Source organism: Paracoccus sp. pheM1 (assembly GCF_018499825.1).
GTDB lineage: Bacteria > Pseudomonadota > Alphaproteobacteria > Rhodobacterales > Rhodobacteraceae > Paracoccus > Paracoccus versutus.
Window position 1 is genome coordinate 730,061 of the sequence record NZ_JAGXCX010000003.1, and the last position, 56,399, is coordinate 786,459.

The window sequence follows — 56,399 nt, forward strand, 5'->3', positions numbered from 1 at the left end:
CCTCCAGCCTGCAAGCTGGGCCACAGAGGCGGCTGCATGACGCGGATCTCGCTGCTTCCCAAGGACGACCGCACCAATGGCTGGTCCGCGCTTTTGCCGCCGCGCCAACCCAGGCCGTCGCTGTCCAAAGACATCACCGCCGATGTCGTGGTGATCGGCGCGGGCTATGCCGGGCTGGGTGCGGCGCGCCGTCTGGCCGAGTTGCGCCCCCATGCGAAGATCGTGGTGTTCGACGCGCAGCAGCTGGGCGAAGGGGCCTCCGGCCGCAATTCGGGCTTTGCCATCGACCTGCCGCATAATGTCGGCTCGTCGCTCGAGGAACTGGCCAAGGGCCGGGCCTATCTGCGCCTTGCCCGCGCGGGGATCGCCTCGCTGCGCGAAAGCGTGCAGCGCCACGGCATCGACTGCGACTGGAGCGAGGACGGCAAATACCATACCGCGAGCTCGGAGCGCGGCGCCGAGCAGATCCTGCGGCCCACGGTCGAGGAGTTGAAGCGGCTGGGCGAGCCTTACGAATGGCTGGATGCCGGGGAAACCGCCCGGCGCCTGGGCACGCGGCACTTCGCGGCCTCGGTCTATACGCCCGGCACGGTGCTTCTGAACCCGGCGGCACTGAACCGGGGGCTGGGCGACACCCTGCCGGAAAACGTCACGCTTTACGAGAATTGCCCGGTGCTGGAGGCGGATTTCGGCCCGACGATCACGCTTCGGACCGCGCATGGCTCGGTCCGGGCGCCCAAGGCCATCCTGGCGGTGAACGGCCTGGCCATGCGCTTCGGCTTCTGGAGGGGCAGGCTGCTGAACTTTGCGGCGCATGCGAGCCTCTCGCGTCGTTTGACGCAAGCCGAGCAGGCGGCCTTCGGCAATATCGCGCCCTGGGGCTCGACCCCGGCCAATGCCTTTGCCGGCATCACCATGCGCTATACCAACGATCGCCGCATCCTGATCCGGCAGAACATCCATTTCTGCCCCGGCCTGCGCCAGTCCGACGAACGCCGGCTGAAGATCCGGGCCGAGCACCAGCGCCTGTTCGACGAACGCTTCCCGATGCTGCGGGGCGTCACCATGGAGCATACCTGGACCGGCTATATCTGCCTGTCGCGCAACGGCGCGCCGGGCTTCGGACAGGTCGCCCCGAACGTCTGGAGCGCAGTCTGCCAGAACGCCGTCGGCGTCGCCAAGGGCACGATCAGCGGCCGGCTGGCCGCGGCCATGGCGCTTGGCGAGGACGATCCGCTGATCTCGGACATGATCGGCCTTGGCACGCCGTCGCCGGTGCCGCCGCGGCCTTTCCTGGACATCGGCGTGAGGGCGCGCTTTGCCTATGAGATTTTCAAGAACCGACACGAGGCCTGAAGACGGCCCGCTTCCTGGGGAGGGGAAGGGAATGGTCAGAAAGATGAATGGAATGACGGCTGCGGTGCTGCTCGCGGCGCTGGCGTCCGGCGCGACGGCGGCCATGCCCGCGATGGCGGAAACGCTGAAGATGGCAACCGATTCCGGCGCGAAAGGCTCGGATGCGGGCAATGCCATCGAGGCCTGGGCCAAGGAGATCGAGACTGCCACCGACGGCGCGTTGAAGGTCGAGATCTTCTACCAGAACGAGTTGGGCGGCCAGCAGGAGGTCTTCGACCTGCTCATGGCCGGCGATGTCGATCTGATGCTGAACTGGCCGATGACCTCATACGACCAGCGCATCTCGCTGATCTATACGCCCTACATGTTCACCGACTGGGATGATGCCCTGGCCGCCTATGGCAAGGACGGCTGGCTCAGCACGGCGCTGTCCGAGGTCTATGCCGATACCGGGCTGAAATACCTCGGTGCCTGGCCCGAGGGTTTCAACGGCGTCGGCACCAAGGGCGGCCACGCCACCACGGTCGAGGCCGCCAGGGCCTTCAAGGTGCGCGTCCCGCCGGTCTCGCCCTTTACCGAAACCATCGCCGCCATGGGCTATCAGACCGCGACCATCGACTGGGGCGAACTCTACTCGGCCATCCAGACCGGGGTCGTCGACGGCGACAGCGCCAACGTGATCTTCTACGACTACGAATATTTCGGCGACGTGCTGACCGATTACGTCCACAGCCGGCAGCAGTTCCTGACCGGCATCCTGACCGCGAACCTCGAAAACTGGGAGGCCCTGTCCCCCGAGCATCAGGAGGCAATCGCTGCCGGCGCGGAAAAGGTCATGCTGGCGCAGTTCGACGCCGCCCGCCGCTCGGACGAGGGCTATGTCGAGGCATGGAAGAAGCGCGGCCATACCTATGTCGAGCTGAGCCCCGAGGAACTGGCCACGCTGGGCAAGACCGTGCGCGAGGCGGTCTGGCCGCAGATGGAGCCGATGATCGGCGCCGAGCTTCTAGACCTCGTCCGGCGGAACGCCGCCGCCGAGTGATCCTCGTCACCCTCGCCGCATGGAGGTTCGCATGATCGCCTTTCTTGCCATGGCCGACCGGGTCTTTGCCTGGCTCCTGCGAGCCGTCATCCTGGCGACCAGCGCCATCGTCACCCTGTCGCTGGTCGCCCTGGTGGTCTTTCGCGTCTTCTTCAGCCAGTCGCTGCTCGGCATGCACGAGGCAAGCCTGCTTGCCGCCATGTGGCTTTACATGGCGGGCGCCGTCATGGCCTCGCGGCGGTCCGAGCATCTGGTCGTGGATTTCCTCGCGACATCGCTGCGCACGCCCCGCGCCCGGGCGATCCACGGCCTTGTCGTCGCGGTCCTCACGCTGGTCATCGTGGCGATCTTCGCGCTCTGGGTGTGGAAGATGCTGGCCTGGGGGATGAAGCGGCCGCAGATCATCCCGGTCCTGAACCTGCCCCTGTGGTATGCGCAGGCGCCGCTGGCTCTCGCCGCAGTGTCCGCTGTCATCTACGCCCTGCGCGATATCGCCCGCGCGGGTCTTCAGATCGCCCAACCCGGCAAGGAGGCCTGACATGGAGGCTCTACTGGTCCTGGGGCTGCTCCTGGCTCTTCTGGGGATCGGCCTTCCCGTCGCATGGTCCTTCGCCGGCGTCGTCGCGGCCTTGGCCTGGATCTATGACGCCAATCTCAACACGCTGATGTTGCAGGGCTTCCGGTCGCTGAACTCGGTGATCCTGCTGGCCTTGCCGCTGTTCATCCTTGCAGGCTACCTGATGCAGTCGGGGGGCATCGCGAACCGCCTGGTCGCCTGCATCGAGATGGCGATCGGGCGGCGGCGGGGCGGGCTCGGCAATGCGATGGTCGGGGCGGCGGGCGTGTTCGGCGCCATCGCCGGGACGGCCACGGCGGCGGTGGCGGCCATCGGCACGCTGATGATCGACCCGATGGCCGAACGCGGCTATCCGCGCGGCTATTCGGCGGCGCTGCTGGGGATTTCCTCGCTTCTCGGCATCCTCATCCCGCCCTCGATCACCATGATCCTGTTCGCGGTGGCGACCCAGCAATCGGTGGCGGCCTGCTTCGCGGCCTCGATCGTGCCGGGGATCATGCTGATGATCGGGCTGATGATCTTCAACCGCGCCCAGATCGGCCGCCGCATCCACGAAATCCACGACCAGCGCAGGATTCCGGCTGCGGAGAAATGGCGCATCACCCTGCGCACCATCCCCGCCTTTTCGCTGCCGGTCATCATCATCGGCGGCATCTATGGCGGGTTCTTCACGCCAACCGAGGCGGCGGCCTTCGCCGTGCTCGCCGCGGTCCTGATCGGCCTTTTCATCTATCGCGACATGAGCCTGGCGCGGCTGCGCGACAGCACGGTGGCGGCCGCCGAGACCACCGGCTCCATCGTGCTGATCCTGCTGTTTTCCTTCGTGATCGGCCGCATCCTTGTGGCCGAGCGCATCCCGCAGGATCTGACGGAACTGGTGGCGTCGCTGGTCAGCAATCCGATCGGCGTGATGATCCTGGTGAACATGTTCCTGATCATCGCCGGGGCGCTGATCGACGATGTCTCGGTCACGGTGGTGATTGCGCCGCTGCTGCTGCCGCTGATGGTGTCGGTCGAGGTGCATCCGGTGCATTTCGCCGCCATCGTCGCGACCTCGGTGGTGATCGGCGCGAACAGCCCGCCGATGGCGCCGATCCTGTTCATGGCCTGCCGGATCGGCAGGGCCTCGGTCCATCAGGCGGTCGGCCCGGCGCTGCGCATGATGGCCTTCGTCGCCTTGCCGGTGATGGTGCTGACGACCTTCATCCCCGCGCTTTCGCTGGGACTGCCACGCTGGCTGGGATTGCTCTAGGCGGGTGGGCTGGCCTGCGCGAGATGATCCTCCCCCACGGTGTGCGGAGCCGGAACCGACGCGCCCGGCCCCGAGCCGCCGGTCGAGAGACCGGCGACGCTGCAGCGCGGCTTCCTCGGACCGGACAGCCGTGCTTGCCGCAACGATTTGCCAGGGCTCGCCGAGACCAGGATCATCGTGGAAAGGTGGCGATGCCACGAGAATACCGTGCGCCCGCATGGATCGCTCGGCTACAAGCCTCCGGCTCGGGAAGTCTTCATCCCCGTGTTTCCAGCGCGGACAGCTCGACAACCTGGGCCAGCAACGCCGTCCGCGCTGGAAACACGACCAGCATTGCACCAACAATCAAAATGGGCCCGTCATCGGGGGCCGATGGACAAGGCAGCCGGGCGTCGATCAGGGTTCCGCAGACCGGCAGCCACGCCCCGGCGTCGCGTCAGGGTGAGGTGGATCCCTGCGCTGCATATACCAGCACGACGAGCCCTTTGGGCGGCAACGGCGAGAGCCGGGGGCGCGACCAGCATCACCGCCGGGCCGTATGCCGGTATGCCGGCCTTGCGCCGTCGCGCGATGGCGGGCAGGGGGGCTCCCGATCGTCCCCCCGCGCCTGGAAGGGCCTTCACTCATGGTTTTCCCGGTCGTTACGGGCCTGGGCAGGCCGCGCCCCGGTCTACGCCTCGCGATCCTTGCGGCGCTGCGTACCGCTCCGGTGGGTAATCGCCATCAGCACCGATGGTTCCCTGAGCCGCAGCCGATGCCAACTGCCCGCTGGCACGACCTGGCCGGTCCTCGGCGTCAGTTCGACCGTGCGGAGGCCGCTGGCATTCTCGATATCAAGCTCCAGCCTGCCGGAACAGAGGATCAGCAACTCATCGCCACCGGGATGCATCTCCCAATAGTCCGGGTGAACATCCTCGGGCCGTTCGGCGGAAAAGACGGCGAGTGTCTTTCCCTCCGCCGGACCTCCGCCGGACGCCAGCGAAACCGGGCGTATTCGCGGTCCATCCTCAAGATGCAGATGGAAGCGGCTCAGGTCGAGAGCGGAATTCGTATCGGTCATGGCGTTTCTTCCTTTCCGGCCGCAGTGTCCGCGACCTTGCTTGCGTTGACGCCTGGAATATGTGACGAATTCCTCATGTTTTGTATTCGCATTCCCGTTCAGGACGGGAGGACGGTGCAGATGGATGTGAATCCACGGAAAATTCCGCGCCAAAGCCGGGCGCAGGCCACGGTTCGCGCCATCATCGAGGCGACCGCTCAGGTTCTGGCGCATGCCGGGTTCGAGCGGATGACCACCGCGATGGTGGCGGAACGGGCCGGCGCCAGCATCGGCTCGCTCTACCAGTACTATCCGAACAAGCAGGCGCTGGCGGCCGCGGTGGTCGATCATTACGGCGAGATCTTTGCTGCGCGTTTCGCCCAGGCGATTGCCGCGCCGGGCGAGACGCTGGCCCAGGCGGTCGATGCCCTGGTCGCGACCGCCTTCCAGGACCACCCGCATGATCCCCGGCTGCACCAGGCCCTGATCGAGATCGCGCCGCGCGTCGGCCGTGGTGATCACAGGAAGGCGCTCAGCGCCCGGATCGCCGCGCTGATCGAGGCGCGGTTGCGGCGCCATGCGGACGAGTTGGCCGCCGATCTCGATCGGGCCGAGGCGGCGGCGATGCTGGAGGCCGTGCTGGAGACCGCCGCGCACCGGGCGCTCGAGCAGCATCCCGCCGGCCTGCCGACCGCAAGGCTCGCGGCCCAGTGCCGGCGGATGATCATGGCCTACCTCACATGCCCGGCGGGGCGCTCGTGAGGGAAGTTTTCATGTTGGCCGCTCCTTGGGTGTCCCAAAGCGGGGTGCCGGGGATATGTTCGACAGTCGATGATGAGCCAGGTTCTCGGCAACCTGGAAAGCCATAAACGGCAGTATCAGATGGCGGAAACCGCCCGCGAGGCAGCCTTCGCAGCCGCCCAGGTGATCGAAGAGGACTTCGGTAGATCCGGTTCCGGTCAGATGCCCAAGCCAGGGTTCCAGCGCCTTGTTGCTGAGGTCTGTGCCGGGTCGGTCGAAATACCTTGCTACATTGAGACATCCCTGCAGAAAGATGCCGCATAGCTCGCCATTTTCGTGGAATGTCCCTTTCTTGAATAGATTCCTGGCATAATCTCTTTTCTACAGCTGTTTGGTGGGATTCGAGCTGGTTGAAACAGACCGCTGAGAAAGGTTGTCACAACTGTTTTCAGGAAGCGTGGTGGTCGAGATGGTGATCAGGCCGGGTCCCGGATGACGTCCGCCCAGTCCGAGTTCTTTTCGGCTTCGCCGCGGACGAATGGGCAGAGTGGCACGATCTGCCGACCGCTTTGGCGGGCATCCTCCACCATCCGCTTGACCAGCGCCTGGGCCATGGTCCGGCTTCTTGCGCCTTTGGACATGGCAGTATAATAGGCCACGCGGAACTGCGGAGTCGGATCGGTTACGACCAGCTCCACATGAGGCCCGGAGGGGCGGGCGATATAGCGAGCTTTTCCAATAAACTCTTCGTATTCGATTTGCATGGAGATCGACCTTTTTCAAGTATCGCCTTATTAATTGAAAAACTGGCAGCTTCAGACCATGTGGTGGATGGTGCGCTATATCCCCGCTTCGTTTATGAAATGAATTTCAGCCTGCATCATGCCGTGTTTCATGCACAAGCAATGAACCGATGATCGCGACCATGGCTCCGAATACACCGCCACCCAGATATCCGTAGATAATCGACATAAGGCTCATGTCGAGAATCCAACAGGCAGTCGCGGTTAAAGCGATGATCATGATCGCCCATCCCGATACCAGAAAGAGGAATACGACGAGATAGGCCGATGGTTGATCATCATCCGAACTCGAAAAGGGAGAGCAATCCCTTTGATTGGCGCTACTGGCAGGACGCTTGCGTTTCGCTCTATTCATGCAATGACCGATTTGAGAACCTGAATAATCTTCACTATCACGCCGATTGACGTGCCTGTCGCCGGGAGCCACTAACGCTCCCTTGTCCCGGATGTTTCTCTGGCTTGTCCCAAGGCTGAGATATCTGGCAGTCTGTTTCGTGACGTGGCGTCCGTCAGGGAAACGACTGCAGCGGCGCGCGGGCTGAAGGGGCAACGCATGACGGGTGAGCAGAAGGGTATCCGGGTGCTTCTGGTTGAGGATGAAGAGACGGTGCTGCAGCTTCATAGCGCCGTGCTGGTCGGTGCGGGTTGCGTCGTGGACGAAGCGCCCACTCTCGCCTGCTTCCGGGACAGGATTGCCCGCTCGCGTTATGACATCGTTCTGCTTGATCTGTGTTTGCCCGATGGCAATGCGCTGGAGGCGATATCCGAGATTCGCCGGGGCACGTCGGCCGGGATCATCGTCGCAACCTCGAACCGCGACCCCGACGATCGGCTGACCGGCCTGGAACAGGGAGCGGACGAATATCTGGAAAAGCCCGTGCATCCGCGCGAGCTGGTCGCGCGCGTGCGCAACCTTGCGGGGCGGCTCGCGGTCGCGAAGCGCGAGGAGAAGATGGAGTTGGTCCACCACTTCCAGGGCTGGAGCGTCGATCTGGCGGCGCGAACCGTCAGGCTTCACGACGGCGACACGCTGCAATTGACGGAAAACGAGTTTCGCCTGCTGGACGTGCTGATCCGAAACGCTGCGAAGCCGGTGCATCGGGAACGCCTGCTGACCGCGTTGGGCAGCGACGAGGAGGCAACGGACCGGGCGGTCGACAAGGCCATCTATCGATTGCGGGTCAAGCTGCATGCGGTCCTGGGCCATGCCACCCCCCTGATCGAGACGGTGCATGGCTTCGGCTATCGCTTCATCGCGGAGATCCTCTAGCATGGCCGGCGTCCCGCCGGACTCCCGGAGAGCCGCGATGGCCGATGAAGCTGAAAGCATGACCACCTTCGCCGTTCTGCGGCCGGATGGGCTGATCAGCTATTGCAGCGCGCCCTTTGCGCACCTGCTTGGTTCCGAGGAACGGGTGGTTGTCGGCACGCCTATCGGTGCATGGCTTCGCCCCGTCGAAGCCGTGGATCTGGTAGAGGTCGATGTGATCCATCTGCAGCCGCTCCAGGCTGGCCTTGGCCTGCGCCATGATATGGCCGCGCGAGGCGCCGCGGGCGTTCGGGCCTTCGCCCATCGGCCCAAGAACCTTGGTCGCGATCACCACCTCGTCGCGCGGAATGCCAAGGTTGCGGATGGCCTGGCCGAGGATCCGCTCGCTCTCGCCGCCGGCATAGACATTGGCGGTGTCGATGAAGTTGATGCCGGCGTCGAAGGCCGCCTTGAGCAGCGTGTCGGCCTCGTCCTGGCGCAGCTGGCCGATCTGGCCCCACAGGCCGTCCGAGCCGCCGAAGGTCATGGTGCCGAGGCAGAGTTCCGAGACCAGCAGGCCGCTGGGGCCGAGAGTGCGGTAGCGCATGGGATGTTCCTTCATGTCGGGTGGAGCGCCGGGGCGGGATGCCGCCGGGTCAGGGCGAAGATAGGGCTGCCCTGCCCGGGGTCGCGACGCCGATCCTCGCAAATCCTTGCACGATCCTCTCATGCGCGCCGATTTCGGGCTGCGCACTGCGGGCAGGGATCCTAGATTGCGCGACATGGAAAACGATCATCTTGCCCCGCTCAAACAGCTGATCGCCCGCCAGTGGCAGGCGCATGGCCGGGAAACCCCGATCGAGGAGCTGTTTCTGACCTCGGTCACGGCGCCGACCGGGCCGATCCATGCCGTTTATTGTCCGTCGCTCTGCGTCGTGGCGCAAGGCGCCAAGACCAGCATGCTCGGCGAGCGCGCCTATCGCTATGACGCCGGGAAATGCCTGATCGCATCGATGGAGGTGCCGATCCGGGCCGAGATCACCCGCGCCACGCCGGACCGGCCCTACCTGGCCTTCAGCCTTGCGCTGGACCCCGCGACGATCTCGGACCTGCTGCTGGAACTGGATGGAACCGACGACGCCCCCGCCGGAGCGGCGCTGGCGGTCCATGCCTTTGGGCTGGAGCTTGCCGATCCCCTCTGCCGGTTGCTGGCCCTGTGCGACCGGCCGCGCGACATTGCGATCCTCGCGCCGCTGGTCCGGCGGGAGATCACCTGGCTATTGCTGAACGGACCGATGGGGCCGGCGCTGCGCCAGATCGGCCTCGCGAGCAGTCCCATGGCGCGGATCGGCCGCGCCATCGCCTGCATCCGCGAGGGCTTCGCGGATCAGCTGAACGTGCGGCAGCTCGCCGAGGTCGCCGGGATGAGTCCCGCGACCTTCCACCGCCACTTCAAGGCGGTCACGGCGATGACGCCGGTGCAGTACCAGAAACAGCTTCGCTTGCAGGAGGCCCGTCGCCTGCTGCTTTCCGATCACGCCGATGTCGCCCGGATCGGCTACGCCATCGGCTATGAGAGCCCGTCGCAGTTCAGCAGGGAATATCGCCGCCTGTTCGGATCGCCGCCGGGCCGGGATGGGCAGGAGATCCGCAGGAGCCTCGCGCCGCAGGTCGATGGCTGAGGGGGCGGCGACATGTTGGGCGGAGACTGTGTAAAAACTCCTGTTTATGCTACACTTCCACATGGTTGGGAGGCTTGGCATGTCGGGTTTCATCGAGGGCGTGAGCCGGGATCAGACAACGCTCTTTCCGAGTGTCTGGAGGACTGGATCGGAGAAGATAACCTTGCCCGTGTCGTTGATCTCTTCGTCGATGAACTCGACCTCGCCGCCCTTCACTTTCATCGTCATGCAGCCGCTCGGACGGGACGGCCGGGCTATCATCCGGCGGTGCTGCTCAAACTGTTCATCTACGGCTAGACGCGCGGTCATCATCGTCAGATAGGCAAGCATGTCATTGGTGCCCGGGATCAGCCGGAGTGACAGCAGGATGTCTGCCGGCTTGCCGGGAACGGAGGTTACATCTTCAAAGGTTTCCTCGGCTGAATCTCCCCATGACCAAGTGTCATCGAAGGTGGCAATCTGCGCGTCGGCTGACCTGCCCCCCGGTCGTCCCTCGTTCATAACGAGAGTCCTTTGGGTTGATATTGGTTGGTTTCGGGTTGGGCAAGCGGGTCGGGCGCGGAGCCCCCAGTTTGCTCAAGCGCCCTGCGCGCTTCTGCCGGGGTCTGGTTGCCGAGCGAGGAATGCGGCCTGACGTGGTTGTAGTCGTAGCGCCAGAGGGCCAGCTTTCGGCGGGCATCGGCCAGGCTTTCGAAGATCTCCTCGTTGAGGCATTCGTCGCGCAGGCTGCCTTTGAATGACTCGATGTAGCCATTTTGCCGGGGCTTGCCCGGATCGATATAATGCCATTCGACGCCGGCCTCGTTGGCCCACTTCAGGATCGCCTTGCTGGTGAACTCGGTGCCCCTCCTCGGGAAAACGATCCGGGGGGGCTGTTGAAAAAGTTGTTTCAGGCTGCCGCCGGGTTTGGTCGGACTGCGCGCATTTCGATGATCGAACAGAGCAACAGCATCATTGCGGCTGCCAGTTTCTTGAGGTTCATGGCGATGGCCGTCAGGAGGGCCTGTATCCTCATGTTCTCGAGCCCCCTGCGGATGGCTCTGGCAAGTCCGTGGAGCGTCTTGGCGGTGCCGTGGGTGCCTTCGACGCGCCAGCGATGCCGGGTGTATATCGCATGGCCGTCCTTTCCCCATGCCAGCCGTTTGCGTCGAGCGCGCAAGATGGCCGCGTGGTTTGTCACGATATGCACCCTGCGGGATGGCGCGCCCCGGGGCAGGCATTGCGCCTTGAGAGGACAGCGCGCGCAGTCATGCCGGTCGGCGCGATACCATTGCCCGGATTTTGTGACGTTTCTCGGGGTCAGCCGCCTCCTCGCCGGACACCGGACCACATCATGATGGGGATCGAACTTGAACCGCTCGGTCGGAAAGCCCTGCGCCCCCTTGCGACGGGGGGCACGAAGAGGCGGGATGACGGCTGCTATCCTGCGGTCTTCAAGGGCGGCGTAAATCCGGCCAATGCCATAGAGCCTGTCCGCCGTGATCCGGCCCGGGGTAACTCCAAGGGTCGCTTCGATCGCTTCCAGGCGCTCGTCGAACCGGCCCGTGTCATGTTCTTCGCCGGTCACAATCTCCACATCGACGACGACGCCCGCAAAATCGTCAACGGCCGTGTGCTGCTTGTAGGCCGGGCGCAGCGGCGCCTTGGAGGATGTAGCCATGGTCGCGTCCGGGTCTGTGCGGCAGAGCTTCTTGAACTTGCCGCTCGTGCGCGCGTCCCGCTCGGCGCCATTGGCGTCGTCGTGGGCGGCCTCGACCGCATCCAGATGGCGCGAAACCAGTGCGTCCATGCTGACATTCGCCCGGATCAGGCTGGCGTCAATGTGGACGGTTTCAGTCGAAATCAGGCCCGCCGCCTGGCACTGTCGCACGACATGTATGAAGATCTGGCGGAAAACATCTGCGCCCCAACGCTGCCGGATGCGCGTCAGCGAGGAGTGATCCGGCAAGGCCTCGTGCAAGGCGTAACCGACGAACCAGCGGATCGCGAGATTGACCTGCGCTTCACGCATCAGCCGCCGGTCTTGAACGATCCCAAGCAGGAAACCCGCCAGCATCAGCCGCATGGCTACCTCGGGATCGATACCGGAACGGCCATTGTCGGCACAATAGAGATCGGCCACTTCAGCGCGCAGCCATCCAAGATCAAGAACCTGATCGACCCTCACCAGCACATGGTCATCAGGGATCAGCCCCCGCAGCGACCCCGTGATGAAAAGCTCCTGTTGCCCGCGTTCTTTCCGACCCAGCATCGCTGCCCCAATATCTCTGTTCAGCCAAGTGAATCAGAGACATCGGACTTCTTCAACAGCCCCCACCGGATCGTTTTCTGATCCTCGTCGATCACTGACGACACAGGCCGGCTTGCCGTAGATCCTGACCAGCGCATCCAGTTCCCGCGCCACCCTGGCCCCCGAGATGCTGGTGTCGGCGATCAAGGCGAGGTTTTCGCGGCAGCAATCGTCGTTCACGGCCAGAATGCGGAACCTGCGGCAGGCCCCGAACGTGTCGGCCAGGAAGTCCAGCGACCACCGCTGGTTCGGCAGCAACGGCACTGGCATGGGGGTCCGACTGCCATGCGCCCGCTTGCGACCGCGCCTGCGCCGCACCGACAGACCTTCCTCCCGGTAAATCCGGTAGAGCCCTTCGCCCTACAAACGATCCCCCGGATCGTTTGTAACGGCCCGATTGTTACCGCCTGCCTGAGTTTGGGCTGATGGATTAAGGCACATGCATAGTGACGTCGTTAATGACGTGTCTTATGCGGGTGTGGGGATGCGGGGCGATATTCTTGGACTGGAGCGGCGGCGGCGGTGGAGCGACGAGGAGAAGCTCGAGATCGTTTTGTCGGTCGGCGTGGACGGGGCGACAGTGACGCAGGTTGCACAGCGGCACGATGTAACACGGCAGCAAATCTATGCCTGGCGGCACCAACTGAAGAAGAAGGGCGTGGTTTCGGCGTCTCCGGAGGCGCTGTTTCTGCCGGTTGAACTGGACCGGCCCACGGAATTGGTGATGCAGTCAGCGGCCATCTGCGCAGGAACGCCTCGGCCTGCCCAGATCGAGTTGCAGTTGGCGAATGGTCGCTGCCTGCGCTTCGATCCGGCTCTGGATACCGTGACGCTGACACATGTGATCCGTGCGGTGGAAGGGGCATGATCGGGCCGGGAACCGGCGTTCGTGTCTATCTGGCCTGCGGCGTGACAGATATGAGGAAGGGGATCACCGGGCTGGCTGCACTTGCCCAGGATGTTCTGCGCCAGAAGCCGACCGGCGGTGCGGTCTTTGCATTCCGTGGGCGTCGCGGCGACAGGTTGAAATTGCTTCATTGGGACGGGCAAGGCTTCTGCCTGTATTACAAGGTGCTGGAAAAGGGCCGCTTTCCCTGGCCTACACGTGGTGATGGTGCGGTTCGCCTGACCTCGGCGCAGTTGGCGATGCTGTGGGAGGGCATTGATTGGCGTAGGCCGGATTGGGGCGCGCCGCCGGCCCGGGTGGGCTGATTTATCCTGCTGAAACACCTCGTTTTTATGGTCAGGATCGCTGCCCTGTGGTAGTCGGACGCATGTCGAATGCGGCCCAGACCCTTCCCGATGACCCGGCGCTTCTGAAGGCGCTGATCGTGGCGTTGCAGGCGGAAAACGCGAAGATCTCGGCCACGCTGCGCGCCCATGACCAGTTGATCCAGACCCTGCGACTGCGCATCGCCAAGCTGAAGAAGCAGGTCTTCGGCCAGTCCTCGGAAAAGATCGAACGCGAGATCGAGCAACTGGAACTGGCGCTGGAGGATCTGCTGATCGCAACGGCCGAAAGTGAGACCTCAGTTCCGGATGACAGTCAGGGCGATGATGTGCTGGAAACGTCAGCCACCGATGAAGGCGGTGACCGCCCATCCCGCCGACGCCCCCGAGTCTCGGACAGCACGCCGCGCGAGCGGCAAGAGCTGGATCCCGGCAGTTGCTGCCCCGATTGCGGTGGTGATCTGCGCCTGGTGGGCGAGGATGTCAGCGAGATGCTGGATCTGATCGCGGCGCAGTTGCAGGTCGTGCAGATCGCCCGGCTCAAGAAATCCTGCCGCCGCTGTGAGCGCATGGTGCAGGTTCCGGCCCCCAGCCGCCCGATCCCCGGCAGCATGGCAGGCCCGGGCCTGCTGGCGCATATCCTCGTCTCCAAGTTCGACGACCACCTTCCGCTTTATCGCCAGCATGAGATCTTCACCCGGATGGGCGCCGACATCCCCGACAGCACACTGGTCGACTGGTGCGGTCGGGCAATGAGGGTGCTGGCCCCATTGATCGAACGGATCGAGGTGGATGTGATGGCCAGCGACCTGCTGCATGCCGATGACACACCGATCCGGGTGCTGGATCGCGCGGGCCGCGACAAGGGGTTGGGCAAGGGGGTGAAGAAGGGCCGGATCTGGGCCTATGTCCGCGATCAGCGCCCTTGGGCAGGCGCCTCACCGCCCGGCGCGGTCTATGCCTTCGCGCCCGACTGGAAGGAAGAGCACGTTCATCGCCATCTGGCCCGGACCCGCGGCATTCTCCAGGCCGATGGCTACAAGGGCTATGCCAAGCTCTACGACCCGGACCCAGACGGGACGCCGCGCCTGCGGGAGGCCGCATGTTGGGCCCACCTGCGGCGGGACTTCCATGACGAATGGGACAAGACCAAATCCGCGATCGCCCGCGAGGCGCTCGACCGCATCGGCGCACTCTACGACATCGAGCGAGAGATCACCGGCCATCCCGCTGATATCCGCCTTGCCGCGCGCCGGAAACACAGTGCCCCGAAGGTCGAGGCCTTCTTCGCCTGGTCGGAGCAGCAGCTCCCGCGGATCCGCGGCAAGGGGGATCTGGCCAAGGCCTTCCGCTATGGGCTGAGCCGTCGGGACGCCTTCAGCCTGTTTTTTGAGGACGGCCGGGTGGCGATCGACAACAATCCTGCCGAGCGCGCGCTGCGCCCGATCGGTGTCGGGCGCCGCAACTGGCTCTTCGCCGGTGCGGATACCGGAGCCGAAACGCTGGCCCGCGCCATGACGCTCATTGAAACTGCCAAGATGAACGGCCTGGATCCCCAAGCCTATCTGGCCGACATCCTGGCCCGCATCCACGATCACAAGATCAATCGGCTCGACGATCTGTTGCCCTGGAACTGGTCGCCGCTGCCCTCCGCCCTGCACGAGGCCGCCTGATGGCAACCGTCACCCACGTCTGCACCCTCGACTACGTCGCAAAGATGCTGGGCGAAGACCCCGAGCTTCTCAAAGCCATCGTCTACAACGACGACAACCTGACCTATGGCTCGATCATCAGCGTCTATACCGGCCCGGATGACACCGTCACCGCCCTGACCGATGACGGTATCGATGAACTGAAAGACATGCTCAGGGACGCGCGCATCACCACCGAAACCTGGCACGCGTTCCTCGACGACTTTGTCGATGACGCGGAACTCGTCGCCCGCATCAAGGCACTGTCGCCGCGGTAACAATCGGGCGGTTACGGTTGTCGGGCGGCCGCTTGCGCCGCACCGTCTTCGGATCGACACCGATCAGAACGCAGGCGCGACGTTGAGAGATCGGATGATCCCTCAGCGCCCGCAGCACCGCGTCCCGCCGTTGCACCAGCGTCGTCAAGGCTTTCCCAGCAGATCCTTCAGCACCACGTTGTCAAGCATGGCATCGGCCAGCAGGCGCTTGAGCTTCGCATTCTCGTCCTCAAGCTGCTTCAGCCGCTTGGCGTCGGACAGGTCCATGCCGCCATATTTCGCCTTCAGCTTGTAGAATGTCGCGGGGCTCAGCCCATGCTTCCGACAAAGCTCGGACGTGGGCAAACCAGCCGCCTGTTCCTTGATCATCCCGATAATCTGTTCATCGGGGCTTACGCGGCCCCACTGGGGCCACGGTCCCCTCTTCATCGGTAAAACGGCTCTTCCTCATCTCGTCTGCTCCTTCAGATTGGGCAGACGCTACATCACGGCGAGGGAACTTCCGGGGGGCAGGTCACAAGCCGCATCCCCTGTCTATGAATAAAATGATATGATTGCAGAATTTTAAATAGAGAAAGTGATCCGACAGCCTGGTGCGGCCAGCTCTTCAGGCTACCTTGTTCTGCAAGGAGGTTTCGATATAACGAAGCGCGCCCAGGGCCATGTCCGGGCTCACGCGGCTAGCGACAGCATCCTCTTGTCCGGAAGCGACCCGAGCCAAGTGCCTGCGCAGTATTTCCACGGAAAGCCCACCCTCTTCCCTTAACGCGGTGATGGCAATCCGCCCGATGGTGAAGGCTGCCATGTCCGGGGTGGCCACGTATTCCGGTGCTTGGCGGCGTCGCCGCATGATCGTTGCGTCGCTCATCAATCCCTCGCGTTGCAAAACCACCAGTCCGAAGATCGGTCTGGCGCTCAATATCCAAGCTGAACAATTTATTGCGCACCAGCCGTGCGCCCTGCGTGGCCGCTCTAGAGGATGGCGATCCGCGTTGTCATACGCCGATTGGTGTATGCAGCTCAGTTTCGGTGTGCCAAGGCGATGATACGATCAAGGATGAGGTCATTGCGCTGGTAAAAAACCAACTCGGCCGCATCGGTGACCGGCTCGACGGTGATCAGGGGATTGATCCTTTCCAGTTGCCTGCACGAAGCAAGATCGATACCGGGATCTTCGGTGGGCGCCAGATATCGCATGGGTATGCGCAACTCGCGCAGCGCGGTGTCCATGCTGTGGCGCGAAAGCTGCAATTCCCGCACAAAGGTCGCGTGGCCCTGCTTCAGCAGATGCTCACAGGCGTTCCGGATCAATGCCGTCCAATCGGGGTTACGCACCGTTTGCTGGTTCAGCGGCGTATGGCGGAAGGCGCGTTCCAGATACCAGTCCAGGCCGTGCTGGCGCATCATCCGGTGTCCCGATTTGGCCATCAGTTCGGCAACCCATGGCGCACTGTCTGCGAGTTGCAGCATGATGCGTTGAATCTGCGGCAGGCGCTGGACTCCCGAAGGATCGATCCCGCACGAGAAGCCAATCGCCAGTATTCCGTGGAAGCGCGTGGGATTTGCCACCGCTTCGACGACCAGAGGCAAGGTGCCGCTGGCCAATCCGACGCCAAGGCAAGGGCGGCCGATGACCTGGTCGAGAAAGACCCGCAATGCGACAAGATTGTCGCTCATCACATCAAGCGAGGAGTCCATGGTGCTGTTCCCGTGACCGGGTCGCGACGGAACATAGAGACAGATGCCAGCGTCGCGCAGCCGGGCTTCTCCATCGCCAGGCAGCAGATAGGTCATCGGCAATCCCCGCAGCATGACCACGGGGATGCCCCGCTTCGCGCCCATCCAGGTCCAAGCGATCTTGCGGCCATCGGGCATCTCGATCAGCTTTTCGCGGCCCAGGGGATCGTGCCAGACAGGGGCTTCGCCCCGAAGCCCGACATGTTCACGGCTGGCGATCATGGCCAGCAGGCGCATCAGGTCGATATTCGAGGGGGCGCCCATCTTGGCCATGATCGTCTTGATCTGGGTGCGCACCGTCAGCAACGACACGCCTCGCTCTGTCGCGATCGATTCGAGGTTGCGCAGGCGAAAGAACAGATGCGCGACCTCGGATTCGGCCTGCGTCAGGCCGAAGGCCTGTTGCAACCGCTCGGCGATCCGCGGCCCCCAGGCGATTTCCAGGGAACGGATGGCGATATGGGCGCCGCTCTGGCCCGGCACGCGGATCAGGTAGCCCTCGGCCAGGAAGGATTCGCCATAGCCCTCGGTGGCCGGCAGGATCGTCAGGATCGCTTGCGCCGCGTTGCCCTGACCGGTGGCGGCACGCAACAGGGCACGATAGTCCTCCAGAGAATTCGGCGCGATGACTGCAGCGTCCATGAACGCGCCCTGGCGCTTGCCGAACGCGCGTTCGCCCGCAATGTTGATGACCGCGACATTGCCGTTTGGAGACAGCACAGTCGCCGGTCCCGGCACTTCGGAAACCGCCAGTTTCAGCGGGTCGTTCTCGGTCGGGACGTCCAGCTTTTCCAAGGTGTTGCGGAAGGTCAGCAACTGGCTGAACAGCCCCTTGGAGACTTTGGGATGCTCAGCATCTCCGCCGGACGATGCGAGCTTGGCCTCCCAACTCGCCACCATCTCATCGAAAGCATGCTCATCGATGATCGAGCGATAGGTGCTGGCGATGATGTTCAGATCGATATCGTCGTCCGAACTCTGGCCTTCGCTCAACTGAGGCGACAGAAAGAAATGCTGATCGGCCAATGGTGTCTTTGGTTTGGATTCGAGCACGATGGAACCTTTTCACTAAAGCCACCGCGGCGTTGCATCTTATCGGGTGGCCTTCAATCGTCAGGACCCGGCATCACGGGGACCTGCACAAGGTTGAACGCAGCGCCAGCGTAATCGCTGATCCGGGTATTAGCCACACGAATATCTGGTCGAATAACACCCCGCTGGCCCGTTTTGCATCTTCCTGCTCATCTCAGGGCGATCCGGCGGACGCTTCCGCCTTTCTTCCCCAAGGCACCCACGTTCCGACGACAGCAAAGTTCTGAGTCGAACATGATCACTCCCGCGGACGGACTCGCTGCCTCCCCTTTCTCATCCCCACCGCGTCGCCCGCAGCCGGAGGTTTCACTCCTGTCGGGATGAACCGGCAGCGAGTTTATCCCTGACCTCCCTCAAGGCGGCAACGGCTCGTCTCGCACTTGACGCCAGGATGTCTCGGTCTTGCCGCAAGGACGCTGTCGGGCTGTCGCCCCTGTCGCTCGCGAGCCGCCTGCAATGGGTTGCCAGATCCAGCAGCCCCAGCGCGCCGGCCGCACCGGCAAGCGTATGGGCGGCATCGGCGCGCTCCCTTGCATCGGCGCCGGACCAGATACGAGACAGCCGACCGTCCAAGTTACCGAGGAAACCCGCAATCGCCTTCCCAACCGCATCCGGTCCGGCATAGGTGACCTGGGCGGCCAGAAAGCTCTCATCGAGCACGGGTGTCGCATCCGTCCTGATAGAATCGTCCGGCTCGGTGTCACCTGCCGAATGATGCAGGTGGCCCTGCACTTTCGCGCGCAGTGCCGTAGGGGTGAAGGGCTTGGCGAGAAAGCCGTCGATCCCCGCCGCCTGCATCTGCGCCTTATCGGGGGCAATATTGGCCGACACCGCTACGATGGGAACGTCGGCCGCCCATCCGCCCAGGGCCCTGATCCGAACTGCCGTTTCATAGCCGCTGAGATCGGGCATCCTCAGGTCCAGCAGCAGGATGTCGAAGGATTGCCTCATCGCGCAATCGATCGCCGAGCGGCCCGACTCCATCGTTATCACCTGGGCACCGGAGGCCGACAACACCCATTGCGCGACGAGCCGATTTTCCTCGCCGTCATCGGCGACGAGAACCCTGATCCCCGCCAGCGAAAGCTCTTTCTCCGGTGCCGGTCGCGGATCGGGCGCCGCCCTGCCCTGCAGGACCGCAAGCAGCCTCGGCGGAGCCAGGGGATAAGCCTCCACGCGAAGCCCGCTTTTCTCGGCCAGGGTGCGATAGGACGCATTTCCAAGCGGGGCCAATACCAAGACCCTGTCGCTCAGGGCCTTGGCTGCGGCGAACCAGTCCGAAAGGCTGGCGGTGCCATTCGCATCCAACCCCTCCGAAGCGATGGGCAGGATGATTAGCGCTGCGTCCATTTCCGAAGACGATGCGACCAACTCTGGCTCGGCGGTATCGAGGACGCAGGCACCCACCCCCTGCCTCTTCAGGATCGCTTCGAATGCCGCGCGGGTCCTGGTGGCCGGGCCGAGCAGGGCCACGCGGCCTTGCAAGGGTTGGCGCAAGGGGTCCTCGGCAAGCTCGCCGCATGTTACCAGCGGCAAGGTCACGCGGAAGGCACTGCCCCGGTCGACCTCGCTTTCGACCCTGATCGTGCCGCCCATGGCCCGGGCCAGCCCGGCCGAAATGTTCAGGCCAAGTCCTGCGCCGTGGATCTCGTGGTTGGCATCAGCGCCGATGCGGGAAAATCGTTCGAATATCCGCTCCAGATCGTTGGGACGGATGCCGATCCCGGTATCGGTCACCTCGACCAGCAACTGGGGTTCCGCGGTTTCGCCCGTGACATCGGCCCTGACCTCGATCCAGCCTTTCCGAGTATATTTGATGGCATTGCCAACAAGGTTGAACAGGATCTGGCGCAGCCGCAGCGGGTCCACCATCGCGGTTGCGGGCAGCCGCTGTCCGAAGGTCAGGACGATATCCAGCCCCTTCCGATGCGCCAGCGGCGCGACGCCGCGCACGGCTTCTTCGCAAAGCCGGCCGATATCCGTCGCGGCGGGGTAGATCTCCAGGTGGCCGGACTCGATGCGGGAAAAGTCCAGCACATCGTCCACGATGGCGGCCAGCGCGCGTGCGGAACTGGCGATGCCGGACAGATGGGCCGCGGCGGGCGCAGGGTTGCCGTCCTCGATCAGCAACTCGGCCATGTTGAGCAGTGCATTCAGCGGCGTGCGGATTTCATGGCTCATGACCGACAGGAATTGGCTCTTGGCCTCGTTCGCCGCCTGGGCGCGTTCGGCCGCCTCGGCAAGTTCGCGGTTCTTCCGCACGATCTCCGCGGTCCGCTCGGCGATCCGCTGTTCGAGTTGCCGGTTCAGCGCTTCGAGTTCCTCTTGCGCCTTCTTCACTTCGGTGATGTCGTGCGAAGCAAAGAAGGCCAGCTTCCGGCCCGCATGTTCGACAAGCTCGGCGCTGACCAGGATGTCTCGCAGCTTACCGGTCCGCGTCCGCATCCGGGCCTGGAAGTTCTCGATCTTTCCATCCTCGCGCAGCCTGCGAACGATTTCCGTCCGGCTCGTATCGCCCTGCTCCCACACCTGCATCTCGCTTGCGGTGCGGCCGATCACCTCCTCGCGCCGATATTCCATGTTCCTGAGCCAGGCGTCGTTGACATCCAGATGCTCTCCGGTGTCCAGGACCGAAAGGGCGGACAGGCCGGGATTGAGCTGGAAGGCCCGCGCATAGATCGGGTCGAGGTTTCCGGTCCCGTGCATCAGATGCAGCACCGCACCGCCCCCGGCCATGGGATCGAGCCGGTAACGGAATTGCCCGACCCCACCTGTCCGCAAAAGATGTCCCTCTGACTGCCGGACGGCAGCGAACCATCCGGACGCCGCCCCCTCGATCCGCTGACCCCGATCGCCGAGACGCTCGAGGCGCTCGATACGCTCGTGCGGCAGGGCCATGTGCGCTACATCGGGTTGTCGAACTGGGCGGCCTGGCAGATCGTCAAGGCGTTGGGCATCACTGATGCACGCAAGCTGGCGCCGATCCTGTCGCTGCAGGCCTATTACACGCTGGTCGGCCGCGATCTGGAACGCGAGATCGTGCCGATGCTGCAAGCCGAAGGCATCGGCCTGATGGTCTGGAGCCCGCTGGCGGGCGGCTTCCTCTCGGGCAAGTACAGCGACGGCACCGCCGCGAACGACGGTCGTCGGGCGAGCTTCGACTTCCCGCCGGTCGATCTGGCGCGTGGCGATGCCGCCATCGCCGTGATGCGCGGGATCGCATCGGCCAAGGGCTGCACGGTGGCGCAGGTGGCGCTGGCCTGGCTTCTGCACCAGCCGGTGGTGACCAGCGTGATCGTCGGGGCCAAGCGGATCGACCAGCTGCAGGACAACATCCGCTCGACCGAGGTGGCCCTCACCGCCGAGGACCTGGCCGCGCTCGACAGGGTGACGAGGCTCCCCGCCGAATATCCGGGCTGGATGCTGGAACGCCAGTCGCAATACCGCGCGCCGTTCGCTTCGCAGAAGGGCTGACATCCCCGCGTCGCCCCGCCCATAGGCGCGGGGTGACGGCGCTGGTGCCGGGCGGCGTTCGAACGGTTGAGACTATGCTCGAATCTGATATGATCGAGCATGAAGGAGATGTCGCCATGCCCAACGTCCATCTGACGGAACCGATGCGGGATTATGTCGAGGGCCAGATTAGGTCCGGTGCCTATGCCAACCTCAGCGAGGTCGTGCGCGCGGGGATCCGCCTGCTGATGGAGAAGGACGGCGCAAGACAGTTCTATGCGCTGAAGGCGGAACTTGAGGAAGCTGCCGCCGCAGCCGAGGCGGGGGGCTTCGCGGAGTTCGACGCCCGTGCCTTCGAGCCGGACGCCTTCCGAGGCTGACCCTCCGAATGGTGATCAGGCTATCCGACCTTGCCCGGCAGGATCTGGAGGAGATCCGCCAATATACGGTCGAACAGTGGGGCAGGGAGCAATGGCTGCGCTATTATCGGGGTCTCGCTTCCGCATTCGAGCGGATTGAGCAGGCGCCGCTCTCGGGCCGACCACGAGATCTGTTCCTGCCGGGGATGCGTTCGCTCAATTACGGAAAGCACATCATCTTCTACGCGCCGATCAAGGCCGCAGGAGACGCGGTCGTCGTGCTGCGGATACTGCATCAGAGGCGGCATCTTCCCGCGCTGGTCTATTATGAAGATATTGAATGAAATTGGGTTCGGAACCTCCCAGGTCTTCGGAGCGCCCTTGGGCTGGACGGTGCCAGCCACACTTGAAAGTCCGACAGGAACTAGATATTCTGTTTTTATACAATCGCTTACAGGGAGTGTTGGTCTCGGTAGTTGCGCGCCAACGCAACCAATTTGATCCAAAAAATCTATATAAATCAATATATTATACACAGAGCGCCAAACGGCGCGCTGTGTCCATTTCTACGGGAAGCGCCCAGACTAGAGCACACTATCAAGCAATATCAATCGCTTGGGTGCGCCTGGGCGTAAATAGATTCAAATCGAAGGTAGCGGAACACGCAACCACACACAAAGCACATCGCTAAGATCTTGATCGCTGTGATCGCCGTAGAGGAAGCGTCTGGACCCATGTGATCGCGCAAGCATGCTCCATCGGTCCGATAAGCTTTCCGCCCGCGAAACTGCACAAAACGATCCAGGTTGCCGTGGTACCATGATGCCTGTCGGGTCAACCGAAGTCAGGGTGGACCAGGGGCAGGAGGTATCGCCATGTCCGTCGATTTTCTGCCTGCACTTCGGCCTGAGCACCCAGCGTGGAACAAGGGTCGCATCATCGGCCAGAAGCGCCCACTGCTGCCGAAGCACATCTGGTCCATCCGTGTCCGCCTCGAGATGGCGGACAACCGGCGCGATCTTGCGCTGTTCAATCTGGCCATCGACAGCAAACTCCGTGGTTGCGACCTAGTTTGCCTGAAGGTGCGCGATGTCTTCGCGGCAGGGAGGCTAAAGGAGCGTACGTCGGTCACCCAGAGCAAGACGGGCAAGCCCGTTCGCTTCGAGATCACTGAAACAACACGGCAATCCCTAGAGCGCTGGATAGCCGATCCGAAGATGCTCGGGCTCGAGTATCTGTGGCCGAGCCGACTTCACCGCAGTGAGCATCTGTCGACGCGCCAGTATGCCCGGATCTTGCGCGACTGATCTCGGTTCTCATCGGGAGGTCGGCGCCGTTGACACGGAGATGGATCTTGGTTGAAAACCGACCTCTCGAACGGCCAAGAGCTTCTTTCGGAGTCCCCCTTTTTCGCCCGCCGCATGATGGTGGGTTCGGCTTCCTGTTCTGCCGACGATCTGGAGTTTGTCCGGCGCGATTCCGCATGGTTCAAGGCGTCCAGAATGTCCTCCCAAAGTCCCGCAATGGTCCAACCACGGAACTGGCGGCAGATCGACGGCCAATTGCCGAACTTCTCCGGGAAATCCCGCGACGGCGCTCCTGTTCGCTCGATCCAAAAAGCGCCATTCAGAACAAGACGATGATTTTTAGGCTTGCTGCCGTTCGGATGCTGGACCGCCTGGATGAAGCCCTCAAGAAATATCCATTCGACGTCCGAAATAAGGTTGCGCGCAAAGATCCTCTCCTGGGTAGAGATGATCTTCAATCACAAGACGCCGCAGAGCGGAATCTCTTTCGTCAACACGATTTGGCCGCGGGTATGTCAAGCAGGTGCGACATAAGGAGATCTTGTGGGCCGAAAGCGTTGGCTTGTTGTCACTGTGGGTGCTGTGCCAATCAATCGGATCAGGTGTTGGTTCCCCAGGCTAAGGTCCGTTGCAAGGATATGGCCATGCAATCACATATTTTTCTTCAGGCTGGAAAGAGAAACAGGTTTCAGCTGTGGGCGCTGGACTTTCGTCGAATCCCGTGGTTCTCTGCAAAGATCTACGCGAGGATACGTTCATTGAGCACCAAGACATCATCCAGATCCATCCCGCGACGTCTTTCAAGGCATGACAGGACTACGCTCATTCTCAGAAACGCGCGAGCCGTGATTCGTGAAAAAGGATTCGAGAATTTCCTGCCTTTGGAAGTCGCGCAACGCAGCGGCGTATCCGAGGGGATGGTCTATAAATATTTCAAGAGCAAGCGCGAGCTGATGGAGCGTGTTGCGGAGGATTGGTTCGAGGAGTTTCTAAGTGAAGCTCCCGTTCCGGCTTCCGATCTGCCGCTGCGCGATCAATTGTTCCAAGTGATCTGGAGCTCGCTGATGTCGATCAAGCGGGAACCGGCGCTGACCCGGTTCGTGCTGATGGAGTTGCGCGCTGATCCGAATTACCGCAACTTGCCGACCTATCAGCAAAGCCGCCGTTTTGCAAAATCCGTCGTGGATGTGATCGAGCTTGGTATCGAGCAGGGGGCTATCCGCGCAGATTTGAACCGCAAGCTTGTCCGCGACATGATTTTCGGGGCGATCGAACATTCGACATGGGCCTTTTTGCGCGGTGAGGACGAGGAATTTTCGGTTGAACTGACGGCGCGCGGCATCACCGACATGATTCTGGACGGGATAAGGACACCAAGGCCGCCCACCAGCGAACTGGTCGAGCGGCTCGAGCAGTTGACGCGACAGCTTGCCGACGAACTGCGCCATGTGCGGCCGGAGCCCTCCGAGGAATAGTTTTTCCGCCTCTCGCCTGCACATATCTGTGTCGACATTGCCGGATTCGATATTGCGTTGCAATTCCAACCCGACCTCAGCTATCGACCGGATCGTGAATATGCCACGCGATTGGACAACGGCTTGATTTCCGATCCGGCCGTTGAAGTGGCAGAGTGTCATATGCGCTAAGTGTTCAATAATTCGCTTTGTCCTTTGACCATGCGCCGCACCGGATCAAGAATTCGACAACAAGCGGCACTGTCGACATGATTGAACTATGATACCCTGGATGTCCTTGCGTGCAGGGGGTTCCGATAATCGCAAAGTGTCTGCCATGACCCTGCCATGGCAGACACCAGTCGGATTGAGATGGTATTTCAGACAGCGAAATTCGATCAGGAACCAGTTGCTTCGCCGCCCCCATGAGCCGGTCCCAGCATCCGGTGGAAACCCGCGCCGTAGGTCAGGGGATACCACCCCGCAGGCCGTGGCGTATCCCTGGCATCGAAGGAGGAAGATGATGACTTATGTGAATGCCATGGTTGCGGGGTGGTTCCGTTTCGGGGGGTTGCCACATTTCGTCAGATGTGCAGATAACGGTTCTGAACTTCTTCGTTCTCGCGCAGTTCCGCTGCGGTTCCGTGATAGACGACGGATCCTTTTTCTAAGACATAGCAGCGGTCGCTGAGATCCAGAACGAAATCGAGGTTCTGTTCGGCCATGATGATCGAAACGCCGGAATCGCGCAATTCGCGGATCTTCTCGCCGATCTGGGCGACGATCAGCGGGGCGACCCCTTCCGACGGCTCGTCCAGCAGCACCAGTTCGGGATTGCCCATCAGCGTGCGCGCGATGGTCAGCATCTGCTGCTGCCCGCCGCTGAGCAGCCCGCCCGGCCGATCCCGGAACCGTTCGAGATCCGGGAAAAGTGCAAATACCCGCTCTTCGTCCCATGGCTCGAAGCCCGCGCGCGGCGGCAGCCGGGCCACGTCGAGGTTTTCCCATACGGTCAGCGAGCCGAAGATGCGCCGTTCCTCGGGGACATAGCCCAGCCCGTCGCGGGCGTTCAGATGGGACGGTCTTCTGGCGATCTGTCCGCCCTTCCAGACGATCCCGCCCGAGGAGGGCGGGGTGATCCCCATGATGGCCCGCATCGTGGTCGATTTGCCGACGCCGTTGCGCCCCACGAGCGCGACAAGCTCGCCCTTGTCGACGCTGAGGGAAACGTCGTGCAGAACCTTGCTGAGGCCATAGGACACGTTGATTGCCTCGACTTGCAGAAGGCTCATGTCATTCCCTCCCCAGATAGATGCGCTGGACATCGTCATTGGCACGGACCTCGTGCGGCAGGCCCGTTGCGATGATCTCGCCGTGATGCAGGACGGAGATCGTGCTGGCGATCTCGAACACGACATTCATGTCATGTTCGGTGAACAGCAGCGTGATGCCGCGTTCCTGCACGATGTCGCGGATCAGGCTGATGCTGGACAGGGTCTCGGCGATGGACATGCCGGCCGTGGGTTCGTCCAGCAGCAGGACTTTCGGGTCCGCCGCCAGCGCCACTGCCAGTTCGAGCTGCTTTTGCTTGCCATGGGCCAACTCGCCCGCGCGCCGGTCGCAATCCGCGGACAGCTTTACCTGCTCGAGCAGCTGCATCACCTCGTCCCTGAACAGGCCGGCGGCGCCGCGAAACGGGTTGAACTGCAGCTTGCGATTGGCGATCAGGGCGACCTGCACGTTCTCGAAGGCCGTTTTCCTGGGAAAGACGTTCACCTTCTGAAAAGACCGCGCCATGCCGATCCGCACGATCTCATGCGGCTTCATCCGGGACAGGCGCTTGCCGTCCAGCATGACGCTGCCCGTGGTGGGCAGGATCAGCCCCGAGATCAGGTTGAACAGCGTGGTCTTGCCGGCGCCGTTCGGACCTATGATCGCGTAGCGTGCCCCGCGCTCGACCGAGAACGAGACATCGTTGATCGCGACGAAGCCGCCGAATTTCTTGGTCGCATTGGTGATTTCAAGAAATGCCATGTCACTTGCGTCCAAGGCGCGCATAGAGTTTGCGGAACAGTCCGATAAGCCCGTCGGGCAGAACCAGGACGACGACCAGAAGGATCAGCCCCATCACCAGCGGCCAGTATTGCGTATATTGGTGAATCGTGACCTCCAGCAGATACAGCAGCGAGGCACCCAGAATCGGTCCGACGAAACTGTGGACGCCGCCAAGCAGGACGCTGATCACGATATGGCCGGACTGGGTCCAGAAGGCCGATTGCGGATACATGCCGCGCAGATACATCGCCATCAGGCTGCCGGCGACGGCGGCGAAAAGCGCGGCCAGGACAAAGGCGATCAGTTGCATCTGCCGGACATTGACGCCCAGGAAGCTGGCGCGCGTCTCGTTCTCGCGGATGGCGACGAAGGTCCGGCCCATGGTGGATTTGCTCAGTAGCCACATCAGCACCGTCGAGGCGGCGACTACCGCCAGCGTGAACCAGTAGAAGCTCTGCGGCGATGCCAGGAACCGGGGCAGGGCGATGCCCACGAAACCGTCGTCGCCGCCGGTGACGGGTTTCCACTTGATGATGATGCCCCACACCAGCATCGAGAAGGCCAGCGTCAGCATCGCGAAATAGATCGCCTTGAGCCTGACGCAAAGCATCCCGATCACCAGGGCGAAGGCCGTCGCCAGAAGAATGGCCAGCGGCATCGCGGCGCCCAGCGGCAACTGCCACCGGGTCAGGAAGAAGGCCGTGGCATAGCCCCCGATCGCAAAGAATGCGGCATGGCCGAAGGAGACCAGCCCGACATGTCCGACCAGGATGTTCAGGCTGAGAGCCAGCAGGCTGAAGATCATTACCTGGACCGCCAGCTCGGTCAGGTAGCGCGACCCCAGGAAGGGCACGGCCACAAGGACCAGGAACAGGCAGGCAAGGAAAACGAGTTGCGGACGGTTGGTCATCAATGGCGCTCCTCATCAGCCTTGCCGAAAAGTCCCCATGGACGCACCAGCAGGATGACCACCATCATCACGTAAGAGGCGACGATGACCCATTCCCCCAGGTAGATCGAACCCATGACGGTCAGGAATCCCAGGATCAGCGCTCCGACGAAGCTGCCCAGCAGGCTGCCCAGGCCCCCGATGATGACGATGATGAAGGCGTCGATGATGACGAGCGCATCCATGCCAGGATCGACCGCCGAACGCGGCGCGGCCAGCGCGCCACCCACCGCCGCCAGTGCCGCACCTGTGACGAACACGCCGGAATAGACCAGTTTCACGTCGGTCCCCAGCGCGTTGAGCATCACCCGGTCTTCCCGCGCGGCCCGCAGGATGCGGCCCCAGCGCGTGCGCTCCATGAAGAACCAGATCGCAATCGCGATGACCGGCCCCATGACACACAGGAAAAGGGCGTATTTTGGGTAGTAAGAGATCCCCAGGTTGAGGGCTCCGCGCAGAAACGGCGGCGCGCCGATGCTGTACTGGCCGGACCCCCAGATGATCTTGACCACGTCCTTGATGACCAGGACCAGCGCGAAGGTGAACAGAAGCTGCAACATATGCTCTTTGTCATAGAGGCGTGATAGCAGCCCCCGCTCGACGACAAAGGCGATTGCGCCCATCACGACGCCGGCGCCCAGCACCCCCAGCAGAAAGCCGAGGTTGGTGTCGCCCGTCACGCGCAGGATCGACAGCGCGACATAGGCGCCGACCATGTAGAAAGCGCCATGGGCGAAATTGACGATGCGCAGGACACCGAAAATCAGGGTCAGGCCGGCGGCGATGATGAAGAGATTCATCGCCAGGGAAAAAGAGTTCATGACCTGTATGAACAGGATGGTAGGGTTCGTGAACATGCGGCGGCACCTTGCGGCCGTTCAGCGCGCTTTGCGCATGATGGCCGGCGTTGCTGGGAAAGGGGCGCGCGCCCGCAAGAGGCGCGCGAGAATCGCAGCGACCGGCTTACTTCACCAGGCGAAGGTCGGTCATGCGCGATATGCCGGACCCTTCCCCGCGTTCGAACCGGCCGTAGAATTCTGGCGAATTGGCGCGGTTCGTTTTGGGGTCGATGGTGATTTCGCCCAGCGGGGTGTCGATGGTCAGCCCGTCCAGCGCGGCCGCCACGGCCGTGGGCTCGGTCGTTCCCGCGGTTTCGATGGCGGCGGCCAGGAACTTGACGGCATTGTAGCCGGTGATCGGCCACATGTCGGTTTCCTTGCGGCCCTGATAGGCGGAAAGCGCCTCCTGATAGGCTGCGTGGGATTCCAGCCCCTCGTAATACCAGACGTCGGCCGCCGAGGCCCACAGGCCATTGGGCAGTTCGGCGCCAAGGGCGGCCGCCACGGCGTGATCGCCCGTGTTCGAGCCCCACAGCACCTTCTTGGTCTCGAACAGGCCGAATGGCGTGGCCTGCTTGACGAAGGCGATGAAGCTGCCGCCGTATTGGGTGCCGATGATCGTGTCGCAGTCCGACGACAGCAATTGCGTGATCGTCGCGCTGTAGTCGGTCGCGTTCATGGGCACCAGGAACTCGCCCGCTTCGCGAATGTCGCCCATATTCGCACGGATGGCGGCGAACCAGTCATGCGTATAGGCATAATCGAAGCCGGTAAAGCAGATGCTTTCCGTGCCCATGCCGCGCAGGACCTCGACCGTGCGAACGCCGTCCACATCGGTGGTCGGCGCAAGCTGGAAGATGAAGTTGTGGAGATTGTCGCCGGCCGTCAGCGCCTCGGTCTTGGCCGAGGGCGAGATGTTCACGACCTTTTCTTCACGGGCGATCTGCGAGTTCGCCAGCGATGTCGCCGATGTCGCCGGACCGATGAAATGCTGGACACCCTCGAGCGTGATCAGTTCGCGCATGGCGGCGGTGGACACGTCCGGGCGAAGCTGTTCGTCGCGCAGCAGGACCTGAAGCGGACGCCCCAGAACCCCGCCGGCTTCATTGACCTGCTTTACGGCCAGATCCACCCCCGCATAGATGCCGTCGCCGACATAGGCGCCGCCGCCCGACATGGGCAGGATGACCCCGACCTTGATCGGTCCGTCCTCTGCCAGGGCCGCCGTTGCCATGGCAACCGCGCCGATCGCCATCGCGCAGGATTTCATCGCTTTTCTGTATGTCATTGTCCGTCAACCTCCCAGTGACGATTCAGTTATCCTGGCGGGCGCGTCGCAATTCTGTGCGGTTCGCGTCCGCCAGCCTCCTCCTCGGGTCGTCGCGCCGGATGGCGGTCAGACGAATTCCCGCCCGTAAAGTTGCCGGGCGATGATGATTTTCTGGATTTGCGGCGTGCCGTCCGCGATCAGCTGTCCGCAGACATCCCGCAGCCGCTGTTCGAGGGGCAGATCCTGCGTATAGCCATAGTGCCCGTGCAGCACGAGGCAGTCGCGGATGACGTCCACGCAAATATCGGGGACAAGGCCCTTGCAGACCGCCGCCTCGGCATTGTGAGGCTGGTTCTGGTCCCGCAGCCACAGCGTGCGCAAACAGTGCCAGCGGGCCATCTGAAGCCGCGACCAGGCTTCGGCGACAGGAAAGGCCACGCCCTGGTTGCGCGAGAGCGGCTGCCCGAAGGCCTTGCGGTCGCGGGTATAGCCGATGGTTTCGTCAAGGGTCTGCGCTGCGGCGCCGACGCACATCAGGCCGATCAGAGCGCGGGTGTATTCAAACGTCTGCATTGCCGAACCAAAGGCGCCGTTCAACGTGCCGATCAGGTTCGCTTCGGGAACGCGGACATCGTTCAGGAACAACGAGCCGCGCAGGATGCATTTCGATCCCATGTCGGCATAGGGGTGGCGGGCCACGCCGGGGGCGTCGAAGGGAACGAGAAAGGCCGACACGCCGCGGGCCCCGGCATCGGGGTCGGTCCGCGCGAAGACGATTCCCGCATGGGCTGCCATCACCAGCGTCACCGAGGCTTTTTCGCCGTTCAGGATGAAGTGGTCCCCGTCACGCTCGGCGCGGGTGCGGATGGCGGCGGCATCCGAGCCGCAATGCGGCTCGGTCAGGCAGACGCTGATGCGCGCGTCTCCCGCCGCCAGCCGCGGCAGCCATTCCCGGCACAAGGGCTTGCTTGCGTTGCGCGCCATCAGATCGCCGACGAAGGCGCTGTTCAGAATGCCGTAGCACAGGTTGAAGTCGCCACGGGCGACCGCCTCGATGGCGATGCCGGCGGTAACGCAGTCAAGTTCCTGGCCGTCATATTCCTTGGGGATCCGCAAGCCGAACAGGCCCATCTCGCCCATCTGCCGCCAGGCGTCTTCGGGAAACGCGCCCCCCCGGTCCCGAGCCATGTAGCCGGAAAGCAAGGCATTGGCGACAAAACCTTCCAAGGCTGAGGCGATACTCGCCTGGTCCTCAGTATAGGAAAAGTCCAACGATATTCCTCCTCGTCGCGCTCGATCCCTGGGCGACCGAGGCTTCATTTGCTGTCATGCTGTCCGTCTGGACGAAGTGCCTGCCAATCAGCTTCGGCCCGCCGCTGTCCTCGCTTCCCTGTCGCCGAACTCTGCGGCGACCCGCGAAAACCATTCCTTCGACCCCCGCGATCCGGTCCTGCCGAGCCGGGCGGGCTGGCCGCAACCTGTCGGTCCAACCATGGTAATAGATACTTACCAACTTATGACAGGAAGCACATCTTCGCCCGATCCGTTTGCTTGATTCCTTGGATGAATCTAGGTCAAACAAGGAATAATTGGCAATAGTAATCTTGCTTTCTAATTTTTATTGTTCGATCTGTCTTTGGTAAGTTACACTCAAGCATGCGAATCGCGACCAGGCCGGACCATGCGGCGGGTGCGAGGAGGAGGAAGCGATGGACGAGATCCTGGCAACTATGGCTGCCGTAGCGGCCGATCCCCTGGGTTATGCGCGTCAGTGGAAGAACGAGACGCAGGGCCGGGTGATCGGCCTGTTCCCCATGCATTTTCCCGGCGAGCTGGCGCATGCGGCCGGTGCCCTGCCGGTGATCCTGCAAGAGGACGATGAGCCGGTCACGGTCGGCCAGGCGCAGGTGTTCAACTTTTACTGCGGCTACAACCGTTCGATCATCGACCAGGCGCTGCGGGGCGAGTTCGAGGTTCTGGACGCGATCCTGTTCGGCGATCATTGCGTGCAGTTGCTGGGCACGGCCGACGTGATCCGTGCCAGCCTGCCCAGGATGCCGATCCTGTTCAACCAGCTCTGCTCGATCCTCGACGCGGATTGGGCAAAATCCGAAACGACCCGCACCTTTTCGCAATTGTGGAAGGAACTCGAGGCGCTGATCGGCCAGCCGATCCCTGCCGCGCAGGTGCAGGCGTCGGTCCGCCTCTTCAACCGCAATCGTGCGCTGATCCGCGAGCTTTATGATTTGCGGCGGGCGGGCAGGATCGCGCTGACCGGCCGGCAGATGCAGGACATCGTGAAGTCCTCGATGGTTATGGACCGCGCGCAGCACACCAGGCTGCTGGAGAAGCTGGTCGCCGGGCTCGAGCGGCGCGGGCCGCCCGCGGATGCGGTGCGGGTCTTTCTTTCGGGGCATCTTTGCCATGCGCCAAAGCTGCCCGTGCTGGACCTGATCGAGGAATGCGGCGGCGTGGTGGTCGACGACGACCTCTATCACGGGTTCCGCTTCGTGTTCTGGGACGTCGCCGAAACCGGCGATCCGGTCGAGGCGCTGGCGGATTGGTATCTGCTGCGGTCGACCAAGGTTCCCTGTCCGACCCGTGCGGTCAAGGGGCTGGACTGGGAGGATTATCTGCTTCGCAGCGTGGGGGCGTCGGGGGCGCAGGGGCTGATCGTGCTGATGGCCAAGTTCTGCGAACCCCACATGTATTTCTACCCCGAGATCAAGGATGCGTTCGACCGCCACGGCATTCCCCATCTTCTGGTCGAGACCGAGCACGAGGAAATGCCCATGGAGGCGCTGAAGACGCGCGTCGAAACCTTCATCGAAATAGCGAAGCGCAGAATGGCCGCATGACGCGGCCAGATGAACCGGAGGATAGAAGATGGTTGCAGAAACGCAGGAACGCCCAAAGGCCAGCCCGGTCTTCGGCAACGGCGAGCGGGCAAACCGCCTGAAGGCCACGCGCTTCGGTGGAAAGCTGGTCAACGACTACTGGGAGAACCTTTTTGCCGCAAAAGAGCAGGGCAAGAAGGTGGTCTGGTACAACGGCACCTATATTCCGCCCTTCTTCCATGCCCATGACGTGGCGTGGGTTCACGGCGAGGCCTGGTCGGCGATGCTGTCGGCCAAGCACCGCGAGGTCACGGCGCAGGCGCGTGGCGATCAGAAGGGCTATGACCGCGAACTTTGTTCCTATGCGCGGACCCATATCGGCCAACTTCTGATCGAACTGGACAAGGTGAAATCCGGCACCTCGAGCATGGCCCCGGACGACCCGCGCATCGAGACGCTGCTGAAGCTTCCGCCCCCGGACATGATCATCAATGCCTACCCCTATTGCTCGTCCGGGCAGCAATGGGATGACATCACCTATCGGCTCTTCGGCAAGAAGGTTCCGATGATGACGATCTCGATCCCGCTTCTGTGGGGCGGGCGCCCCGATGCCGGCTATCTGCGCGGCGAGGAATGGAACGAGCGCTCCCGCTATGTGGCCGACCAACTGGTCGCCATGACGCGGTTCATGGAAGAGCATACCGGCCGCAAGTTCGACTTCGACCGCCTGTCCGAAGTGATGGGCTATATCAAGAAGGCGGCGCAACTGCGGCTCGAGGCGATGGATCTTTGCACGGCCCAGCCGTCGCCGGCCTCATTCTTCGACTGGATCGTGTCCATCGCCCCGGTCAACTTCCTGCCCGGCGACCAGAACATCGTGACCTATTTCGAGGGCGTCCTAGCCGAATGCAAGGAGCGGATCGCCCGCGGCGAAGGTGCCGTGAAGGACGAAAAATACCGGCTGTTCTTTGATGGGATGATGAACTGGAACAAGGTCGGCTGGCTGGCCGACAAGTTTGCCGCCGTCAATGCCTGCGTCGTTGCCGGACGTTATACGCATATGTCCTTCTGGCAGGAGCCGGAACTGATCGACCTTCGCGATCCTGTGCTGGGCATGGCGCAGAACTATCTGATTTGCCCCAACAACCATGGCGCTCCGATCATGATCGGCGAGATCGAGAAGATTTGCGACAAGTTCAAGATCGACGGCATGGTGATGCACGCCGCGCGGACCTGCCGCGGCATGACCAATTCGCAGTTCCTGATTGCCGACAGTGCCAAGCGCCACGGCCGCCAGGCGCTGTTCTTCGAGGGCGACGTGGCCGACGAATCCTTCTACAAGGACGAACTGCTGAATGTCCGGCTGGAGGCCATGGTCGAAGCAATGGATGCAAAGGCCCGGGCCGCCTGATTGCATCGGACCCGTCCTGGCAACCGGGCGGGTTTTTTTATCGCAATAAAATATGCTTGCATACGGTAATGTTAGAAACAATCGTATGGGGCGATTCTGGGAGGAGACAGGACATGAACGATGCGATCAGGCGCACGCCGATCTCTTTTGACAAGGCCAGCGCGCTGATAACCGGCGGCACCTCGGGGGTGGGGCTGGAAACGGCCTGTCAGCTGGCCGAGGCAGGAGTGCGCCGTATCGCGGTCGTCGGGCGCAATGCCGAGCGCGGCCAGGCCGCGCGGGCTGCGATCCTGGCCCGCAAGCCCGAGGTTCATGTCGAGTTCCTGCAGGGTGATTGCAACAAGGCCGAGGATGCCGTCGCGGTTTGCGAGGCCGCCCAGGCGGCCTTCGGTTCCGTCGACATCCTCGTCAACTCGACCGTCGGTCCCTATGGGCCGACGCTGCTTCACGACATTCCGGTCGAGCAATTGCAGGACATCGTCGTCAAGCAGATGATGGCGCCCCTGCTGACAAGCCGGATCGTCCTGCCCTGGATGTCCAAGAACGGCGGCGCGATCATCAACATCGCATCGGATGCAGGCAAGCTGACCACGCCAGGCGAGGCGGTGATCGGCGCGGCCATGGCCGGGATCATCATGTTCAGCCGCACCATGGCCATCGAGGCCAAGCGCCACGGCATTCGCGTCAATATCGTGACGCCCTCGATCATCGAGGGAACGGCGACCTACCAGCAGGTCATGTCGGCCGAGTTCTCCAGCAAGTTGTTCGGCAAGGCGATCAAGATGGCGCAACTGGGCGTGGTCAGCCCCGCCGACATGGCGGCCCTGATCGTGTTTCTGGCCAGCCCGCAGGCCGCCAAGATCACGGGGCAGGCGATCAGCTGCAATGGCGGGATCTCGGCGGCATAGGCCTTGGGCAGGTCGGTCACGCGCCGTCCTGCCTGCGATGACAGCAACGATACGCAAGCATTCCGATGCCGGTTGAGGAGTCGGCGGGATGCAAGGGAGGAAACCGGAAATGACCCAAACCCAGAAGTTCACCATGTCCTATTTTCCGGCCGAGCCGGGAGAGCCGCTGTGGGACATGTCCGTGCCCGAATTGATGCAATGGAATGCCAAGGAGCATCCCGACCGCATCGCGCTGGTCGAAGGGATCGCGGACCCGGCCAGCCGGCGGCGATGGACATACCGGCAGCTGGTCGACGAGGCGACCGCGGCAGCGCGCGGGCTGCTTGAACGCTTTGGTCCAGGCGACAAGGTGGCCATCATCGCCCCCGAGACGCCCGAATGGGTGATCTTTCAGCACGCTATCTGCATGGCCGGGCTGATCATCGTTCCGATCAATCCCGCCTATACCGAACGCGAACTGGAGTTCATCCTGCGCAATGCCGAGGCGAAGGGCATCGTCTTCGCGGAAACCTCGCGCGGCAAGGAATTGCGCCCGATGATCGAAGCGGTGCAGACCAAGATTCCGCATCTGGTTCACGCCATCTGCATTGCCAATCTGGACCAGCTGAAATCCGAAGGCAGTCCCGACCGGGACCTGCCCCGGCTGCACCCCGGCGACATGATGCAGATCCAGTATACCTCGGGAACCACCGGCTTTCCGAAGGGGGCTTGCCTGCATCACCGCGGCGTCATCAATTCGGCCCGGCTGATCGTCGAGCGCGCCGATTTTCCCGTGGGCGGGGTCTGGATCAACTCGATGCCGATGTTCCACATCGGCGGCGGCATCGTTTCCGCCATCGGCACGTTCAGCCGCCACGGCACCTTCGTGCTGATGCAGCAGTTCGACCCCGGCCTTTTCCTGGAACTGATCGAGGCCGAGCGGGTGAACTGTTCGCTGATCGTGCCGACCATGATCCTGGCCTTGCTGAATCACCCGGACATGAAGACGCGCGACGTCAGCAGCTTCCGCTCGATCCTGTCGGGGGCAGCGGCGGTTCCGGCGGCGCTGGTCCATCGCGCAAAAGAGGAATTCGGCGTCGATTTCGCCATCATGTTCGGCCAGACGGAAAGCAACGGCCCGTTCATCGAGACGCTGACGACCGATCCGGTCGAACTCCAGTCCGAGACCATCGGCCGTCCGGTCCCGCATGTCGAGGTCAAGATCGTCGACCTCGAGACGCTGGAAACGGTTCCTGTCGGCACGGTCGGAGAGCTGTGGATGCGCGGCTTCGGCACCATGAGGGGATATTACGGGCAGCCCGAGGCGACGGCAGCGGCCCTGACCAAGGATGGGTGGCTCAGGACCGGCGACCTCTGCACGATGGACGAAAACGGCTATCTCCGGATCGCCGGGCGCCTCAAGGAGATGATGATCCGGGGCGGCATGAACCTTTATCCCAAGGAGATCGAAGAGGTTCTGTTCGACCATCCCAAGGTTTCGCAGGTGGCCGTCCTAGGCTTGCCTGATGAAACCTGGGGCGAAATCGTGGCTGCCGTCGTCCTGCCCAGGTCCGTCGACGATTGCCCGGCGGCGGAAGACCTTTATGCCTATTGCCGCAAGAATCTGTCGCCGCAGAAAACGCCGGAAAAATGGTTCTTTGTCCAGAGCTATCCCATGACCCCGACCGGCAAGATCCAGAAGAACGTGCTGGCTGACATGATCCAGGCGGGCGAACTGGCCGAGGCCGTTTGGGTACGTCCGGTCCGCAACTCGGCGGTTGGCTAGGCCCATGGAGCCCTCTGTTGCTTTGGTCACGGGCGCGGGCGGGGGGCTGGGCACGGCTATTGCCCATGCCCTTTCCGATCGTGGCCACGACCTGGTGCTGAACGATCTGGAGGCAACGGAAGGGCTTCTGGCGCTGGCCGAAGACTTGCGCGCTTCGGGCCGCCGGATCGAGATTATGCCGCAGGACATCGCGCAGGTAGGGCAATTGCCCGCTTATGTCGCCGATGTGGCTGCGCGGATGGGTCGGCTCGATGTGCTGGTGAACAATGCGGGCGTTTCGGTGCTGTCGCGGGGCGATCTGCTGGATGTCAGCCCCGAAAGCTTTGATCGCTGCCTTGGCGTAAACCTGCGGGCGCAGTTCTTTCTGACGCAGGCCGTGGCGCGCAACATGCTGGCTGCGCCATCGGCGCGCCGCCGGACCATCGTGACGATCACGACAGTGGCCGTGGATCACGTCATCGGCAAGGTGCTTGCCGAATATTCGATCGCCAAGGCGGGTCTTGCGCATATGGTCCAGCATTTCGCGGCGCGCCTCGCCTCCGAGCATATCGACTGTTACGAAATTCGTCCGGGCATGATGCAGACGACCATGACATCCACCAGCCGCGAGAAATACGACAGGCTTGTCGCCGAAGGCTTCGTGCCGGCGGGACGCTGGGGGGATCTCGCCGAAATCGGAAAGGCGGTCGCCGCGATGGCGTCGGGCGAGTTTTCCTATGCCGTCGGCCAGACCATCCACGTCGACGGCGGCATGCGGATGAAGGTATTCTGATGCAAGGGGCCATCCCCCTTGCCGCAACCATCGGCATCTGCGGCGGAAACGATCTGCACGTCCCCGCCGTCAATTGACGGTGGTCACTATGATCGTAACCAATTCGACATAGCTTTTTCCCAGGTAGTATCCGAAGCCGAGCGCGAAAATCGCAGGCACGATCACGAAAAAGCCGATCAACGGGTATAGCACCGCCACGGCGGCAGCCGAAAACAGCACGCCGCAGCACAGCGCCCACCAGCGGCCCATCCTCAAGATCAATCGCAATGCCGGAAAGTTTTCCATGGTCAGAGATGCGACTGAATGCGCTTCCACAGCGCGGCAGCGTTATCGAGCCGGGCGCCAGAGCGGATCGCCAGTTGCGGGACGCCCTTGCAACCGGGAACGCAGGCCTTGTCCAGGGCCATCTGCGCTTCCAAGGCATCGTCATCTGGTGTCGCAAGCTCATGCCGATGCTCGCTGCGATAATCGTCCAGGCCAATCAGCGCGGCCCCAAGCGCGCCGGCGATCTGCGGCGTTTCGGGAAGGATCAGTTTTTCACCCAGGGCTTGCTCGATATAATGCACCGCAGCCTTGTTGCGCGCGACGCCGCCGGTCATCGCGATCGGGCCTTTGCGACCCACGCGTCCAACCAAGCCCACCGTCCGCGTGGCAACCGCGGCGTGGACCCCGCCCAGAATATCCGCCTTGGATTGTCCCTCGGCCAGCAGGGATATGACCTCGGTCTCGGCGAAGGTCGCGCACATGCTGGAAATCTTCAGGGACTGCTTTGCCTGCAACGCAAGATCACCGATGTCTTCCAGTTCGATCTGCATGGCCCGCGCCAGAACCTCGAAGAACTTCCCGGTGCCGGCCGCGCATCGGTCGTTCATGGTGAACTGCATGACAAGCCCTTGGGGATCGACCGCAATCACCTTGCTGTCCTGGCCGCCGATGTCGATGACCACCCGGACATCGGGCACCATGGCGACGGCGCCGCGGGCGTGGCAGGTGATCTCGGTATAGTTCTTGTCGGCAATGTCCAGCATCCGGCGGCCATAGCCGGTGGCAACGGTGCGGCCGATGTCAGCCTGCGCCAGCCCGGCCGAGTCGAGCGCACCTGCGATGGCGGCCGCCACCCCCTCGCCGCTGACCGCCCCCATATGGGCCACATGCGAGGACAGCATCCGCCCCTGAAGGTCGAGGATCACCGTTTTGGCGGTCGTAGAGCCGAAGTCTATCCCCATCACGCAGGACTTCATTCCATTCATCCTCCCGGCAACGTCGCAACAATGGTAAGTATAACTTACTTCTGTTGAATGTCAATCTTGCTAGAGGTGTTCACGGGTTTCGGCAAGGTCTCGGCGGTGAATGAAGGGGCGCGAAAACCACTTTATGTCCTCTAATAAGTATATATTATATAATGAAAATATTAGATCCTCTCAGAATGCGGCCCAGGATCTTCTTGCCGCTAAGCGACAAGGGGGAACCTCAAGGTCTGTTGGCCTCACCATTTCAAGAATATGAGTATTACTTACATGATTCGGGCGATGTGACTGCCCCCTGGGGTTTCCCGCTGTCGAGAGCGTCTTTTGGAACGGGGTCAGGCCGTCCGCTACCAGGGGATCTCGGGCGTTCGAGGGTGCCCTCCGCACGATGGAATGGGACGACCGCAGGTTCCCGCTGGCCGCGTGGATGGCATTCACGGGAAACTGGCGGCGCGCGCTGAATAACGCAGCACGGCAGAGGTTCGGTTCGCAGCGCCGAGCTTGCGGAACACGTTCTTCAGGTGCCATTTTATGGTGTTGCCACTGACACCCAGATGTTCAGCGATGTCTGCATTGCTCATGCCGCTGCCGACCAGCTCCATCAATTCCTGCTCGCGCGTGGTAAGGGCCTCGCTTGGGGCGTTCTCTTCTGCGAGGAAAGGGGCCGCCAGCCCATCGTTCAAGTCCAGCGCGGCCAGAACGCGGGTAATGAACGCCCGTCCTTCCCGGCGGGGGTAAAGTTCCATACGCAGCGGTATTTGCTGCAACAGCGGCCCGATGACCGTGCGGTGACGCTGAAATGCCTGGAGCATGTCGCGGTCCTGGGCTTGCCTAAGCGCGGATCCAAGCTGGCGGCTGGCATCGGCCAGCCTGCCTTGGCTGAAGAAGATCGACATCTGGATCAGTTCCAGCCTGACCGCGCGCAGAACCCGCCCTCCGCGGCGCGCCTCGCGCAACTCGGGCCCGATCATTGCCAGAGCAGCGGAGTGTTCGCCGGAGGCGTGCAGGAACTCGATCGACGTCATCACCAGAAGATCGCGAAAGCGCGGCAGAATCTCTGTGGGGCTGGTGCGCAGACGTCCCTGGCGTACATCCAGGTCGATCTCGTTTATCCATGCCTCAGCCCGGTCGATCTGCCCAAGCTGCACCAGGCGGCGGACGATGTGGCACCGGAACATGACCGCCAGCCGGGGCGCGTAATTGCCGATGGTCATCGACAGGCGCTGAAAGACCGGATCGCTTTCGTCGCCGTTCCAGAAGGCCAGGGCGGTTTCGACGGCGCAGGCGCTGGACCCGACAGTGCCGTGCCGATCCATGCTGCGCAGGCCGCGCGACAACATTTCTTGGGCACGGTCGTGATCGCCCATCTCGAAGGCACATTTCGAACCGATGGCGCAGATCGTGTCGCAGATGTCGGAATCCCGGCCAAGGCTCGCCTCGGTCCGGGCCAGCGTGTCCTCGATGATTTTGCAGGCACGGGGCAAATTGCCTTCATAAAGCGAGACCGTAGCCAGAATCAGGTCGCACCACCCCGCCAGGTAGGGCGAGCCGACCTCGCGCACGATCGGCGCGGCCTGCCGCAGGCAAGCGCGCGCCTCGGCGAAGCGATAGGCGGTCAAGTGATGCACCGATAGGATCGACAGCACCCAGCCCAGATCGAAGGGTTCGCGTTCCGCGTCCGAGGTCAACCAGTTCGTCGCATGCTTGCCCGCCGCCTGCATGTCGTCAGCCAGAAAGGCCAGCGCGATATGCAGATGCTCCAGCCGATAACGGTGATAGGCATCCTCGCCTCCTCCTGCCTCGGACAGAAGCCGGATCAGGCGCCGGCGCTGGTTGTCAGCGGAAACAAGGCGCAGGTGATAGGTCAGTGCATAAACATACCAGTATCTGGCCTCGAACCCTAGCGGCATCTTCCGGGACAGCAACTGTTCCACGCTCTCGACAAAGACCTGCATCTTTCCCAGGTCACGCACGATGCGCGGGGCGACGCAATCCAGTGTCTGCACGATCAAGGCCTCGTCCTGGCTCAGCAGGGCGGCATCAAGGGCCTCTTCCCATTCGCTTTCTTTCAGCGCCCAGCCGGCCATGCGACGGTAGCATTCCTGCAGGCGTGCCGCCGGAATGCAGCGCAGGGCGTCGGCGCGAAGCCGGTCGCGAAACAGGCTGTGAAAGCGGTATTTGGCGCTCAGAGCGGACAGCGGGTGGATGAACATGCCGCTGCCGATCAGCGTGCGCAGATGCCGCCATGCATCGGCGATACCGGCGACCGCGGTCAGTTGTTCCGCCGAGAAGGCGGGGAACAGGGAGGCGTAATGCAGAAACTCCAGCAGTTCCTCGGGTACCGCGCTGAGAACGTGATGGTCGAACCAGTCCCGCAGGTCGGGGATGTCGTCCGACAGCTTTTCGATCAGCACGGGATCGGTTCCCGTCTTGTCCAGCAGGATCGCGCAAAGCCGCAGGCCCGCGACCCAGCCTTCTGTCTTGCCCAGCAGCATGCGCAGAGCTTCGGCGTCGAAGGTTTTGCCGCCTCCCGACAGCAGGGCCTGCGCCTCGTCTGCAACAAAGGCAAGGTCGCGGGCATCATGTTCCCGCAGGTTGCCTTGCAGGCGAATGCCGGTGCGGTCGAAGGCTAGCCGGTGATTGGCCGTCAGGACGAAGTGGACCCCGGCAGGTGCCAGCGCGAACAGATCGTCCAGCAGGCCCGGCTTCAGGGTGGCCGTGCAATAATCGATATTGTCGATGCAGATCAGGAAGGGCTTCGGAACCCGCTGCAGAACCTGGGCAAGGGTGCCCCTGATCCCCATCAGCCGCGCTGCGGGGGCGTCGGGACGTTCATCCGGGCAAGGCACGAAAGCCGCCGACTGCCGGGCCAGATGCATCAGCAGCCCATCGCCATTCGGGGCGTGATCCTTCAGTCCTAGCCAGATCCCGGCCCGGCGCCCGTCCCTGGCCCATTGCTGGTAAAGCCGGGCGACCGCTATCGTCTTGCCCCAGCCTTGCGGGGCGACGATCGTCTCGATGGCGGCAAGCTTGCAGTCATCGGCCAATGCGCGGCGGCACAAGTCCTGCATCAGCCGGGTCGTTACGACGTGGCAACCGAAGGGCGGCGGTGCGTTGGACAGGTCATGGCGGGGGCGCGGCGGATCGGCGGCGCCGTCCCCGACGGCCAATCCCGTCGCGACCATGGATATGCTGAAATTCATCTGCTTCCTCCCCCCTGCACCGCGCAGGCCGGGGCCGCGTCTGCCCCTTCGATCCGCGGCTTGCCTCCCTGTCCCGATCTGCCAAGGCCGGCGCGGAAAGATTGACGGGCGTGCGATGCGGGATTGCCCTTGCGCGATCCTCGCCACGCCCGCGACGCACCGATCTTGCGGCGGGTGAGGAAGCCCTCCTCCTGGCGATCTCCGGATCAACCGGGAACCCCGTCCCAATCCGCAGCTCATCATACACATGCGAACTTGATTTGCCTACTGCGAACTCAGCTCCCGTCGCAGGGACAGCGAAAAGCGGCGCATGAGCCCCGCCGCTTGCGCGTGCGGCCGTGGAGCGCCGGATCAGAAGCGCAGCGGCTCCAGCACCGGGCCATAGCCGTCCGCGTCCTGCAGGCGCAGGAAGCGCTGGCCGCCCTGCAGTTCGACCATCGGCTCGACCACCCGCGCCGGGCGCAGCGCCGCCGCCCTGACCGCGTCGGCGAGGCTGGCGCTCCGGGCCAGCAGCGACAGGTTCATGCGGGTCGGAAAGACGATCGTCCGCTCGCCCCGCGCCGCCAGATCCAGCGCCGTGCCCGCGGCGATCCACTCGGCCGAGACCGTCTCGCGCCCGTCGGCCTGCGCCACCTGCTCGGCAGGGGCCTCGACCAGGTAGAAATAGGTGTCGAACCGCTTCGGGACGACGGGCGGGGTGCGCCAGCGCGCAAACAGCGTCAGCGCCCGCAGGTCGGGCTGCAGCCCCTGGGCCTGCAGATAGGCCAGGAAGCTGGCCTCGCCCCGGTCCATGGCGCTGCGCAAGGCCATGGTGCCCCCAGGGTCCGCCGCATAGCCGTGGACGGCGGGCAAGATGCCGCATTCCTCGAAGGTTTCCCGGATGGCACTGATGCGGGGGCTGCGCTCGGCCTCGGGGATGTCGTCCCAGCCCTGGACCTGCCCGGCCCAGGCCGGATCCGCGTCCGAGGGCTCGACCTTGCCGCCGGGAAAGACCATCGCGCCCGAGAAATGGTCGATGGCATGGTTGCGCTTGACCATCAGCACCTCGACCGCCGACGCTTCGCGCACCAGCATCATCGTCGAGGCGGTTCTCATGGGCAGGGTTCCCGGCATGGCGCAGCTCCGTCGTTGCGAGGGGCAGTCAGTCGATCTTGCGGTCGCGACCCTGCCAATAGGGATCACGCAGCACGTTCTTGCGGATCTTGCCCACAGGCGTAACAGGCAGCCCAGCATGAAGGAACTCGACGCTGCGGGGGCATTTATAGCCGCCGATCAGTTCCTTGCAATGGGCGATCAGTTCGGCCTCGCCCAGCGATTGCCCGTCTTTCAGCACCACGACGGCATGGACGGATTCGCCCCACCGTTCGCTGGGAATGCCGATGACCGCTGCTTCCTTGACGGCGGGATGGGCATAGATCGCCCGCTCGACATCGACGGAATAGACGTTTTCGCCCCCGCTCACGATCATGTCTTTGATACGGTCGGCGACATAGAGATAGCCGTCGGCATCGAAAAATCCCGCGTCGCCGGAATGCATCCAGCCGTCCTTCAGCGTGGCGCCGCTGGCCTCGGGGTTGTTGTGGTAATGCGTCATCACATTGTCGCCCCGGATCAGGATTTCGCCGGTTTCACCCGGCGCGGCCTCCAAGCCGTCGGGGCGGGCGATACGGATGCGCATCCCCGGCACGGTGCGCCCGGCCGCCTTGAGGCGATGCGGCGCCAGCGCCAGCGCCTGCTGATGATCTTGCCAGGAAAAGGCGACGGCATAGCCTGCGGTTTCAGTCATGCCATAGATCTGGTGAAAGCCCCAGCCGGGCAGGGCCTTCAGCGCACCCTGCAGCACCGCCTCGGGCATGGGCGAGCCGCCATAGATGCAGGTGTGGATGCTGGACAGGTCGTAATCGCCCAGACGGGGATGCAGCATCAGCATGTTGATCATTGTCGGCACCAGCACGATATTCGTCGCCCGATGGGTGGTGATCGCTTGCATGACCGGCTCGGGCTCGAATTTCGGCAGGATGACATGGGTGCCGCCCGACAGGGTGACATACCAGGCCGGACCCGCCCCCGACAGGTGGAACATGCCGCCGGCATGCAGATGCGTCAGATCCTTGCGCCTGGGCAGGGTGGCCAGAAACGCGACTGAGACCGCCATCACGTTGCGATGCGACAGCACCGCGCCCTTGGACTGCGAGGTCGTCCCTGAGGTGTAGAGCACGATATAGGGATCATCGCCCCGTCGGTCGGCATCCGGCATCGGCGCGTGTCCAGCGATCAACGCCTCGGCCGAAAGCATGCCCGGCGGGGTCTTCTTCTCGCCGATGTGGATCAGCTGCATGGTCCCGATGTCGTCGATCTGGGCGGCATGGTCCAGGAAATCGTCATCGACGAAAAGGATCCTGGCCCCGGAATCCGCCAGCGCAAAGCCGTTCTCGCGGGGCGACCAGCGGATGTTCAGGGGGGTGAAGACCGCCCCGCTCCAGGGGATGGCGAAAAACAGCTCGAAATATCGATCCGAGTTCATCCCCAAGGCAGCCACGCATTCGCCGGGGCGGACCCCAAGGCGATGCAGCGCGGCGGCCAGCCGGGAGACGCGCGCCGCGACCTCGGACCAGCTGCGTTGCCGGTCGCGAAAGATGGTCGCGGTGCGCTGCGGCTGCTCCAGCGCGGCATGCATGAGGATCTGGGTAACCTGCATCTTTCCGCTCCTTTCCGCGATCGGATTACTTGAGGGTGCACTCGGGGCTAGGCGCAGGCATCGCGTCGCCCGCCGCCAGCACCCGCTCCAGCCGGTAGCCCATAGAACCATCGCCATTCCTGACCACCTCGTTGACGGTGAGGGGGCGGACAAGCTGGTGATCCTGGGCGCGGACCTCGGTCGGGCCGAATGTGGTCGCAACCAGCTGCCCTTCGAGCGCCGACACCAGGGGGCCGGCCTCGTCGGTTCCGGCGGCGCGCAAACCCGCAGCGATCAGCTGGATGGCGTTATACTGGTCGGCGGCGACATAGTCGGGATCGCTGCCGAAGGCGTAGCGATAGGCCTGGACGAACGCCTTGTTCTCGGGCGTGTCGATGTCGGGGGTCCAGCCCAGCAGCTGGATCACGCCCGCGACGCCCTGCCCCTGCGAGGGCAGCGTCGCCGGGGTGGCGAAGCCGTTGCCGACCACCTGCCGGTATTTGCCGAACAGGCCGAAGCCCTGCTGCTGCACGGCAAAATTGATCGCATCGGTGCCAAAGATAGCAACCAGCGCGCCGTCGGCGTTCGAGGATTTCATCGGGATGATGAAGCTGCCCATGTCGGGCGTCCCCGCCGGGACGAAGATCGGCGGGTTCGAGGTTTTCCCGTGGCGCTCCAGCAGCGCGGCGAAGCTGGCCGCGGAATCGTGACCGGCCGGATGGTCCGAGGCGATGATGTCGAAATGCGACGCGGGAGAGGCGGCGACCACCGCCTCCATTCCGTTGTTGATCAGCGCATCGGGTGTCGAGACGCGGAAGTAATTGCGGTGGCAATTCTTGCCGTTCAGGACATCCGTCTGCGAGAACGGATCGAACAGCACGAAATCCGCCGCCCTGGCGCGTGCCGCCAGCGCAATGGCCAGCGCCGAGCCGGTCATGCCGGTGATGATGCGGGCGCCGTCATGCTGGCGCAGGCGGAGGGCGGCCGAAACCGCCGCTTCGGGCGTGCCCGCATGGGTTGCGATCTTCAGCTCCAGCGGTTGCCCGTCGATTCCACCCGTGCCGTTGATCTGATCGACAGCCAGTTTCAGGGCGTTGTTGCTGCGCTCGTAATAGGCGGCCATGGGGCCGGCGTCGATCAGGACCGCGCCGATAGTGATCTTTTCCTTGGCATGGCTGGCGGCTGGCGCAAGGGCCAGGCCCATCGCCGCAAAGGCCGCTGCGACGAGTTGCCGCTTGATTGACATTGCTTTCCTCCCACGGGTTCGGTCTGTGTCCCGGCGCGCCCAGGACGCGGCGAGGGGACGGGTTTTCGGAAATATCAGGCAGTTTCCTTCAGGCGCTGGCGCGCGATGATCATCTTCATGATCTGGGCGGTGCCGTCGCCGATCTGGATGCCCAGCACGTCGCGCATGCGCTGCTGATGGGGCAGATCCTTGGACCAGCCGTAATGCCCATGCGTCAGCAGGCATTGCTGGATCGCATCGGTGGCGAATTTCGGCCCCATCCACTTGCACATCGCGGCCTCGGCGGTATGGGACAGGCCCGCGTCGCGCAGGCGTAGGGTCTGGATGCACAGCTGGCGGATCGCCTCGATCTGGCCCTCGTATTCCGCCAGCGGGAAGGTCACGCCCTGAAAGGCCGCCAGTGGCTCGCCGAAGGCGCGGCGCTCCTGGATGTATCGCCACGTCTCGTCCAGCGAGGCCCTGGCGGCGCCGATGCTGACCAGCCCCAGCAGCGCGCGGGAATAATCGAAGCCCTGCATGATCTTGGTGAAGCCCTTGCCCGGCTCTCCGATCAGGTGGTCGTCGGGGATGAACACGTCATCGAGATAGAGCGATCCGCGCCCGAGGATATGGCTGCCCAGATCGTCGAAACGGGTCCGGGACAGGCCCTTGGCGCTGGTGTCCAGCAGAAAGGCGCTGACACCATGGGCGCGTTCCTCGCGCGTGCCGGTCCGGGCAAAGATCAGGATCCCGTCGGCCTGATCGCCGGTCGAGCACGAGGTCTTTTCGCCGTTCAGCCGCCAGCCGCCATCCACCTTGTCCGCCCGCATCGTCAGGCTGGCCGCGTCCGAGCCGCCGCCCGGTTCGGTCAGTGCGACCGCCACGATGGCCTCGCCGGCGACGATGCGGGTTACCCAGTCCGCTGCCACATGCGCCGGGGCATGATCCGCGATGATCTTGCCCATCAGCGAGCCCATGATCGGCAGGTAGCCGATGTTGAAATCGCCATAGCCCGTTTCCTCGACGATGATGCCCGAGGCTTCCGAGCCTATCCCGAGCCCGCCGAATTGCTCGGGCAGTTCCGGGGCGATCAGCCCCAGCGCGCCCATCTCGCGCAGAAGGGCGCGGTCGACGGTCTTTTCGGTCCTTTCCCGCTGCATGTAGAAAGGCAGCAGCCTCTCGCGCGAGAAGCGGCGGGCGGTATCCCGGATCTGGTCATAAAGATCGGACAGTTCGGTCGCGGTCATTCGGTTCGTCCTTGCAGGAATTTTGCTTCGGCCCCAAAGGACCGCGCCACGTCTTGGGCTCCGAGTGTTCAACGGCCCTGATAGGTGATCGGCTTGCGCTCGATCAGCGACTGCAGGGCGTTCCAGCAGTCGTCCGTCCGCGCGCATCGGGCGATGGCCTGCGCCTCTTCCTCGAGCTGTGTCTCGATCGGGCGGTCCATATAGGTCGCCATCAGGCGCTTCATCTCGCCATAGGTCCGGGTCGGGCCCTCGGCTAGCTGCCGGGCCAGCGCACGCGCCTCGTCCAGCAGGGCGGCATCGGGAACGATACGGTTGACCAGGCCGTTCTGGGCGGCGCGAGGGGCGTCCCAGGTTTCGTTCAGCAAAAAGAACTCGGTTGCGCGCCGGCTGCCGACGCGGCGGGGGATGAAATGCGTGCCCGCGCCGTCGGCGACGAAGCCGATGCGGTTATAGGCGGCATAGAAACTGGCGCTTTCGGCCGCCAGCGCGAAATCGGCCGAGGCGGTCAGCGCGGTCGCCCCGCCGACGCAAAGGCCATGCACCGCGACGATCACTGGCGCGTCGCCGCGCGTCAGTCGGACAATAGCGGAATGCAGGGTGGCGGTCGCCTCTTTCAGCAGGCGTGGCAGCGCCTCGCGGTCACGGCCCAGCCATTTGAAATCCGCGCCGACGCTGAAATACTTACCCTCGGCCCGGATCAGGATGGCGCGCACCGTTTGGTCGCTGGTCAGGCGGCTGGCATGGTCGCAAAGCTCGGCGTTGAATATTGCGTCGAAGGGGTTGCCCTTTTCGGGGCGGGCAAGGACGATCTCGGCGATTCCATCGCTATATTCGATCCGGGTGGCTTCCGTCGTCATTCGTTCTCTCCGGTGAAGGTGTATCGGACCTGCTCGCGCAGGGTCTGCTTCTGGATCTTGCCCGAGCCGTTCAGCGGCATCTCTTCCAGAAGGTGCAGGTGCTTGGGCAGCTTGTAGCCTGCCAGCATTCCGCGGCAGTAGGCGTGCAATTCGTCCAGTTCCAGGCTGGCGCCGTCGCGCAGCACGACCGCCGCGACGACGCTTTCGCCCCAGACCGGGTCCGGCGCGCCGACGACAGCGGCATTGGCGATGGCGGGATGACCAGCCAGGACGCTTTCGACCTCGGCGGGATAGACGTTCTCGCCGCCGGAAACGATCATGTCCTTGACGCGGTCGCAGACATACAGAAAGCCGTCCTCGAGATAACCGACATCGCCGGTCCGGAACCAGCCGCCGGGCAGGAAGGCCGCCGCCGTCGCCTCGGGGCGCTGCCAGTATCCGGCAAAGACGTTGGCGCCGCGGATGGCGATCTCGGCCTTCTGGCCCGGTGCGGTGACGGTGGCGCCTGCGGCGTCCACCAGCATGGTCTCGCCCGTCAGTACCGGCTGGCCCGTCGAGCCGATCCTGTCGAAGGCCAGCGCGGGCCGCAGATAGGAATGCACCGAAGTCGCTTCGGTCATGCCATAGGTGTGGGTCACGGGAATATTGCGGTCGGCGCAGATGCGCAGCAGCGGCACGGGCGCCGGCGCACCGCCGACGATACAGAGCCGCAGCGACGACAGGTCGACGCTGGCGAAATCAGGATGCCGGGTCAGCGCCAGCAGCATGGTGGGCACGCCAAAGGTAATGGTGACGCGATGGGCCTCGATGGCAGCCAGAAAGGCGCCGGGCTCGAACTGGGACTGGATGACAAGATGCCCGCCCATCATCAGCACGGTCAGCACCTCGGCGAAAAGGCCGCCCGCATGAAACATCGGTGCCGTTGTCAGCATGACCTCGTCCAGCCCGCAGCCGTAGGCCAGGATCCAGTTCAGGTTGTTGGTCCAGATATTGCCATGGGTGATGATCGCGCCTTTCGGCTTTCCGGTCGTGCCCGAGGTGTAAAGGATCGTCACCGGATCGTCGGGTGAAACCGGGCAGGCGGGGCAGGGCGGGGCAAGGGTCGCCGCGGCGAACGCCGTCCAGCCGCCGCGCCCGCTCTCCGGACGGTCCTGCGGCGCCAGCGCGATATAGCCGCCGGGACAAAGCGATGGCCGCAGGGTTTCGATAAGATCCTCGAACTCCGGCCCGACCAGAAGCTGGGAAAGCCCCGCGTCATTGATGACATAGGCCAGTTCCGGCGCGGAGAGGCGGAAATTGACCGGCACGAAGATGGCGCCGATCCGCGCGGCGGCCAGCAGGGCGATCAGCACCTCGGGACAGTTGAAGGCCAGCACCCCCACGCGGTCGCCCTTGCCGACACCGGCCTGCGACCAATGTCCGGCCAGGCCGTCGACCCGGACCTTCAGGTCGCCATAGCTGAGGCTGCGGCCGTCATGAGTAATGGCCGTGCATGGATGCGCATCCCGGCAGCGCCGTTCGAACCAATGCGTGATGTCCGGCACCCTGCCCATTGCGCTTGCAGCGAAGCAATCCTCGACCACTGCTCTGCCCCCTTCCGTTTGCGTCGCGTGACAGATGATAGAAAGCGCAGGTCGGACCCCTCGCGCCCCACCCGAAAGTAGGGGCGGAGGTTTTTTGTCATTGTCCGGTGGGAAACAGCTTGTGGCCCGGCCGCAATCGTGCGGCCCCTGTCAGAACAGCAGCCGGGGCAGGAAGAGGCTGATTGCCGGAAATACGGCCAGGATGAAGATGCGCATGATGTTGGCCATGGCAAAGGGAATGATGCCCTTGACGATCGTGGTCAGCGGCACCTCGCGCGCGATCGAGCGGACCACGAACAGGTTGACCCCCACCGGCGGGGCGATCATCCCCAGTTCGCACAGCACCACCACCAGCACGCCGAACCAGACCGGATCATAGCCCAGTCCGATGACGATCGGAAAGAACAGCGGCACGGTCAGAAGGATCATCGACAACTCTTCCATCAACGCGCCCAGCACGATGTAGATCGCGCAGATCAGCAGCACCACGCCGACCGGTGGCAGGCCGGAGTTGTTGACAAACGCCAGCAGCCCGTCATGCGCGCCGGTATAGTTAAGGAACTCGGTGAAGACCGAGGCCCCGACCAGCATGGCGATCAGCATGACCGAGGTCAGCGCCGAATCGAGCAGGATGTCGTAGAGCGTCCTCCACGTCAGCCGCCCCATCGACCAGGCCAGCAGGAAGGCACCGAAGGCGCCGATCCCCGATGCTTCGGCCGCGGTGAAGAACCCGCCGTAGATTCCGCCGATCACCAGCACGAACAATGCGCAGATCGACCAGATCCGCTTGAGGGAATCGATCCTTTCGCTTCGTTCTGCGCGTTCGGCCACCGGCGCGCTTTCGGGTCGTTGCCACACCGTCCAGCGCACCGCCAGCACATAGCCTAGTATCCCCAGCATGCCGGGGATGAAGCCTGCCACGTAAAGCATCCCGATATGGGTCTCGGTCAGGATGCCGTAGATCACCAGCATGATCGAGGGCGGGATGATGATCCCCAAAGTCGCGCCAGCCGCGACCGAGGCCGTACTCAGCCGGTCGGCATAATGGTATTTCCGCATCGACGGCAGCGCGACCTTGCCGATGGTCACGACCGTTGCCACGCTGGAGCCGCAGACGGCGGCGAAGCCGCCGCAGGACATTACTGTGGCCGTCGCCAACCCGCCCCGCCGGTGTCCGAACCAAGCCTGCGCTGCGCGATACAGGTCGCCGGAAATCCCGGCCCCCGCCACGAAGTTCCCCATCAGGATGAACAGCGGAATGACCACCAGACCGTAGGACATGGTGCTTTCGCGCGCCATCAGCGCCAGCATGGCACCGGCCTGGTTCCAGCCGACGATATAGCCGAAGCCGACATAGCCGGTGACGCCCAGGGCGATGGCGATGGGCACCCGCAAAAAGATCAGTAGAAGCGAGGCGATGAATCCGATACCGGCAAGCAACATGGCAGGTCTCCGCCTTCGAGTTTTTCAGAGAATGCTGTTCTGAGGGTCGTGCGTCTTGGGCCGCGCCCGAAGCACCTTGGGCAGGCCACGCAGCGGCAGCAGGAAGCACAGCGCACCAAACCCTGCCAGAACCGCCACGATATAAAGGATCGGTGCGATTCCGATCCCCAGGCTGGCAGTCACGTCATGATAGCGCGCCGAGCGTTCGGCCATCAGCCACATCCGCCAGGCGATCAGCGCAAAGAACCAGCTGCCCAGCCCCGCCGTCAAGAGCAGCTGGAGCGCGTCGAGGATCCGGCTCTGGAAGACGTCGGCGACGTCGGCCACGATATGGCGCTGTTGCACGGCGACGATCGGAAACAGCAGGAAGCTCAGCAGGACCAGGCCGATCTCGGTCAGTTCGGTCGCGCCGCGGACCGGATGATTCAGAATGTTGCGTCCGACCACGTCGAACAGCGTCAGTATCATCAGCGCAAAGATCAGCACGGCCGCGGCCATGGCCACGCCCCTTTGAAGAAAACGCATTCTTTCCCCTGCCTTTCGATTCCCGGCGCGCGATTGCATCCTGGCGCGGGAATACCCGAACTCCTTTCGCCCTCCGCTCTCGTGCGAAGGAGCATATCAAGCATATTGTTATGAAGCATATCTTGTTCGTCAAGATATTTCCCTGACCGGCGCGGCGGCTGACCTCGCAAAAGGCGCAGGGCCTTGTCTTGCGCTGCTGCTGCGCGGGGAATCGCCGGGATCGGCTGCGCCGGAGCCCTCCGGTTTGGGAGCCCGAGGAAATAACCCGGCCCAACCAAGAAGCCCCGCACGAGGCGGGGCTGTCGGGTTCACATTTTGCATTCCGGCGAGGGCGGCGGCATGTAGTCCTCGGCGGGGATGATCGTGCTGATCTTGTAGTCGACCGTCTTGCCGCTGTCGGAGGCGCCGGGCACCACCTCGGCAAAGATATAGGGGCGGGTCAACTGGTGATCCTCCGCCCGCATCTCCAGCGGGCCTACGGGACTGTCGATCACCAGCCCCTCCAGCGCCTTGGATACGGCCGATGCGTCTTCGGTGCTGGCCTTGTTCATGGCCTGTGCAAGGGCAATGACCGAGGTATACATGTCGAAGGCGACATCGTCCGGCTCATGTCCGGCGATTTTCGAGAATGCGTCCGAGAACTTGCGCGGCCCGTCGCCCTCGACCTGCGGGATATAGCTGACGTTCTGGATGACGCCGACGGCGGATTCGCCCATGGCAGGCAGCACAGCCGGAATGGCGAAGTTGTTGCCCAGCACCATCTCGTATTTGTCCAGAAGGCCGAATTGCTGCTGCTGTTTCGCGAAGGTCACGCCGTCCGTGCCGTAGACGACCGCCAGAAGCCCCTTGGCCGGTTGCTGGTTGAGTTGCGTGATGTAGGTGCCGAAGTCGGCGTTGGGCACGGGGGTGAAAAGCTGCTTGCCGATCTTGCCCCCCAGTTCCTCTACGTCCTTCGCGAAGGAATTGGCATTGTCGTGGCCCGAGGTGGTGTCGCCCGCGATGATGTCCCAGGATTCCAGCGGATTCTGCTTCAGGAAGGCCTTGTAGCTTGCCCCCAGCATTTCGGTGGACGCCTTGACTCGGAAGTAGTTCTGGTTGCAGCGCGTGCCCGCAGCCGAAAGCGGGTCGATGATGATCGTGTCCAGCGCCGTCGCGCGGCCCGAGATAGCCAGCGCCACGGCGGTGGGGATCATGCCGGTGATGGCTGCGACCTTGTCGTTCTTGACCAGGCGTGTCGCGGTCTGCAAGGCGGCCTCAGGCGTGCCGGAATAGGTCATCGAGATTATTTCGACCGGGCGGCCGTTGATGCCGCCCGCCTCGTTGATTTCGACCACCGCCGTTTCCAGCCCGGCCACCGAATACTGGTAGAAGGCGGCCAGCGGGCCGCTGTCGATCATCAGCGCGCCGATCTTGACCGTCTCCTGCGCCCCGGCAACTCCGGCTGCTGCCGAAAGCGCGGCCGCCGACATGGCGACAACTGCAAGTTTCATTCCGTTCTCCTCTGGAACATCAGTATGGTTGACGGGTTTGGGTTTCAGGCGGGCGCGATGGGTGGCTCACCAATGATGGACTACGTTTTCCTCAAGCGCCGCCCGGCCGGTCCGTGCCGCATTCGCCGGGTGCGAGGGATCCTCGTAACCGAAGGAAATGCCCAGAATCAGCTTGTTGCTTGGGGCCACGCCCAGATGCTCGCGCACCAGGTCGCAATACAGCGCCAGCGCGCCTTGCGCGCAGCTGGCCAACCCTTCTTCGGTCATTTTAAGCATCAGAGACTGCGCATAGATCCCGATATCGACCGCCTCGCGCTCCCCCAACCCTTCCGGGAAGAACAGGAACACCGCATGGGGGGCGCCGAAGAACGCCAGGTTGCGGCGATAGGCCATGTCTCGGCCATCGCGGTCGTGGCGTTCGATGCCCATCGCGCCGTAAAGCGTGGCGGCGGCGTCGAACTGGCGCTCGCGATGAACGCCGGTGAACTGGTGCCTGGCGAAGAAATCCGGCTCGGGCGGAATGTCGTTCAGCGCGGCCTGGACTTGCGCTTCGGCGATCCGCTTCAGGGTTTCGCCCTGCACGATATGCGAAGTCCAAGGCTGGACATTGCAGTTCGACGGCGAAAGCTGTGCGGCGCGGAAGATGCGTGCGATCACATCCTGCGGCACGAGGTCGGGCAGGAATCCCCTGACCGAGCGGCGGTTTCTCAATGCGGTTTCGACGTCCAAGACCGAGCCTCCCTCAGGTTTGCATAGCCGCCGCGGATCACCGTGGTCTGGCGGCCGGGAACGCTGGCTTCAAACAGGATCTGCCGCCCCTCCAGAGCCCATAGGTTGATGGCCAGTCGGTCGCCCCCGAAAACAGGCGCGGTGAAGCGGGCGCCGATGCGGGCAAGTCGGGCGCGGTCGTACCCCGCTGCCGAAAGCACGGCCTGGCAGCAAAAGCCGAAGGTCGAAAGGCCGTGCAGGATCGGGCGGTGGAATCCGGCCTGCCTTGCCGCCTCGGGGTCGACATGGATCGCGATCAGGTCGCCCGACAACCGATAGATCAGCGGGGCTGCCGGGTCGATGTCCAGGACGATCTGCCGGTCGGGCTTGCGGTCGGGCATGGCTGCCAGCGCCGCCAGCTCGACCCGGCCCCGACCGGGGGCAGGCCCGCCAAAGCCTCCATCCGCGCGCGCGAATTCGATGCGGCGCAGTTCGGCCAGCAGCTGTCCCTTGGCAGTCTCGATCCGGCGATCCATCACCAGCAGCGCACCCCGGTTCACGCCCAGGTCGAAGACCTCGCTGAAACGAGTGTGGCAGCGGATCTCGCCCGAGACCGGAAGCGGGTGGTGCAAGACCAGATGCTCCTCGCCATGCAGCAGTCCGCTGGTAGTCAAGCCCAGCTGGGGATCGCTGCTCCAATCGGTATTCTCTCCCAAGACCGAGGCGAAGCTGGGCGAGACCTGCAGGTCTTTTTCATAGACATAGCGCAGCAGGTCCGGGTCCAGCGGGTCTCGGCCGAAGCCGGTGCCGAGGGCGTAGAGGATGCAGTCCTTGGGGCCATAACTCTGCCGCCCCTGCGGAAAGGCATAGTCCAGGATGTCGGGATAGCGGATCGTCATGCGTCATCCATTCCACGCCTGATCACAAGTGGCGAAAAGTTAATTCACTTGCTTACCGTATTCTAATTTATCACTCTGTCAATCCCCGGTTCCACCGCCGTTACGGCGGGGCAGGGCTTCACAGCGCACGCGAGATCAGCTCGCGCATGATCTCGGAGGTGCCGCCATAGATGCGGTGGATGCGCGCATCGGCATACATGCGGCAGATATCGTATTCGCGCATGAAGCCATAGCCGCCATGCAGTTGCAGACACTGGTCCACGATCCGGCCCTGCATTTCGGTTAGCCACAGCTTTGCCATCGAGGCCTCTGCCGCGCCCAGCTGCTCATTGACATGCCGCGAGATGCATTGGTCGGCAAAGGCCCAGCCGATGGTCAGTTCGGTCTTCATATCGGCCAGCTTGTGGCGGTTGACCTGGAAATCGCCGATCGGCTTGCCGAACGCCTTGCGTTCGAACGCATAGGCCAGGGTGATGTCATAGGCCCGTTGCGCGGCGGCCAGCGCGGTCACGCCGATGGTCAGCCGTTCCTGCGGCAGCTCCGACATCAGGATGTTCATGCCGCGGCCTTCGGCCCCCAGCAGGTTCCCGGCTGGAACGCGCACGTCATCGAAATAGATCTCGGACGTGTCGGCCGAAAGCTGTCCCAGCTTGTCAAGGTTGCGGCCGCGGCGAAAGCCCTGGCGATTGGTTTCCACCACGATCAGGCTCATCGAGCCCGAGCCGCGTTCAGTATTGGTGCGCGTTACGGCGATTACGATGTCGCAATGCTGGCCGTTCGAGATGAAGGTCTTTTGCCCGTTTATCACATAGTCGTCGCCGTCGCGGACCGCGGTTGTCCGGACGCCTTGCAGGTCCGATCCGGTGCCGGGCTCGGTCATGGCGATGGCGCAGACCACCGAGCCGTCCACCATGCCGGGCAGCCAGCGGGCCTTCTGTTCCGGGGTGCCGTGCTTGATCAGATAACCCAGACAGACGTCCGAATGGACCGAAATATCCGCGGCAGGCCCGGCAAAGCCGGAATAGGCCATCTCTTCGCAAACGACCATGTTCATGCGGAAGTCGGCGCCGATGCCGCCATATTCCTCGGGAACGGTAGGGCAGAGCAGGCCGGCTTCGCCGGCCTTGGACCAGAATTTGCGCGCAACGATGCCGGTCTCTTCCCAATGGGCAAAGCTCGGCGCAACCTCGGCCGCAACGAAGCGGCGCACGGTGTCCCGCAACTGCTGGTGTTCATCATCGTAGACCGCGCGATTAGGCAGCATATACCTTACCCCTCCAGGCTCCCGTCAGTAGTAAGATAGCATATCATATGTAAAGTTATCGAAAAAGGCATATTTTGCCGCCCAGTGATGTGATGGTCCGATCCGTCCTGTGCCCTTGCGTCAATATTGGATCGCGGCCCGGCCGATGCGGCTGCGCGCGATGATCTGCTTCATCACGCCGGCCGTGCCGTCGCCGATCTGGAGGCCAAGCACATCCCGCATCCGCTGTTGATGCGCGCTGTCGGTGACATAGCCATAGTGTCCCTCGGTCAGAAGTGCCTGGTGGATGGCATCGAAGGCGACCTTGGGGCCCAGCCATTTGCACATGGCGGCTTCGGCGGTATGGTCCTTGCCCACCTCGCGCAGTTGCAGGGTATGCCAGGCCAGTTGCCGCGCCGCCGCGACATGAGTGTCGTGATCCGCCAGGGGCCCCGAGACGTTCTGGAACTGGCCGATGGGCCGCCCGAAAGCCTCGCGCGTGCGGGCATAGGCCCATGCTTCGTCCAGCGAAGCCTGCGCCGCGCCGCAACACTCCAGCGCGATCAGGGCGCGGGAATAGTCGAACCCCTGCATGACCTGGGAAAAACCGCAGC

General features: G+C 63.3%; 50 protein-coding genes and 9 pseudogenes (2 of these 59 running past the window's edge). 25 read left to right on the top strand and 34 right to left on the bottom strand.

Going from position 1 to position 56,399, the window contains the following annotated elements; genetic code table 11:
* The 6 genes and pseudogenes from KF941_RS26245 to KF941_RS26270 all read left to right on the top strand — a co-directional run.
* Positions 1-40: the 3' end of an ethanolamine utilization protein EutQ gene (locus tag KF941_RS26245; protein WP_114537319.1), read on the top strand. The gene continues 326 nt to the left of window position 1, outside the view; only the last 40 of its 366 coding nucleotides appear in the window; the start codon falls outside the window, past its left edge; it ends in the stop codon at positions 38-40.
* The gene (locus KF941_RS26250; protein ID WP_214275032.1) at positions 37-1,356 is read left to right on the top strand and encodes an FAD-binding oxidoreductase; all 1,320 of its coding nucleotides are present in this window, start codon (positions 37-39) and stop codon (positions 1,354-1,356) included. The genes KF941_RS26245 and KF941_RS26250 overlap by 4 nt, the downstream gene beginning before the upstream one ends.
* Before the next feature lie 52 nt (positions 1,357-1,408).
* Positions 1,409-2,398, top strand: coding sequence for a TRAP transporter substrate-binding protein DctP (gene dctP, locus KF941_RS26255; RefSeq protein ID WP_214275033.1), 990 nt, complete (start codon positions 1,409-1,411; stop codon positions 2,396-2,398).
* A gap of 31 nt (positions 2,399-2,429) precedes the next feature.
* Complete coding sequence (locus KF941_RS26260) at positions 2,430-2,936, top strand: TRAP transporter small permease subunit (RefSeq protein ID WP_214275034.1); 507 nt, start codon at positions 2,430-2,432, stop codon at positions 2,934-2,936.
* Between the two features lies 1 nt (position 2,937).
* A complete protein-coding gene (locus tag KF941_RS26265) occupies positions 2,938-4,227 on the top strand; it encodes a TRAP transporter large permease (protein ID WP_214275035.1) in 1,290 nt (429 codons plus the stop codon).
* Between the two features lie 156 nt (positions 4,228-4,383).
* Positions 4,384-4,479 (top strand): annotated as a pseudogene (locus tag KF941_RS26270) (integrase core domain-containing protein); the annotation flags it as partial.
* Positions 4,480-4,897: 418 nt separating this feature from the next.
* Here the strand turns inward: KF941_RS26270 and KF941_RS26275 are convergent.
* Positions 4,898-5,287, bottom strand: a complete 390-nt coding sequence (locus KF941_RS26275; RefSeq protein WP_214272927.1) for a cupin domain-containing protein — start codon at positions 5,285-5,287, stop codon at positions 4,898-4,900.
* Between the two features lie 120 nt (positions 5,288-5,407).
* On the opposite strand from KF941_RS26275, the gene KF941_RS26280 reads away from it, so the two are divergent.
* Entirely contained in the window at positions 5,408-6,028 is a 621-nt protein-coding gene (locus KF941_RS26280; protein WP_214275036.1) for a TetR/AcrR family transcriptional regulator, read from the top strand.
* Between the two features lie 69 nt (positions 6,029-6,097).
* Positions 6,098-6,331 carry a hypothetical protein gene (locus KF941_RS26285; protein WP_114535627.1) on the top strand — a complete coding sequence of 78 codons (234 nt, stop codon included), beginning with the start codon at positions 6,098-6,100 and terminating at the stop codon, positions 6,329-6,331.
* A gap of 152 nt (positions 6,332-6,483) precedes the next feature.
* Here KF941_RS26285 and KF941_RS26290 read toward each other — a convergent pair whose 3' ends face one another.
* Together KF941_RS26290 and KF941_RS26295 are read right to left on the bottom strand one after the other, a co-directional pair.
* A complete protein-coding gene (locus KF941_RS26290; protein ID WP_214275037.1) occupies positions 6,484-6,771 on the bottom strand; it encodes an N-acetyltransferase in 288 nt (95 codons plus the stop codon).
* Between the two features lie 106 nt (positions 6,772-6,877).
* The gene (locus tag KF941_RS26295; RefSeq protein ID WP_214275038.1) at positions 6,878-7,237 is read right to left on the bottom strand and encodes a hypothetical protein; all 360 of its coding nucleotides are present in this window, start codon (positions 7,235-7,237) and stop codon (positions 6,878-6,880) included.
* Between the two features lie 126 nt (positions 7,238-7,363).
* On the opposite strand from KF941_RS26295, the gene KF941_RS26300 reads away from it, so the two are divergent.
* Positions 7,364-8,080 (top strand): response regulator transcription factor, encoded by a 717-nt coding sequence (locus KF941_RS26300; protein ID WP_214275039.1) that lies wholly within the window; start codon positions 7,364-7,366, stop codon positions 8,078-8,080.
* A gap of 184 nt (positions 8,081-8,264) precedes the next feature.
* Here KF941_RS26300 and KF941_RS26305 read toward each other — a convergent pair.
* Positions 8,265-8,666, bottom strand: a pseudogene (locus KF941_RS26305) (aldo/keto reductase); the annotation flags it as partial.
* A gap of 175 nt (positions 8,667-8,841) precedes the next feature.
* On the opposite strand from KF941_RS26305, the gene KF941_RS26310 reads away from it, so the two are divergent.
* Positions 8,842-9,741: an AraC family transcriptional regulator gene (locus KF941_RS26310; RefSeq protein WP_214275040.1), complete on the top strand. Its 900-nt coding sequence runs from the start codon at positions 8,842-8,844 to the stop codon at positions 9,739-9,741.
* Positions 9,742-9,820: 79 nt separating this feature from the next.
* Positions 9,821-10,035 (top strand): annotated as a pseudogene (locus KF941_RS26315) (IS5/IS1182 family transposase); the annotation flags it as partial.
* 203 nt (positions 10,036-10,238) lie between these two features.
* Here the strand turns inward: KF941_RS26315 and KF941_RS26320 are convergent.
* The 3 genes and pseudogenes from KF941_RS26320 to KF941_RS26330 all read right to left on the bottom strand — a co-directional run.
* Positions 10,239-10,586 (bottom strand): annotated as a pseudogene (locus KF941_RS26320) (integrase core domain-containing protein); the annotation flags it as partial.
* Positions 10,587-10,630: 44 nt separating this feature from the next.
* Positions 10,631-11,992 carry a transposase gene (locus KF941_RS26325; RefSeq protein ID WP_214272908.1) on the bottom strand — a complete coding sequence of 454 codons (1,362 nt, stop codon included), beginning with the start codon at positions 11,990-11,992 and terminating at the stop codon, positions 10,631-10,633.
* Between the two features lie 75 nt (positions 11,993-12,067).
* Positions 12,068-12,388 (bottom strand): annotated as a pseudogene (locus KF941_RS26330) (IS3 family transposase); the annotation flags it as partial.
* 82 nt (positions 12,389-12,470) lie between these two features.
* Between KF941_RS26330 and KF941_RS26335 the strand changes: the two are divergent.
* The 4 genes from KF941_RS26335 to KF941_RS26350 all read left to right on the top strand — a co-directional run bounded on the left by KF941_RS26335 (position 12,471) and on the right by KF941_RS26350 (position 15,230).
* Positions 12,471-12,899 (top strand): transposase, encoded by a 429-nt coding sequence (locus tag KF941_RS26335; protein ID WP_214272530.1) that lies wholly within the window; start codon positions 12,471-12,473, stop codon positions 12,897-12,899.
* On the top strand, positions 12,896-13,243 hold the full coding sequence (gene tnpB / locus KF941_RS26340) for an IS66 family insertion sequence element accessory protein TnpB (RefSeq protein WP_214272531.1): 348 nt from the start codon (positions 12,896-12,898) through the stop codon (positions 13,241-13,243). Before KF941_RS26335 ends, tnpB begins: the two co-directional genes overlap by 4 nt.
* Before the next feature lie 62 nt (positions 13,244-13,305).
* Positions 13,306-14,934 carry an IS66 family transposase gene (locus tag KF941_RS26345; protein WP_214273635.1) on the top strand — a complete coding sequence of 543 codons (1,629 nt, stop codon included), beginning with the start codon at positions 13,306-13,308 and terminating at the stop codon, positions 14,932-14,934.
* Positions 14,934-15,230 (top strand): hypothetical protein, encoded by a 297-nt coding sequence (locus KF941_RS26350; RefSeq protein ID WP_214272532.1) that lies wholly within the window; start codon positions 14,934-14,936, stop codon positions 15,228-15,230. The genes KF941_RS26345 and KF941_RS26350 overlap by 1 nt, the downstream gene beginning before the upstream one ends.
* A gap of 16 nt (positions 15,231-15,246) precedes the next feature.
* On the opposite strand, the pseudogene KF941_RS26355 reads toward KF941_RS26350, so the two are convergent.
* The 4 genes and pseudogenes from KF941_RS26355 to KF941_RS26370 form a co-directional block, all read right to left on the bottom strand.
* A pseudogene (locus KF941_RS26355) lies at positions 15,247-15,659 on the bottom strand (transposase); the annotation flags it as partial.
* A 178-nt stretch (positions 15,660-15,837) separates the two neighbouring features.
* Positions 15,838-16,098 carry a hypothetical protein gene (locus KF941_RS26360; RefSeq protein ID WP_240540635.1) on the bottom strand — a complete coding sequence of 87 codons (261 nt, stop codon included), beginning with the start codon at positions 16,096-16,098 and terminating at the stop codon, positions 15,838-15,840.
* A 152-nt stretch (positions 16,099-16,250) separates the two neighbouring features.
* The gene (locus tag KF941_RS26365; RefSeq protein ID WP_114535631.1) at positions 16,251-18,020 is read right to left on the bottom strand and encodes an alpha/beta fold hydrolase; all 1,770 of its coding nucleotides are present in this window, start codon (positions 18,018-18,020) and stop codon (positions 16,251-16,253) included.
* A 345-nt stretch (positions 18,021-18,365) separates the two neighbouring features.
* The gene (locus KF941_RS26370; RefSeq protein WP_214275042.1) at positions 18,366-20,957 is read right to left on the bottom strand and encodes an ATP-binding protein; all 2,592 of its coding nucleotides are present in this window, start codon (positions 20,955-20,957) and stop codon (positions 18,366-18,368) included.
* Here KF941_RS26370 and KF941_RS26375 point away from each other — a divergent pair.
* From KF941_RS26375 to KF941_RS26390, 4 genes and pseudogenes are all read left to right on the top strand, one after another.
* Positions 20,904-21,533: pseudogene (locus KF941_RS26375) on the top strand (aldo/keto reductase); the annotation flags it as partial. The gene KF941_RS26370 and the pseudogene KF941_RS26375 sit on opposite strands and share 54 nt — an antisense overlap.
* Before the next feature lie 116 nt (positions 21,534-21,649).
* Complete coding sequence (locus tag KF941_RS26380) at positions 21,650-21,892, top strand: type II toxin-antitoxin system ParD family antitoxin (RefSeq protein ID WP_028714767.1); 243 nt, start codon at positions 21,650-21,652, stop codon at positions 21,890-21,892.
* A gap of 8 nt (positions 21,893-21,900) precedes the next feature.
* Positions 21,901-22,215 (top strand): type II toxin-antitoxin system RelE/ParE family toxin, encoded by a 315-nt coding sequence (locus KF941_RS26385; protein ID WP_114535647.1) that lies wholly within the window; start codon positions 21,901-21,903, stop codon positions 22,213-22,215.
* Between the two features lie 531 nt (positions 22,216-22,746).
* Positions 22,747-23,175, top strand: a pseudogene (locus tag KF941_RS26390) (integrase); the annotation flags it as partial.
* On the opposite strand, the pseudogene KF941_RS26395 reads toward KF941_RS26390, so the two are convergent.
* Positions 23,150-23,609 (bottom strand): annotated as a pseudogene (locus KF941_RS26395) (IS5 family transposase); the annotation flags it as partial. The pseudogenes KF941_RS26390 and KF941_RS26395 sit on opposite strands and share 26 nt — an antisense overlap.
* Positions 23,610-23,822: 213 nt before the next feature.
* Here KF941_RS26395 and KF941_RS26400 point away from each other — a divergent pair.
* Entirely contained in the window at positions 23,823-24,653 is an 831-nt protein-coding gene (locus KF941_RS26400) for a TetR/AcrR family transcriptional regulator (RefSeq protein ID WP_240540636.1), read from the top strand.
* Positions 24,654-25,216: 563 nt separating this feature from the next.
* On the opposite strand, the gene KF941_RS26405 is transcribed toward KF941_RS26400, so the two are convergent.
* The 6 genes from KF941_RS26405 to KF941_RS26430 all read right to left on the bottom strand — a co-directional run bounded on the left by KF941_RS26405 (position 25,217) and on the right by KF941_RS26430 (position 31,017).
* Entirely contained in the window at positions 25,217-25,924 is a 708-nt protein-coding gene (locus KF941_RS26405; protein ID WP_214275043.1) for an ABC transporter ATP-binding protein, read from the bottom strand.
* Position 25,925: 1 nt separating this feature from the next.
* Positions 25,926-26,666 carry an ABC transporter ATP-binding protein gene (locus tag KF941_RS26410; protein ID WP_214275044.1) on the bottom strand — a complete coding sequence of 247 codons (741 nt, stop codon included), beginning with the start codon at positions 26,664-26,666 and terminating at the stop codon, positions 25,926-25,928.
* A 1-nt stretch (position 26,667) separates the two neighbouring features.
* Entirely contained in the window at positions 26,668-27,597 is a 930-nt protein-coding gene (locus tag KF941_RS26415) for a branched-chain amino acid ABC transporter permease (RefSeq protein WP_214275045.1), read from the bottom strand.
* Entirely contained in the window at positions 27,597-28,493 is an 897-nt protein-coding gene (locus KF941_RS26420) for a branched-chain amino acid ABC transporter permease (RefSeq protein ID WP_214275046.1), read from the bottom strand. The genes KF941_RS26415 and KF941_RS26420 overlap by 1 nt, the downstream gene beginning before the upstream one ends.
* Positions 28,494-28,599: 106 nt before the next feature.
* Complete coding sequence (locus KF941_RS26425) at positions 28,600-29,763, bottom strand: ABC transporter substrate-binding protein (protein ID WP_214275047.1); 1,164 nt, start codon at positions 29,761-29,763, stop codon at positions 28,600-28,602.
* A gap of 108 nt (positions 29,764-29,871) precedes the next feature.
* Positions 29,872-31,017, bottom strand: a complete 1,146-nt coding sequence (locus tag KF941_RS26430; RefSeq protein WP_214275048.1) for an acyl-CoA dehydrogenase family protein — start codon at positions 31,015-31,017, stop codon at positions 29,872-29,874.
* A 437-nt stretch (positions 31,018-31,454) separates the two neighbouring features.
* Here KF941_RS26430 and KF941_RS26435 point away from each other — a divergent pair, with 437 nt between their 5' ends.
* The 5 genes from KF941_RS26435 (at position 31,455) to KF941_RS26455 (ending at position 37,438) form a co-directional block, all read left to right on the top strand.
* Positions 31,455-32,603, top strand: a complete 1,149-nt coding sequence (locus KF941_RS26435) for a 2-hydroxyacyl-CoA dehydratase family protein (RefSeq protein ID WP_214275049.1) — start codon at positions 31,455-31,457, stop codon at positions 32,601-32,603.
* Between the two features lie 28 nt (positions 32,604-32,631).
* Complete coding sequence (locus tag KF941_RS26440; protein ID WP_214275050.1) at positions 32,632-33,993, top strand: 2-hydroxyacyl-CoA dehydratase family protein; 1,362 nt, start codon at positions 32,632-32,634, stop codon at positions 33,991-33,993.
* A 113-nt stretch (positions 33,994-34,106) separates the two neighbouring features.
* Positions 34,107-34,901 carry an SDR family oxidoreductase gene (locus KF941_RS26445; RefSeq protein ID WP_214275051.1) on the top strand — a complete coding sequence of 265 codons (795 nt, stop codon included), beginning with the start codon at positions 34,107-34,109 and terminating at the stop codon, positions 34,899-34,901.
* A 109-nt stretch (positions 34,902-35,010) separates the two neighbouring features.
* Positions 35,011-36,666, top strand: coding sequence for an AMP-binding protein (locus tag KF941_RS26450; protein ID WP_214275052.1), 1,656 nt, complete (start codon positions 35,011-35,013; stop codon positions 36,664-36,666).
* 4 nt (positions 36,667-36,670) lie between these two features.
* Entirely contained in the window at positions 36,671-37,438 is a 768-nt protein-coding gene (locus tag KF941_RS26455) for a 3-ketoacyl-ACP reductase (protein ID WP_214275053.1), read from the top strand.
* 69 nt (positions 37,439-37,507) lie between these two features.
* Here KF941_RS26455 and KF941_RS26460 read toward each other — a convergent pair whose 3' ends face one another.
* The 16 genes from KF941_RS26460 to KF941_RS26535 form a co-directional block, all read right to left on the bottom strand.
* Entirely contained in the window at positions 37,508-37,723 is a 216-nt protein-coding gene (locus KF941_RS26460; RefSeq protein WP_214275054.1) for a hypothetical protein, read from the bottom strand.
* Positions 37,724-37,725: 2 nt separating this feature from the next.
* Positions 37,726-38,679, bottom strand: coding sequence for an acyl-CoA dehydratase activase (locus tag KF941_RS26465; RefSeq protein WP_214275055.1), 954 nt, complete (start codon positions 38,677-38,679; stop codon positions 37,726-37,728).
* A 440-nt stretch (positions 38,680-39,119) separates the two neighbouring features.
* Positions 39,120-41,888 (bottom strand): LuxR C-terminal-related transcriptional regulator, encoded by a 2,769-nt coding sequence (locus KF941_RS26470; RefSeq protein WP_214275056.1) that lies wholly within the window; start codon positions 41,886-41,888, stop codon positions 39,120-39,122.
* A gap of 351 nt (positions 41,889-42,239) precedes the next feature.
* On the bottom strand, positions 42,240-42,983 hold the full coding sequence (locus tag KF941_RS26475; protein WP_214275057.1) for an NUDIX domain-containing protein: 744 nt from the start codon (positions 42,981-42,983) through the stop codon (positions 42,240-42,242).
* 46 nt (positions 42,984-43,029) lie between these two features.
* Positions 43,030-44,586 carry a long-chain fatty acid--CoA ligase gene (locus KF941_RS26480; RefSeq protein ID WP_214275058.1) on the bottom strand — a complete coding sequence of 519 codons (1,557 nt, stop codon included), beginning with the start codon at positions 44,584-44,586 and terminating at the stop codon, positions 43,030-43,032.
* A gap of 25 nt (positions 44,587-44,611) precedes the next feature.
* Entirely contained in the window at positions 44,612-45,811 is a 1,200-nt protein-coding gene (locus KF941_RS26485) for an ABC transporter substrate-binding protein (protein ID WP_214275059.1), read from the bottom strand.
* Between the two features lie 74 nt (positions 45,812-45,885).
* Positions 45,886-47,037, bottom strand: coding sequence for an acyl-CoA dehydrogenase family protein (locus tag KF941_RS26490; protein ID WP_214275060.1), 1,152 nt, complete (start codon positions 47,035-47,037; stop codon positions 45,886-45,888).
* Between the two features lie 68 nt (positions 47,038-47,105).
* A complete protein-coding gene (locus tag KF941_RS26495) occupies positions 47,106-47,894 on the bottom strand; it encodes an enoyl-CoA hydratase/isomerase family protein (RefSeq protein WP_214275061.1) in 789 nt (262 codons plus the stop codon).
* Positions 47,891-49,447, bottom strand: a complete 1,557-nt coding sequence (locus KF941_RS26500) for a long-chain fatty acid--CoA ligase (protein WP_214275062.1) — start codon at positions 49,445-49,447, stop codon at positions 47,891-47,893. The genes KF941_RS26495 and KF941_RS26500 overlap by 4 nt, the downstream gene beginning before the upstream one ends.
* A gap of 180 nt (positions 49,448-49,627) precedes the next feature.
* The gene (locus KF941_RS26505; RefSeq protein ID WP_214275063.1) at positions 49,628-50,920 is read right to left on the bottom strand and encodes a TRAP transporter large permease; all 1,293 of its coding nucleotides are present in this window, start codon (positions 50,918-50,920) and stop codon (positions 49,628-49,630) included.
* Between the two features lie 24 nt (positions 50,921-50,944).
* Positions 50,945-51,445 (bottom strand): TRAP transporter small permease subunit, encoded by a 501-nt coding sequence (locus tag KF941_RS26510; protein ID WP_214275064.1) that lies wholly within the window; start codon positions 51,443-51,445, stop codon positions 50,945-50,947.
* A 308-nt stretch (positions 51,446-51,753) separates the two neighbouring features.
* A complete protein-coding gene (locus tag KF941_RS26515) occupies positions 51,754-52,935 on the bottom strand; it encodes an ABC transporter substrate-binding protein (protein WP_214275065.1) in 1,182 nt (393 codons plus the stop codon).
* A 66-nt stretch (positions 52,936-53,001) separates the two neighbouring features.
* Positions 53,002-53,664 carry a nitroreductase gene (locus KF941_RS26520; protein WP_214275066.1) on the bottom strand — a complete coding sequence of 221 codons (663 nt, stop codon included), beginning with the start codon at positions 53,662-53,664 and terminating at the stop codon, positions 53,002-53,004.
* Positions 53,643-54,542: a MaoC/PaaZ C-terminal domain-containing protein gene (locus KF941_RS26525; RefSeq protein WP_214275067.1), complete on the bottom strand. Its 900-nt coding sequence runs from the start codon at positions 54,540-54,542 to the stop codon at positions 53,643-53,645. The genes KF941_RS26520 and KF941_RS26525 overlap by 22 nt, the downstream gene beginning before the upstream one ends.
* Before the next feature lie 118 nt (positions 54,543-54,660).
* The gene (locus tag KF941_RS26530) at positions 54,661-55,806 is read right to left on the bottom strand and encodes an acyl-CoA dehydrogenase family protein (RefSeq protein ID WP_214275068.1); all 1,146 of its coding nucleotides are present in this window, start codon (positions 55,804-55,806) and stop codon (positions 54,661-54,663) included.
* A 120-nt stretch (positions 55,807-55,926) separates the two neighbouring features.
* Positions 55,927-56,399 carry the 3' portion of an acyl-CoA dehydrogenase family protein gene (locus KF941_RS26535; protein WP_214275069.1) on the bottom strand. 676 nt of this gene lie beyond the right edge of the window, so the window shows 473 of its 1,149 coding nt (coding positions 677-1,149); its start codon lies beyond the right edge, outside the window — the gene reads right to left on this strand; its stop codon occupies positions 55,927-55,929.

Excerpts from the sequence above, each read along its gene's own strand:
- KF941_RS26250 (WP_214275032.1), top strand. The coding sequence starts at position 37 with ATGACGCGGATCTCGCTGCTTCCCAAGGACGACCGCACCAATGGCTGG.
- dctP (WP_214275033.1), top strand. The coding sequence starts at position 1,409 with ATGACGGCTGCGGTGCTGCTCGCGGCGCTGGCGTCCGGCGCGACGGCG.
- KF941_RS26260 (WP_214275034.1), top strand. The coding sequence starts at position 2,430 with ATGATCGCCTTTCTTGCCATGGCCGACCGGGTCTTTGCCTGGCTCCTG.
- KF941_RS26265 (WP_214275035.1), top strand. The coding sequence starts at position 2,938 with ATGGAGGCTCTACTGGTCCTGGGGCTGCTCCTGGCTCTTCTGGGGATC.
- KF941_RS26275 (WP_214272927.1), bottom strand. The coding sequence starts at position 5,287 with ATGACCGATACGAATTCCGCTCTCGACCTGAGCCGCTTCCATCTGCAT.
- KF941_RS26280 (WP_214275036.1), top strand. The coding sequence starts at position 5,408 with ATGGATGTGAATCCACGGAAAATTCCGCGCCAAAGCCGGGCGCAGGCC.
- KF941_RS26285 (WP_114535627.1), top strand. The coding sequence starts at position 6,098 with ATGATGAGCCAGGTTCTCGGCAACCTGGAAAGCCATAAACGGCAGTAT.
- KF941_RS26290 (WP_214275037.1), bottom strand. The coding sequence starts at position 6,771 with ATGCAAATCGAATACGAAGAGTTTATTGGAAAAGCTCGCTATATCGCC.
- KF941_RS26300 (WP_214275039.1), top strand. The coding sequence starts at position 7,364 with ATGACGGGTGAGCAGAAGGGTATCCGGGTGCTTCTGGTTGAGGATGAA.
- KF941_RS26310 (WP_214275040.1), top strand. The coding sequence starts at position 8,842 with ATGGAAAACGATCATCTTGCCCCGCTCAAACAGCTGATCGCCCGCCAG.
- KF941_RS26325 (WP_214272908.1), bottom strand. The coding sequence starts at position 11,992 with ATGCTGGGTCGGAAAGAACGCGGGCAACAGGAGCTTTTCATCACGGGG.
- KF941_RS26335 (WP_214272530.1), top strand. The coding sequence starts at position 12,471 with ATGCATAGTGACGTCGTTAATGACGTGTCTTATGCGGGTGTGGGGATG.
- tnpB (WP_214272531.1), top strand. The coding sequence starts at position 12,896 with ATGATCGGGCCGGGAACCGGCGTTCGTGTCTATCTGGCCTGCGGCGTG.
- KF941_RS26345 (WP_214273635.1), top strand. The coding sequence starts at position 13,306 with ATGTCGAATGCGGCCCAGACCCTTCCCGATGACCCGGCGCTTCTGAAG.
- KF941_RS26350 (WP_214272532.1), top strand. The coding sequence starts at position 14,934 with ATGGCAACCGTCACCCACGTCTGCACCCTCGACTACGTCGCAAAGATG.
- KF941_RS26360 (WP_240540635.1), bottom strand. The coding sequence starts at position 16,098 with ATGAGCGACGCAACGATCATGCGGCGACGCCGCCAAGCACCGGAATAC.
- KF941_RS26370 (WP_214275042.1), bottom strand. The coding sequence starts at position 20,957 with ATGGCCCTGCCGCACGAGCGTATCGAGCGCCTCGAGCGTCTCGGCGAT.
- KF941_RS26380 (WP_028714767.1), top strand. The coding sequence starts at position 21,650 with ATGCCCAACGTCCATCTGACGGAACCGATGCGGGATTATGTCGAGGGC.
- KF941_RS26385 (WP_114535647.1), top strand. The coding sequence starts at position 21,901 with ATGGTGATCAGGCTATCCGACCTTGCCCGGCAGGATCTGGAGGAGATC.
- KF941_RS26400 (WP_240540636.1), top strand. The coding sequence starts at position 23,823 with ATGCAATCACATATTTTTCTTCAGGCTGGAAAGAGAAACAGGTTTCAG.
- KF941_RS26405 (WP_214275043.1), bottom strand. The coding sequence starts at position 25,924 with ATGAGCCTTCTGCAAGTCGAGGCAATCAACGTGTCCTATGGCCTCAGC.
- KF941_RS26410 (WP_214275044.1), bottom strand. The coding sequence starts at position 26,666 with ATGGCATTTCTTGAAATCACCAATGCGACCAAGAAATTCGGCGGCTTC.
- KF941_RS26415 (WP_214275045.1), bottom strand. The coding sequence starts at position 27,597 with ATGACCAACCGTCCGCAACTCGTTTTCCTTGCCTGCCTGTTCCTGGTC.
- KF941_RS26420 (WP_214275046.1), bottom strand. The coding sequence starts at position 28,493 with ATGTTCACGAACCCTACCATCCTGTTCATACAGGTCATGAACTCTTTT.
- KF941_RS26425 (WP_214275047.1), bottom strand. The coding sequence starts at position 29,763 with ATGACATACAGAAAAGCGATGAAATCCTGCGCGATGGCGATCGGCGCG.
- KF941_RS26435 (WP_214275049.1), top strand. The coding sequence starts at position 31,455 with ATGGACGAGATCCTGGCAACTATGGCTGCCGTAGCGGCCGATCCCCTG.
- KF941_RS26440 (WP_214275050.1), top strand. The coding sequence starts at position 32,632 with ATGGTTGCAGAAACGCAGGAACGCCCAAAGGCCAGCCCGGTCTTCGGC.
- KF941_RS26445 (WP_214275051.1), top strand. The coding sequence starts at position 34,107 with ATGAACGATGCGATCAGGCGCACGCCGATCTCTTTTGACAAGGCCAGC.
- KF941_RS26450 (WP_214275052.1), top strand. The coding sequence starts at position 35,011 with ATGACCCAAACCCAGAAGTTCACCATGTCCTATTTTCCGGCCGAGCCG.
- KF941_RS26455 (WP_214275053.1), top strand. The coding sequence starts at position 36,671 with ATGGAGCCCTCTGTTGCTTTGGTCACGGGCGCGGGCGGGGGGCTGGGC.
- KF941_RS26460 (WP_214275054.1), bottom strand. The coding sequence starts at position 37,723 with ATGGAAAACTTTCCGGCATTGCGATTGATCTTGAGGATGGGCCGCTGG.
- KF941_RS26465 (WP_214275055.1), bottom strand. The coding sequence starts at position 38,679 with ATGAAGTCCTGCGTGATGGGGATAGACTTCGGCTCTACGACCGCCAAA.
- KF941_RS26470 (WP_214275056.1), bottom strand. The coding sequence starts at position 41,888 with ATGAATTTCAGCATATCCATGGTCGCGACGGGATTGGCCGTCGGGGAC.
- KF941_RS26475 (WP_214275057.1), bottom strand. The coding sequence starts at position 42,983 with ATGAGAACCGCCTCGACGATGATGCTGGTGCGCGAAGCGTCGGCGGTC.
- KF941_RS26480 (WP_214275058.1), bottom strand. The coding sequence starts at position 44,586 with ATGCAGGTTACCCAGATCCTCATGCATGCCGCGCTGGAGCAGCCGCAG.
- KF941_RS26485 (WP_214275059.1), bottom strand. The coding sequence starts at position 45,811 with ATGTCAATCAAGCGGCAACTCGTCGCAGCGGCCTTTGCGGCGATGGGC.
- KF941_RS26490 (WP_214275060.1), bottom strand. The coding sequence starts at position 47,037 with ATGACCGCGACCGAACTGTCCGATCTTTATGACCAGATCCGGGATACC.
- KF941_RS26495 (WP_214275061.1), bottom strand. The coding sequence starts at position 47,894 with ATGACGACGGAAGCCACCCGGATCGAATATAGCGATGGAATCGCCGAG.
- KF941_RS26500 (WP_214275062.1), bottom strand. The coding sequence starts at position 49,447 with ATGGGCAGGGTGCCGGACATCACGCATTGGTTCGAACGGCGCTGCCGG.
- KF941_RS26505 (WP_214275063.1), bottom strand. The coding sequence starts at position 50,920 with ATGTTGCTTGCCGGTATCGGATTCATCGCCTCGCTTCTACTGATCTTT.
- KF941_RS26510 (WP_214275064.1), bottom strand. The coding sequence starts at position 51,445 with ATGCGTTTTCTTCAAAGGGGCGTGGCCATGGCCGCGGCCGTGCTGATC.
- KF941_RS26515 (WP_214275065.1), bottom strand. The coding sequence starts at position 52,935 with ATGAAACTTGCAGTTGTCGCCATGTCGGCGGCCGCGCTTTCGGCAGCA.
- KF941_RS26525 (WP_214275067.1), bottom strand. The coding sequence starts at position 54,542 with ATGACGATCCGCTATCCCGACATCCTGGACTATGCCTTTCCGCAGGGG.
- KF941_RS26530 (WP_214275068.1), bottom strand. The coding sequence starts at position 55,806 with ATGCTGCCTAATCGCGCGGTCTACGATGATGAACACCAGCAGTTGCGG.